Raw genomic sequence first — 56,813 nt, 5'->3', positions numbered from 1 at the left:
GCGCTGGCCCGAGGCCTCGGGGCCATGCTCGGGGCCAGCGGCGGCGAGCCGAGCCACGAGGTCGTGTTCCCCCAAGCGGACGCGCGGCGGCTGCCTTACCAGGCCGAGCTTGCGGCGGCAATTGCTGCCGGCGACCTGCACGGCGCCACCCGCGACCTGTTTGCCCGGCGCTACGCGGTGCCGGAGGCGCAGTTCATCGCGCTTGGCACCTGGTTTTTCACCCGGCTCAACGCCCTGGACGACGACGCCTTGGCCAACGCCGAATACCGCCGCGAGGACATCGCCGCCGGCCTGGCGCAGCTAACGCGCATCCAGGCGGGGGAGGCGTGACATGACCCGCGACTTAACCGCCATTCAACGCGACCTTACCCGCTACGTCACGATCAACACCCGCTCCGACGCTGCCTTGGCCGACCGCGTCCCCTCGACGCCGGGCCAAACCGTGCTGGCCAAGCAGCTGGTCCAAGAGCTTCAAGCCCTCGGCCTCACCGACGCGACGCTGAACCCGGCCGATGGCTTCGTCACCGCCACGCTGCCCGGCACCGCCCCCGGCCCAGTCATCGGCTGGATCGCCCACCTGGACACCGCCGACTTTGCCGCCGAACACGTCCGGCCCCAGTACCACCCCGACTACCAAGGCGAGCCGATCCACTGGGCCAACGGGCTGAGCCTGACTGTGGCCGAGTTCCCGGCGCTGCAGCGCTTCTTTGGCCAGACGCTGGTCACCACCGACGGCACCACGCTGCTCGGCGCCGACGACAAGGCCGGCATCGCCGGGGCGATGGCCGCACTTCGCGAGCTGCTGGCCCATCCCGAAATCCCGCACGGCCCGATTCGCCTGGCCTTTGGTCCCGACGAGGAAATCGGCGTCGGTGCCGACCGCCTCGCTGTCACGGCCTTCGGCGCCGCCTTCGCCTACACCCTGGACAACGGCGAGCTCGGCCAGATTGAAGACGAGACCTTCAACGCGGCCGAGGCGACGGTCACCATCCGCGGTCGCGCCGTTCACCCGGGCGACGCCAAGGGCCTTTTGGTCAACGCGATCACCCTGGGCGAACGGCTGGACGCGGCGCTGCCGGCGGCCGAGCGACCGGAAAACGTGGCCGGTCACGACGGTTTTTTCATGCTCGACCAATTCCGCGGCGGGGTCGCTTCAACCACGTTGACCTACATCCTCCGCGACTTCACGACGGCGGGATTCGCCAGGCGCAAGGCCCAGCTGCGCCGGGCCGTCGCCGCCCTGAACGCGACGCTTGACGAACCACGGCTGAGCCTAACGCTACACGACCAGTACCAAAACCCCAAGCCCGTCTTAGACCTTGACCCCACGCCGCTCAGGCTGGCCGAGGCCGCGATTCGCCGGGCGGGGCTGACCCCGCACTACGCCCCCTTTCGCGGCGGCACCGACGGCAGCAAGCTGACCGCCGCGGGGCTTGCGACCCCCAACCTCTTCAACGGCGGCCTGAACTTCCACGGGCCTTACGAATGCGTGTCGCTGGAGGCGATTGCCAAGCTGGCCGAGGTCCTGGTCAACATCGCGCGGCTGAGCCCGACGCTGGCGTGAACCGCGCCGCGGCTTGACCCAATCCCAAAAATCGGCTTGCCCAATTGGACAAGCCGATTTTAATTGCGGCCGAACCGGCGCCGCTTTTGACGCCTAGGCCAGGGCCTTGGCCTCGCGACGCTGGGCCCAGAGGTTGATCACCAAGGCGATCAGCATCAGGGCCAGCGCCAGCAGCATGATGCGGTGCAGCCCGTTGTGCAAAATGTCGCGCATCTGCGGCAACAGCCGCGCCGGCAGGCTCTTGACGCTTGCGGCATCCGACAGCTTGTTGAGCATCGCCATCGTGATGGTGCCGTGCGACCGCCGGACGCCGGCGAACAGCTCCTGGTTCATCAGCAGGCCGAAAATCGCGGTGGTGAAGGTCTGGCTGAGCATCCGAATCAGGAAGGAGAAGGACGTGGCCACCGGCATGTCGGCCGCGTCAACGTCTTGTTGCACCTTGACCTGCAGCTCGTTGAAACAGCCCCCGTTGCCAAAACCTTCCAGCGCCCCGGCGACCAGCAGCACCCAGTACGGCGCCTTGACACCGGCGAATACCAGCACCACGAAAGCCAACGTCAGCGGCACGATGTTGAGCGTCAGCACCTGGTGCGGCGAGAAGCGCCGCCTCAGCGCCGGCACCGCCTCGGAGCCGATGATATCCGTGACCGAGCTGGGAATCTGGGTCGCCCCGCCGATCAGGGCGGTGGTGCCGAGCAGCGCCTGGGCCCACATCGGGCTGTAGGTCAAAAAGCCCATGAACGCCCCCCAGATGATGGTGAACAGCACAAAGTCGACCACCAGCGGCCCGTTGCGAAACAGCCGCCCCGGCACGATCGGGTCGGCGGCCGCTCGCTCCACCTTAATCAAGGCGGCGAAGCTGGCCGCGGCGACGGCCAGCGGCAGCAGGATCAGCCACGGGCTGGTCAAGCCGACCAGCTCCAGGGCCCCGAGCAGGCTGACCAGCCCGATCACCATCAGGCCGGCGCCGAGGTAGTCCGTTTTGGCGCGGCTGGGGGTCACGGTTTCGTGGGTGTAAAAGACCTGCACCAGAATCGCCGACAAAAGCCCGATCGGCACGTTGATGTAAAACACCCAGTGCCAGGTGAAGAGGTCGACAATCGCGCCGCCGACCAAGGGCCCGATGATGGTCGCCGTCGAGTAGAACGCGCTGACCAGCCCCAGCACCTGCATGCGCTTGCGCGGGTTCTCGTAGAGCTTGGCGTAGATGATGTAAGGCAGGCTGATCATGCCGCCGTTGCCGATGCCGGCGATCGCCCGGGCGAGGATCAAAAACAGCATGTTCGGGGCCAGCCCCTGCAAGAAGCTGCCGACCACGAAGAACGCCGCGGCCAGCTGGTAGGCCTTTTTGTTGCCGACCCGCTCGCCCAGCTTGCTCCACACCAAGGTCGACACCGCGGTGCCGAGCAGGAAAATGGCGACGATCCACGCCATCCACTTGAGCCCGTGCAGGTCGGCGATGATGGCCGGCAGCGCCGTGGTGACGATGGTGCCGTCCAGGCCGCTCATGGCGTTGGACAACAGCAGCGCGATGGTGACAATCAGGGTGTTGCGTTTGGACAAGATGCTCGCTTCTCTCTGCGTGAAAATTTGACGTACCTATCCATTCAACACCTGTCGGTCGCCGGACGCAAGCCGCCACGCCAAAAACGCCCGGCGCAACCGCAATTGGTTGCGCCGGGCGCGGCAAAGCCACCGAGGGGTGAGCCCCCGGCGGCCGCGTTCTGATTCGGTTACGTGACTGGCTTCGTCTAACCAAAGTGGTGCAATTGCGCCCAGCGGTTCCGGTCATCCGCGCGGCTAACTCGTCTGGGAGTCGCGGTGGCCGGCCTGCAGCCGGTGGGGTGGTGCGGCGTCCCTGGTCTTCCCCTAAGTATGGTCCCGGGGTTGCACGAAAACTCTCGAGTTGAAAGCCGTGTGACGATACACTGCGGCATGGCATGGGTGGGGGCCGTCGCCTTGGTGCGAACCGCTGGCGCAGTCCCGCGCGGTGGATACTGCGGCAGCCAAGGCCTTGGCCGCCTCCCCGCACAAGAACAATCATTCGAGTGTAGCTTAACACCAGACCAATTTTCCGTCAAGCAATTTGCCTCGCGCGTTGGAACCGCGTCAGGCGACCCGTCTTCCTCACAGGAACTTGCTGCCTTCCCGCGTCGCCAGGCGGCTCAGCGTGTGATTTGCCAGGAAGTCTCGCACCCACTGCGGGTCGGTTTTGCTGTACTGGCGCAGGGCCCAACCAATCGCCTTTTGGATGAAGAACTCGTCCGTCTGCCGGTCGTACACAATCGCCGCCGTCAGCAGGTCCCGGTCGGTGTTAGCCTTTTCCATCAGTTGCAGCGTGATGGCGATGCGCCGCTCCCACATGGCCGGGCGTTCGGCGAACATCCCGTACAGCGGGTTGCGCCAGTCCTGGTGCCGGGCCAAGGCGGCGCCGTAGACCCCGCGCCACGCATCGACCGTGTCCCACCAAGGTTTTTCGGTCACCAGCGGCCTCAGCGCCAGCAGGTCGGCCAGGCTCAGCCGCGGCGCGACGGCCAGCGCCAGGTCGACCGCGACGTACTGGTACTCCCGCTCCGGTCGGGCGTAGAGCTCCCGCACCCGCGTCAAAACGGTCGGCACCGGCCGCGTCTTGGCGGCCTGAAGCCACGGCCGGCTCTGAGCTCGCCGGGCCACGCTTTGCACCCCCAGAAACGGGAACTGGTTTTTCATGTAGGCCGCCATCTGCGGCGCCTTGACCGGGTCGCCGACAAGCGTCATCACCGCGCGTTGCTCACTCATCGTCAACCACCACTGCCACCACCGGCGTGGTCAGCCGCGTCGTGACGGCGCCTTCCCCCAGCGGCTCCAGGATCAGCACCGCCGGCCGGCCAATCTGCGCCTTGATGCCGGCCAAAAGCAGCCAGTCGTCGTCTCGCCGCAGCGCCGCGTTGGCGTTGTGCCGCCGCACCCGCCGCCTCCCGCTTGGCAAAATCTCGATCTCATACTCACTGCCGGAGGCCGTCAGCAGCCGGTAGTGCCCGGCCGGGGTGCGGTCGCTCAGCCCGGCTTGAGCGGGGTTGGTGCCGAAATCTTCCGTCGTCATGTGTTCCTCCAATCGTCTGGGCTGGTCACCGGGCTACCCGTCCCGCTAATCCCGCCGACCTGCGCTATGGTTTCGTCGAGCTCCGCTGCGCAACGCCGGAACGATTAGCTCGGGTCGGACACCGGGCCAAGTTCAGGCCCAATGCCCAACCCAACGCTAATCGTCCGGCTAAAATCGCGCCGCTGCGCTCTGGTTACGTCGAGCTCCAGACCGCAGCGCGGTCTTACGCCCTGGTTACTTTTTCCGCCGCTTCCTCAGCACCTCGGCCAGGGCCGCGATGTCCTTGGCCGAGGTCGTCGTGTCGTTCAGGCGCAGGTTCGGGAAGCTCTTGAGGATGCGCCGCTGGACGTAGCTCAGGCGAGGCAGCTTGGCCCGGGCCGCCGCGTCCTTTCGGTACTGCTCAAGCCACGGGTACTCCTGCTCCAGCCGGTCGCCGGCCGCCGCCGCGGCCGCAGCCAGCGCCTTTTTTTGCCCCTCGATGGCGTCGCCGATGCGCTTGGTCGCCGCGCCGAACGCCAGCATGTTGGCGAGCGTGAAGCCCAGGTCGAACATGAACAGCGCGATCAACAGGAAGCTGGCGAACATGCCGTACGTCGTGTCGACGCGGCCGACCACCTGCGAGACCAGCGGGTGAACGTACTTGACGATCACGACCATCCCCAGCCCCCAAAAGGCCGAGATTGGCAAGGCGACGCGGCCGTTGAGGTTCAGCGGCACGTTACTGTAATCCCACCACCGCGCGTGAAACAGCGCCTCCATCAGCCAGCTGGTCACGTACTCGATGATGGTGATCACGACCGCCGACAGCAGGTACAGCGCGACGATGTTGTTTTGAAACGGGGCGATGGCGGCTAAGACGGCGGTCATCGCGAAGCCGTAAACCGGAATCCACGGGCCGTTCAGGAAGCCGGAGTTCACCCAGCGGCGTTTTTGCACACTGACGAACCCGCTTTCCCAGACCCAGCCGACGAAGGCGTAGGCGAAAAAGTACAGGATCCAGCTTGAGAAGGCTTGCTCGAGTCCGAGCAGCTGTGGTGAGTGCATGTGTGTCCTCCTTACGCGCGTTGCAGCAGTGCGGTCAGCAGATAGTAGGCGCCGCTCAGGCCGATGAACACGTAGACCAGCCGGCTGATGGCGGCGACGTCCAGCCGCACCACAATGCGATTGGCGATCAGCGTCCCGAGCAGGCCGCCGACCAGCCCCAGCGCCACCAGCCGCAGATCCCCCAGGTGAAGCACCCCGCCGGCGAAGCGAATCGTGGTCACGTAGAGCGTGTCGAGCATGAAGAAGGTCTGAATCGACGCGAGGTACGCCTCCTTGGAGTCGGCCAGGGTCAGGAAGTACAGCGCCATCAGCGGTCCCCCGATGCCGAACAGCCCGTTGAAAAAGCCCGACACCACCATGAACACCAGCGTCACCCAGGTTGCGAAGCGGTGCGTCCCGGCTTCGCGGCTGAGCGTAAAGTAGGTCGCAATCGCGATCAAAAGCGCCCCGAGCAGCGCCTTGAGCGTCGGCACCGGCAGCCTAGTCCCCAGATGCACCGACCAGGTCGCCACCGCCGAGTAAATCAGGAACGGCACCGGCAGCCGCCGCCACTTCAGCGCATGCCGGTAGCGCCAGACCATCATCAGGTTGGCCACCACCATCGTCAGCGTCGAGACCCCCGCGCTGCGCCCAATCGGCAGCAGGGCCGGCAGAAAAATCATCATCATGATGCCGGAGCCAAACCCCGTGACCCCTTGCACCAGCCCGGCCAGCGTCCCCGCCCCGAGCATCACCCATATCCAACTCATGGCCCCATCCCATCCGGCTCTCGCCTGTTGCCTCCATTGTAGCAAACTTCGGCGCCGGATGCGGTTTCACTTGCCTGACCGTAATCGCACGGGTTTTGCCCAGCGAGCCATCAAAAAAACGGAACCGCGGCCCCGTTTTTGGATGCTATGCCGCGGCCTTGCGCGGTCCCTGGCTGCGCCGCCAGTAGCCACGGGTCCGGGCTCGCAGCAGGAAGGCCCCGAACACCCAGGCCGCCACGCCCCAGCCGAGAAACACCAGCCACACCGGCACCAGGCTGACAATGCCACGAAACTGCTGGTCTTGGGCGAACAGCGCCGGTGGGTTGGTGTAAAAGGCCGGCGTCAGCTTTTGCACCGCCAGCGGTAGCAGCTCCATCAGGTGCAGCGGCACCGCCAGGAAGGTCAGCGCATCCAACGCCAACAGCAGCAACAGGTTATGCACCACCTGGGAGAAAACGAAGGTAAAGCCGCTCAGCACGAACACCCACAGCATCAAAAGCAACAGCTCATTGCCGATGTACTGCCACACCGGCGAGACGTAGGCCGTCGAATGCGCCACCGTCACCAGCGGGTAGGACCAGCTGCCCCAGATGTGGCCCGACACAATCGCGTTGGCCGCGTTGCCCAGCAGCGTGAAGCCGATCGCCACGGCACCGATCAGCGCGACCGTCACGGCCGCCCGGGTGACAATCATCCCGAGGTCCCCGCGCGGTGTCAGCCGCATCAGGTTCTCGGTATGGTTGCGCCGGTCGAAGTTGAAAACGCTGGCGAGAACCAGCGTGGCGTAACACAAGAACAGCCACGTCAGGGCAGTGCCGGGATTAATTTTGTACCAAACGTGCATCCCGCCATTAAGCCAAAGCCTTTTCCAGACATAACTGCCGTATCTGCTGAAGACATCATACGTTGCAACGGTCGAGCTCTGCGTGTCGTCAGAGGTCAGCGGGTGATCGACACCGTGTTGAATGGCATACCTGAGGCGCTTGGTCGCTGACTCCCACGCCGTCACCTGCCCGGATACGTAAGGACCGCCAAGCAAGTCGTAGAGCTCATGGCGGTAGACCAACTCGGGATACCGCGTGATGACGTCCAGCAGAATCGAATCAACGGCCAGGTATTGATGCGCGAGCAGCGGTGCCTTGATTGCCCGAACCGCCTTTAAAGCCGCACTGGACGCCTTGTTGGCCACTGTCTTGGTCTGCGCCGCCAGCGCCGCCACCGTCGACTTCTGCGCGGTCACCATCTCTTGGTGTGCGGCCGCCGCGGTTCGATGCTCATAATCGGCGTGACGCATGCCATCCGTGTACGAGTAAGTCGTCTGTAAAATTCCCAGCTGATGCCCCAAGGGAACACAAAACAGCAGCGTCAGCGCTACCAGCCCGGCCAGGTGCAGCAGCCAGGGCTGCTTCTTTAACTCAAGGCGAAACGGTCCCATCCCCCGCCTCCTAATTTGTCATTAATCATATTCTAATCATTCGTCAGTCGCCTCGCAATCACTAATTGGTCAAAATGTTTGACGCTTACATGCCGCGGTGATAGGCTTGCCTTGCCTATCGCAAAGGGGAGGAAACGTCATGGGGTTCACGTACAAACAACTGCTGTTGTACCGCCTGATTGCCGTCGTCGTGTTCGCCTTCGCCGCCGGCTACACCACCTACCAGGGTCGCGCGGAGTTTCGCACCGTCGGGCCGCGCGGCTGGCTGTGGGTGCTGCCGGCGCTGCTGTGGCTAATTCTGACCGCCTACCACGCCGTTCGCCTGTGGCGCCTGGCAACGGCCGCTGAACGGCACTGACCGCCGAATTCACCTGCAGCCGGGCCACACGTCGCCACCGGCCGGGGTGAGCCGGCACCCTGGCGCCTTCGCGGCCTCAAGCCGACCACACAAAACAGCCCTCGCAAGCCGAAACTCGCGAGGGCTGTTCTTGTGAGGAGCAGTGGCTTACTGGCCGCCGTTCTTCTTGATGATTTCTTCTTGGATGGACTTCGGCGTTGCTTCGTAGTGGTCGAAGGTCATCGTGAAGGTCCCACGGCCCTGGGTCGCGGAACGCAGGGTGGTGGCGTAACCGAACATTTCGGCCAGCGGTACCATCGCGTTAACGACTTGGGCGTTACCACGGGCTTCCATGGCTTCAACGCGGCCGCGACGGGCGGTCACCTGACCCATGATGTCGCCGAGGTAGGCTTCAGGCGCCACGACTTCAACGTGCATAATCGGTTCGAGGATCACGGCACCGGCCTTGGCGGCGGCTGCCTTCAGCGCCATCGAGGCCGCAACCTTGAAGGCCGTTTCGTTAGAATCGACTTCGTGGTAGGAACCATCGTACAGCTTGGCCTTGACGTCGATCAGCGGGTAGCCGGCGAGGACACCGTTAGCCATCGCGTCCTTCAGACCTGCTTCAACGGCTGGGATGTATTCACGCGGAACCACACCACCGACAATGGCGTCTTCGAACTCGAAGCCCTTGCCTTCTTCGTTCGGGGTGAATTCAACCCAAACATCACCGTACTGACCTTTACCACCGGACTGACGAACGAACTTACCTTGGGCACTCGCGGTCTTGGTGAAGGTTTCACGGTAGGCAACTTGAGGTTCGCCGACCTTGGCTTCAACCTTGAATTCGCGCTTCATGCGGTCAACCATGATGTCCAGGTGCAGCTCGCCCATGCCGGCGATCAGCGTTTCGCCGGTTTCCGGGTTGGTCTCGGCACGGAAGGTCGGGTCCTCTTCGGAAAGCTTTTGAAGCGCAACGTCCAGCTTATCCCGGTCTTCCTTGGAGTTAGGCTCGATGGAAACCTGGATAACCGGTTCCGGCACTTCAAGGGATTCGAGGATCAGCGGGTGGTCAACATCGGTCAGGGAATCCCCGGTCGTCGTGTTCTTCAGGCCGATCGCCGCAGCGATATCACCGGAGAAGACTTCTGGGATTTCCATCCGGGTGTTACTGTGCATCTGCAGCAGACGGCCGACACGTTCGCGGCTGTCCTTGGTTGCGTTCAGCACGTAGGAACCCGCCTGCAGCGTCCCACTGTAGACACGGATGAAGGTCAGACGGCCAACGAACGGATCGGTGGCAATCTTGAAGGCCAGGGCGGCGAACGGCTTGTCGTCGCCGGCGGTCAGCTCAACGGCGTCACCGGTGTCCGGATCCGTCGCGTTGTAAGGCTTCACGTCCAGTGGGGATGGCAGGTAGTCAACGACCCCGTCAAGCATCATCTGAACACCCTTGTTCTTGAAGGCGGAGCCGGCAAAAACAGGGTAGAATTCCAAGGCCAGGGTGGCCTTACGGATGGCAGCCTTCAGCTCGGCGATGGAGATTTCCTCGCCTTCCAGGTACTTGTCCATGATGCCGTCATCGACGTCGGCCACGGCTTCAACCAAGGCGTTGTGGGCCTCTTCGGCCGCTTCCTTGTAGTCGTCCGGGATGTCGACAACGTCCCATTCGGAACCCAGTTCGTCTTCGTCGTACAGGTCGGCCTTCATCTCGAGCAGGTCGATGACGCCTTCGAAGTTGTCTTCGGCGCCGATCGGCAGCTGAACGGCGTGAGCGTTAGCGCCCAGGCGATCGTGCAGGCTTTCAACGGAGAACTTGAAGTCCGCACCAATCTTGTCCATCTTGTTGACGAAAACCAGGCGCGGAACGGAGTACGTGGTGGCCTGACGCCACACGTTTTCAGTCTGAGGTTCAACCCCAGCCTGGGCGTCCAGAACGGTGACCGCACCGTCAAGGACACGCAGGGAACGCTCAACTTCGATGGTGAAGTCAACGTGCCCTGGGGTGTCGATGATGTTGATTCGGTTGTTCTTCCAGAACGCGGTGGTGGCAGCGGACGTGATCGTGATCCCACGTTCTTGTTCCTGGGCCATCCAGTCCATCTGCGAAGCCCCTTCATGGGTTTCACCGATCTTGTGGATCTTACCAGTGTAGTACAGAATCCGTTCAGTCGTCGTGGTCTTACCAGCATCGATGTGGGCCATGATCCCGATGTTACGGGTCCGGTCTAACGGAAATTCACGCTTGTTGGCCATGTGAATGTGTTGCTCCTCTCAATTTTGTTGTATTTTCGGATAAAAGAATTGGCTACTATATGCCAGCATTCGGATATAATAGCCAAATCAGTCTTACCAACGATAGTGTGCGAACGCGCGGTTAGCGTCAGCCATCTTGTGCGTGTCTTCACGCTTCTTGACTGCGGCACCGGTGTTGTTAGCGGCGTCCATGATTTCCCGTGCAAGACGGTCGTCCATGGTGTGTTCGCCACGAGCACGTGAGTATTGAACGATCCACCGCAGACCCAAGGTCGTGCGACGGTCCGGACGTACTTCGATCGGGACTTGGTAGTTGGAACCCCCGATACGACGAGCCTTGACTTCGAGGACAGGCATCACGTTCTTCATGGCCTGTTCGAAGACATCCAAAGGTTCGTTGCCGGTTTCCTTCTTGATGATATCGAATGCATCGTACAGAATGGTTTGCGCCTTACCGCGCTTCCCGTCGATCATCAAGTGGTTGATCAGGCGAGTGACCAGCTTGGAATTGTACACTGGATCGGGTAAAACGTCGCGTTTTGAAACATTGCCTTTACGTGGCATGCTGATAGCCTCCTTATGGGTAGTTTAACCGCCAAAGCGGCTGATCGTTTACTTCTTAGCAGCCTTAGGGCGCTTAGCACCGTACTTGGAACGGCTCTGCATCCGGCCGTCAACACCAGCGGTATCAAGAGCACCACGGATGATGTGGTAACGAACCCCTGGCAAGTCCTTAACACGGCCGCCACGGATCAAGACAACACTGTGTTCCTGCAGGTTGTGGCCAACACCTGGGATGTAGGCGGTGACTTCGATCAAGTTAGACAGACGAACACGCGCGTACTTCCGCAGAGCGGAGTTTGGCTTCTTCGGTGTCATCGTCCCCACACGAGTAGCGACCCCACGCTTTTGAGGAGCAGGGTTATTGGTAAGAGACTTCTTCTTGCTGTTGTAACCGAAGTTCAGGGCTGGAGAGTCCGACTTCGTTACCTGAGATTTACGACCTTGACGCACCAATTGGTTAATGGTAGGCATTCAAAGTTCCTCCTTCCTGATTATAGGTATCTTTTCAAGTCCACACATCCAGGCGGTTCATTTTTCTTCATAAAAAAATGGCCGACCCGGGCGCGGAGTGGCAATTCACCAGACCGCGCCCGGGGCAAACCCGAACACACTGGAAAAAAGCACCTTTGATAGTGTACTATCTTCCGGCGCAGGGTGTCAAGGGCTGATGTTGCAAAAGCGCGAGGAAAATGCGGCAGGCACGGCCGCTGGCCGACGCACACCACCATCATGTCGCAACTTTGTCTCACCGCTCTCCGTCATCACCAGAGATCCTCGCGTTTGGCGGTTCTAAATGCGATCCGACTGAGGTGTGTGACTTCCACGCCTGCCGGAAACTGACGCATTGTTTTGAGATTTAGTAGTGAGTTTGGGGTAAGCAGGCGGCTCCCCGAGTACGCGGACAGCGTCAACCCGATGATTGCCTGATGTGTTCGCAGCGCAAAATCGTACTTTAGCATTAACAACGAGCCATTCGTGACAAGCCGGACCCCAGGTTCAATCAATCTAGGCAACTGATCTAGCACCCGTAGCTTGAGTAACGACGTCCCGTCACTTTTCACCCGCAGTTTGTCCAGACTAAGCCTTTTACGCTTAGCCAATCTGGAAAACTCACGGCCGCTCGTCCCGTAACTCAGACCGCACAAGTGTGAAAAATTCGCTTGTTCAACTTGCATTGAAACAACCGAATTTTTCGTGTGGTAGATGAGCTCAAATCCAATTAGCTCCCGGTCGCAAAAGCTTGCCGCCGCCATCACCTGCGGCAAATACCGATGCAACTGCCTCTGTTCCGTCACAGTCGGTTGGCGAAAGCCACCGGTGATTGCCATCGTCTCTCCCTTCAAAAAAACTCAGCGGCATGATGCCACTGAGTCGCGCTGGTTTTTACGGAGTCCGCCTCCTGCACGGTATTGGGCCGTACACTTTTCGAGTTTTTTCGATGCTCGCCATCCATACGCACTTATGTCGTAGATTGCTTTCGGATTGATTCGGAGCCAGCACTCCTTACTACGGCACTATTGTAGCAGAGGGCTTGTCTTGCGGTCAAGTCAATTGCACGGCACATAGCTGAAAAGACAAAACACAATTGCTCACAAAGCCTGCCTCTTGCGTAATCTCCAGTGACGCGTTCTCACACCCGCTGGAGGTGATGGTTATGTCCCTTGTCACGCTTGCGACCGGCCTGGGCCTGCTGGCGTTCGGCCGCTGCGACTGGCGGCGCCGCAGCGTTCCCGCCTGGCCCTTTGACCTGTGGTTGCTGGGCCTTTGGGGGGTGGCCCGGGCGACCGGTTCGCCGCTTCACCCCGCAGTCGGGCTGGGCTGGCTGCTCGGCCTGCTGGCGCTGCGCCAGGCAACCGGCGGTCTCGGCGACGCCGACGTGCTGGCGATCGCCGCCATCGCGACACTTCGGCCGCTTGAGTGGGGGCTGTGGTGGGTGCTTCTCGCCTGCGCGACGGCCGGGCTGCACCACTGGCTGCGCCGCCCGGCCACCCTGCCGCTGTTGAGCCACCTGGCCGTCAGCTTTTGGCTGATGTTAGCGCTTCACTTGCTTCTATTATAAAGGCGCCAGGTGTGACGCCAGCCGACCTGCATCACCACCAGCGCCAGCAGGATCAGGGTCCCGCCAATCAGCAGGTTCAGCGTGAAGGGCTCAAAGCCCAGCGCCACGGAGAATAGGCTGCCAAACAGCGACTCGGTCATCAAGATCAGTCCCGCCGGCGTCGGATCGGTGTGGCGCTGGCCGATCACCTGCAGCGTCTGGGCGCCGAACGACGACAAAAGCCCCAGCACCAGCACCGGCCACAGCCCCGCCTGCCAGTCGATGGCCGCGTATGCGTGACGCTCGAACAGGCCGGACCAGGCCAGCCCGTACACCGCCTGGGTGGCGCCGAGCATGAAGGCCAACACCCAGGGGCTCGACTCGGCCGGGGCCGTGCCGAAGTAGACGATCTGAAGCGCGTAAAACACCGCCGACGCCAGCGTCAGCAGGTCACCGAGGTGCAGGCTCAGCCCCTGGCCGAAGACGTTGGTCAAGACCGCCATGCCGATTACGCAGATGCCGATTGCCACGTAGCTTTTGCGTTCCGGCCGCTGCTTGAACAGCAGCCAGCAGATGAACGGCACGAACAGCACGTAAATTGCGGTCAAAAACGCGTTATTGGCCGGCGTGGTGTAGGCCAGGCCGATGGTCTGCAGCTGAAAGCCCAGGAAGTTGATGGTGCCGGCGATCAGCCCGACGGCAAAGTCCTGCCGCGTCATCTTGGCCAGCGCCTTGTGAAACAGCAGCCCGGCCAGCCCGGCGTAGATCAGGCCGCGGATGCCGTTGATCAGCCCCGCCGGCATCCCCGCGTTGGTCGCCAGCTTCGTGAACAGGTAGCCGGACCCCCAGATCATCGCCGCCACCGCCAGCATCGCGTTGGCTCGCGTTTTTGTCACCGTCATGTCGCACCTCCCGCAGTCATCGGGATTAACTTTACCGATAACCGCGGCGTTTTTCAATGCAGGCGACTCAAATCCTTGGCCGGCGGCGCGAACCGGCGGCGGTGCCGGCGTGACCTGACTGCGACGCCAGTGCGAACCGGTCGCCAACAGGCGGCGACGCCAGCGGCGCGAACCGGCGGCGCCCCCTCACCGCGGCCGCACCCGGGCCGCCGGGGCAACCCCCAGCAGCGCGACGTGCCACCACAGCCAGGCGATGCCGGCCCAAAAATCTGCGGCGGCGACCGTCACCTGCAGCCGGGCCAGCGTGGCGTAAGGCAGCCAGGCCAGCGCCGCCTGGTTGGGTGTCGCCACCTGCCACCACGGCGAGCCCGGCCGCACGACCAGGGTGCCGGCGGCGGGGGCCACGGCGGTCGTCTGAGGCCAGGCGGTGGGAGCGGCCACGCCGTCACGTCCCTTCGCAACCGGCGCCGTAGTTGCCCCGGCGGTCGCAGCCGCCCCGGTCGCCGCGCCTGGTCGGCCTGGCTGGGTTCCCGCCCCGGTCGCGGGCGTTGCCGCACCGGATCCGGCCTGCACCACCTGGGCCGCCGTGTCGGCGAGCAGCGCCGCAATCAGCCCCTGCGGCCAATCCGGGAAGACCGCGGCCAGCGCCGCCACCTGCCGGGCCTGCCACGCCGTTGCGGCCGCGGCCACCGCCGCCACCGGATAGGCCGCCGGCAGCCGGGCCCCGACCACCACCAGGCCGCCGTGAGCCTGCAGGGACTGGGCCGCGTTGGCCTTGGGCTCAAGCGGCGACCAGGCCAGTGGGTACCAGCGGCCGCCGCAGCCAAAGCCGGTCAGCGTTCGCGAAGCGAGCCTGGCCTGAAGCGCCGTCGAAGCGCAGAGGCGCAGGTGGAAAAAGCCGTAGCCGCCAGGCGCCTGCTGCCCCACCCAGGCCCCACCACCCGCTGCCGGTTGTGCCTGGCAGCGGGTACCATCCGCGAACCCCAGGCACAGCTTCCGACCGCGGGTCAGCTCCCGCCGGCCGAATGTCTTCACCACGTTTTGAGTCATGCTCATCCCTCCCGTCCCCCTCACAATGCCACGCCGGGCGATTGCGATGCAAGAAAGTCGGCTTGCGGGTTGCATTTTCCCACCGGCCTTCGTATACTTACTTTTAGTAAGAAAAGGAGGCAGTATCCATGACAGATTACGCATTCGGCCTGAACACATTCGGCGACCTGGCCTTCGCCGACGACGGCACGGCGCTTGAGGCCGGCGCCACCCTGCGCCAGGTCGTGAAGGAGGCGCAGCTGGCCGACGAGCTGGGCATCGACCTGTTCGCCTTGGGCGAGCACCACCGCAGTGAGTTCGCGATTTCCAGTCCCGAGGTGGTGCTCGGCGCGATGGCGCAGGCCACCCGCAACATCCGCCTCGGCACCGCGGTCACGGTGCTGAGCTCCGACGACCCGGTGCGGGTCTACGAGCGCTTCGCCACCCTCCACGCCTTGGCCAACGGCCGCGAGGAGATCATGCTGGGCCGCGGCTCATTCACCGAGTCCTTCCCGCTGTTCGGCTACGACCTGGCCGACTACGATGCGCTGTTCGTGGAGAAAAACCGCCTGTGGGACAAGCTGCGCCACGGCCAGCCGGTGACCAACAAGGGCGACTTCACCACACTTTTGGACGACACCCAGGTCTACCCCAAGCTGCCGAAAGGCGAGAGCATTCCGACGGTGCTGGCGGTCGGCGGCTCGCCCGAGTCGATTCTGCGGGCCGTCACCTTCGACTACCCGATCGTCATCGCCATCATCGGCGGTGAGCCGACCCGTTTTCGCCCCTACGTCGACTTGTACCGCCAGGCACTGCGCCAGTTCAAGAAGCCGCGCCGGCCGCTGGGGATGCATGCCCACGGCGTGATTCTGGAGGATGAGGACCGGGCCAAGGCGGTCGGTTGGCAATACATCAAGGCCGAGATGGACCGCATCGGCATCGACCGCGGCTGGGCGCCGATGACCCGCGACCGCTTCGAGTTCGAGACCGGCCGCGGCGCCTATTACGTCGGCACCCCGGCCCAGGTCGCCGCCAAAATCGCCCGGAACATGCAGGCACTGGACATGCAGCGCTTCGACCTGGTCTATGGCACCGGCGGCCAGCTGCTGTCCGACCGCCTGGCCACCATCCACAACTACGGCGAAAAGGTGATTCCGCGGGTTCGCGAGATTCTGGCCGGCGCGGAGCCGCAGGACGTGGCCCCACACGGCGCCGCAACCGCGGCGACCGCGACTGACGCAACCGGGCCAGCGACCAACGCCGCCAAGCCAAAGGTAACCGCGACTGACGCCGCGACCGCGCCGACCGCAACCGCTGCGCCGCAACCAACCGCGACCGACACGATCGCCGACGCCCAACCCGGTGCCGCGGAGGCCGCGCATGACTAGGCCGGTGGTCGGCATCCTGGGCGCCGGCAAGCTCGGGACCACGCTAGCCCGGCTGACCGTCCACGCCGGCTACAAGACGCTGATTGCCAGCCGCAAGCCGGTCGCCGCCCTGAAGTGGATCATCGACACGCTGGCGCCTGGCGCCGACACGGTCAGCGCCAGCGACCTGACCCAGGCCGCCGACATCGTCATTTTGGCGATTCCGCTCAGCCAGATTCCGACGCTGGACCCCGCGGCCCTGGCCGGCAAAATCGTCCTGGACGCGGCCAACTACTGGGCGGATGTCGACGGCAGCACCAACACCTACTCCAGCCTGACGGAGGGCTCATCCGAGGTCACCCAGCGGCTGCTGGCCCAAAGCCTGGTGGCCAAGGCCTTCAACCACATGGGCTACCACGACCTCGAAATCGAGGTCACGCGCCACGCCGCCGAACCCAGCGCGATGGCCTTTGCCACCGACCACGACCAGATTCGCCCGGCGGTGAGCGAGCTGATTGTAACACTCGGTTTTGCCCCGCTGGACCTCGGGCCCCTGCGGTTCGGCCTGCTGCTGGAGCCCGGTAGCCCCCTGTTCGGGCTCGCCGAGCCGGTGCCGGCCTTCCAGGCGGCGCTGGCCAACGTCTACCAAAGCCCCTTTGGCCGCCACGTGATTGCGGCCCGGGGCCAGCGGATTCAGTAGGCCCGACCCGAAGAAGCCTTGCCCTTTTTTGCGAAGGGCAAGGCTTCTTTTTTTGATTTTACCAGGTCACGTGCAGCTTACCCTGGGCGGCGCGGCTGGTCAAAACCAGCGTGAGTCGGGTGCCGACCGGGTAGCGGGTCAGATCCACGGTGTGGTTGCGGCCGAGCGGCAGCACCACCGACCGGCCGGTTGCCGGCCTCAGCGTGAGCGTGGCGCGGCCCTTGGTCAGCGAATCGCTGACGGCCAGCTGCGTCGTCGCCTGGGTGCGGGTGAAATGTTGCGCCTGCTGGCCATTCAGGTACCAGAAGTTCATGCGCCAGTCGCCGGGGGTACTGGTCTGCAGGCTGCACAGTGAGATATCGGCCTTGGCCAAAAGCGCCGGGTGCCGCACCGCATCGACCGCGACGTCGACCGTCAGGCTCAGTGCGGTCAGCACCACCACCCCGACCCACACTAGCGGCCGCCGGTTGGCCGGCAGCGGCTGCGCCGGCGGCAAGGTTGCGCCGCAGTACTCGCAAACCGGCTGGCGGCGCGGTGTCGGCCGGTGGCAGACCGGACAGTCGCGCATCGCGCGGCGCCGCCCGACCAACAGGTACAGCAAAAGCCCAAGCAGGCTGGGGGCGAGGATCACCACCAGGGTCCAGGCCAGCGGCGCAATCAGCCGAGCCGTCGCGTCAACGTAGGTCCACCAGCCCAGGCCCAGCTTGGCCAGCGGCCAAAGAATTGCCAGGGCGATAATCACGATCATCAGCGTCATCGCGGTCCCACCTTTCGCATCGCGCCGCCGAGCAGTGCCAGCACCCCAAGACCCGAGCCCAGCACTACCGCTGCCGCCAGCCAGAACCACTGTGGGGCCACAAAGCTTGGTCCCAAAAGCCGCCAGCCTAGCCACAGCAACAGGCTGCCTTCAGCCATCATCGCCACCACCAGCGCCGGCAGCAGCCACCGGCCGCGGTGCGACGCGCGGTCGAGCCGCCGCATCAGCAGGGCCTGAAGCGCCGGCGGCACCGGCTCGCGGCCTTGCAGGCCCTGCTTCAGCATTTTGTCCAAGTCGTCATCTTTCATAATGGCATCGCTCCAATCCCGTCTGCAGCTTGCGCCTGGCTTGGTGCAGGCGACTTTTGACCGTTCCTTCCGGGATGCCCAGGCACTCGGCAATTTCGCCGATGCTCAGCTCCCCCATGTAAAACAGCAGCACCGGCACCTGCAGCGGCTCCGGCAGCTGTCCCACCAGCGTTCGCACTAAGGTCGCCGCGGCGCGTTGCTCGCTGATGGCGGCGGGGTCCTGGCCACCGGCGACGGTGGCCAGCGCCTCATCCGGGGCCGCCGGGGCGATGCGCCGCCGCCTGGCGAACTTGCGCCGCGAATCCTGCCACAGCCGCACCGCCACGGCCATCAGGAAGCCTTGCGGGTTGCGCGTCAGGTCGACCGGCGTGGTCATCGTCAGAAGCCGCAGGAAGGTCTCCTGGTACAGGTCCCCGGCCGCATCCGCCGAATGCGTCAGGTGCTGGCAAAAATGATACAGGCTGGCGCCGTGCTGCTCCGCCAGCCACGCGACGGTCTGCTGACTGTTGCCCATGACCCGCCTCCTTTCCTTCCACCCCGTTATCCGCACAATTCACCTTCGGGTTCAAACTTTATTCAACGCGTCGCGGTCGCCGTTGTCCATCCCCAAAACGGCGAGGACCGCAACGCTTGGACCGCGGCACCAACCTCCCCACAAGATCACTTTCACGTCGCAAGGCACCGGTCGCGGCACAAGGCACCAGCCACACCCAAGGCACCGGTTATGCCACCCGGCACCGGCCACACCGCCAGACATCGGCCATATCGCAAGGCACCGGTTACGCCGCAGGACACCAAAAAGGCCGAGCCCCCGCTTGCGCGGTGGTTCGGCCTAATTGCTCAGTGCTGGATGTGTTCGCGGCCGGTGCCTTCATGCGTCAGGCCGAGCGGTTTTAGTGCTTCTTGTAGCCGCCCTTAGCGCTTTGACGCTCGGAGCGCTTCTCGGAGTAGCGCCGGCTCTTGTCGTAAGGACGCTGGCTGTCGCGGTTGCTGTGGCCGCCGCGGTGGTCGCCTTCGCGGTGATCGCCGTTGCTGCGGCCCTTGTAGCCGTTGCCGCCGCGCGAGTTGCCGTTGCCGCGGCCCTTGTAGTTGCCGTTGCCACGGGAGTAGCCGCCGCGGTGAGGCAGTGGCCGTTCCGGCGTGATTTTGACCGGAACGCTCGAGGCGTCGTCCGGGCTGACCGCCTTGAGGTAGGCCGCCGCCAGCTGAAGCGGGGTGAACTCCTCGAGCAGGCCTTCCGCCATCGGCTCGTACTTCTCGTAATCGTTCGCCGCCACCTGGTCCTTGATCGTCTCAAGGCCGGAGGAGACTTGACCCAGGAAGGCTTCCTTGGCTGTCGGCGGCTGAAGCGGCATCATCCGCTTCTTGGTCAGGTCCTCGATGGTCCGCAGGTAACCGACCTCGTTAGGCGTCACGAAGGTCACGGACATCCCGGACTTACCGGCACGGCCGGTCCGGCCGATGCGGTGAACGTAGGAATCCGGATCCTGCGGCACGTCGTAGTTGTAGACGTGGGTGACCCCGGAAATATCCAGGCCACGGGCCGCAACGTCGGTGGCGACCAGGAAGTCGAGCTCGCCGCCCTTGAACTGCTTCAGGACGCTCATGCGCTTTTGCTGCGTGAGGTCGCCGTGAATGCCTTCGGCGCGATAGCCCCGGGCTTTCAAGCCGCGGGTCAGCTCGTCGACGCGGCGCTTGGTGCGGCCGAAGATCAGGGTCAGCTCGGGTGCCTGAACGTCGAACAGGCGGGTCATGATGTCGAACTTTTCAAAATCCTTGGCGCGAACATAGTACTGCTCGACGGTGTCGGCGGTCAGCTCCTTGGACTTGATCTTGACGGTGACCGGCTCGTGCATGAAGGTGTCGGTCAGGCGCATGATCGGCGCCGGCATGGTCGCGGAGAACAGCAGCGTCTGGCGCGTCTCCGGGGCGGTTTTGACGATGCTTTCGATGTCTTCGATGAAGCCCATGTCGAGCATTTCGTCGGCCTCGTCCAAGACCAGGGTCCGCAGGTTGCCGAGCTTCAGGGTGTGGCGGTTCAGGTGGTCGAGCAGACGCCCTGGGGTGCCGACAACGATCTGCGGGTGGTCGGCCAGGCCGCGAATCTGGCGGCGAATATCCGCGCCACCGTAGACGGCCTGAACCTTGACGTGCTTGTCGGCGCCAAGCTTGTAGAGTTCTTCTTGGGTCTGGACGGCAAGCTCACGCGTCGGCGAAATCACCAGCGCCTGAACGTTGCGGTCCGTGGTGTCGATTTCCTGCAAAATGGGCAGGCCGAACGCGGCGGTTTTACCGGTCCCCGTCTGCGCTTGGCCGATAACGTCCTTGCCTTGCAACATCAACGGGATGGTCTCTGCCTGGATCGGCGTGGCTTCCTCGAAGCCGGCGCGTTCGATCGTTGACAGCAGTTCCGGTGCTAAACCGAGTTCATTAAACTTCAAATAGGTTCCTCCTTGATTGTGCGAAAAGCCGCGTTCAACCAAGGCCTCCCCGGGTCAATGACGGCTATTTTCTGAAAAGTGTCCTAACCATCTTAACATTAGTGGCGGGGGAACACAAATGCCAGAGCGGAACAAGGCGTATTTAGCGAACCGATTAGCGTAGCGGTGGCGCTTGAAGCGGTCCTTGCTTCGAGTGACACCGCTAGCTAATCGCGTTCGCGGTGCCTTGCGGAGCTCGACGACCAGGGTGGAAAAGCGCGTGTTTAGCGGCAAGGTCAGCGTAGGGCTGGCGCTTGGGGCGGCACCTTGCCCCGAGTGCTAGCCCTAGCTGGACGCAGCCGCGTTGCGCTTTGGAACCCGTTTACCAGAGCGGAAGCCGGCGTATTTAGCGGGACGGCTAGCCTAGCGCCGCGGCTTGGAACCCGCACTTGGTCCCGAGTCGCGGTGCGTAGCTAGACGCTCCCGCGTTGCCGGCTGAAGCTCGACGACCAGAGCGGAAGCCGGCGCATTTAGCGGGACGGCTGAAGCGCAACGACTCAAAAACAAGCTGTCACCTTCAGCACAAGGCAGCAGCTTGGTCAGTTCAATTCAGTTGTAATCGATCTTTTTGACTCCAAGCACACAACTCGGTGCCGTAGTGTGCGGCCAACTTGCTCGCCTTTTCCGGCATCGGATTTTCGAGGTCGTTATACAGCACGATGTAGCGCAACTTCGTCTTCTGATGCGCCATGGCCATTCGAATGTCGTCGAAGGTGGCACTTTCTGCCGCAATCCGCTCGAAGGTCAGCCGGTTAATTGCCTGCACAAGCCGAAGCGGGTGGGTTTTGGAGCCGGCGATGGCAAAATCGATGGTGTACGGGTTGCCCGTGCTGCCAACCACTGAGTACTGCAGTAGGGCCCCGATGTCGCGGTCGTACAAGTACTTGGCCACCTCTTGGTTGAAAATATTCGACACCACGCCCTTGCGTGTTTGAACGAGGTCGTCGACGCGTAAAATGGCCTGAAGCAGGCGCTGCTTCATCAACGGCACCTCGCGGTAAGGCCCGACCACCCGCAAAATCCCGTCAGCGTCAAGTAAGACATCATACTGCTGCAGCGTCGAATCAATCAGCATCTGCCGGGTCTGATTGGACACGTCGACGCCCATCATCTCCAAATCATTCAGCGTGTTGCCGTCGTCCGTCAGCACTGCACGTCCCGACGCATCGCTAGACGCGTAGAGGCGAATGTTGTCGCCAAGCGAATTGGTGAAAGGTGTCGAGATCTCATCGCCATCCGTCAAAGCCGTGATTCGATACTGTTCTCGAAGCCAAGTCGCATACTGATCAAGCCACGTATCGGTTGCCATCGTCTCACCTCCTTGCCCATCGCTGCCGGTCAAAGGGCGGTGCCATTGATGGCAACACCGGTCAGCGTGACGCGATTGTACAGCAAAAACCAGGCCAACGCGTGAATCAGATTCTCAGGCGACGACGCATCAAGCCGCAGATCACCCAAGTCAGCCCCTGCAATGACGACCCTGCCGTTGTGGTGCTGCGCGTCAAAAACGTGCAGATGCGGCGTCGGCACCCAGTTGTGATCCGCGCCAACGATGTCGTAACGCATCATCACCCCGCTGGACTTGGAACGCATGATCAAGGTCAGATTGTTGCGCTGAATATGGCCCTTTCGGTTCATCAACGCGATGAACCGCTCGTCGGGCTCAAACAGCGCCGTTATATTGTACCGTGCCTGCTCGCCGGTGGTTGGCAGATTAAGCGTTGACTCGTCACACCGCTTCTCCAGCTCCAGCAAGCGGATGAACTGCGCGGTCTCGATGTCTGGAATCATGGTGGCCTCCTGCAATCCTAGTACGGCTATTATAGCCTACCGGCACTGGGCCGTCACTCAATTTGAACGGTTCTTCGCCCCGCCCAAACAGGCCCCGCTCAGCTGAGCGGGGCCTGTCGTGTCTTACCCGCGGTCCCCTTCGATCAGGGCGTCGAGGACTTTTTCCAAGTGCAGGCCGTGGCTGGCCTTCAAGAGCACCATGTCCGAATGGCCGACATCGTCCATCAGGGCCGTGATCAGGCGCGGCTGCTGGTCCTTGGGAAAGTAGTGCAAGTCGGCGGCCGGGTACTTGGTCGCCAGGGCATCCGCCAGCGGCCGAATCTCGTCGCCGTAGAGGTAGACGACCTGGACCTTGGCCGGGTCCAACGCCGCCGCGACGCTGGCGTGAAGCTCAGGGCTGGCGGCACCGAGCTCGAGCATGTCGCCCAAAACGGCAATGCGCCGGCCGGCGACCGGGAACTCGCCGAAGTCGCGCAGCACGGCCTTCATCGCCGTCGGGTTGGCGTTGTAGACGTCGCTTAGAATCTGCTCGCCGTCGTCGCCGGTCACCCACTGGGTGCGGTTCTTCGTGATTTTGAAGCTGGCCAGCGCCTGCTGGATGGCCTCGGGCTTGACGTGGAAGCGCCGACCGACCAGGATGGCGGCCAGGGCGTTGGTCACGTTGTACTCGCCCATCACCGGAATGGTGAAGCGCAGGTCCGGCCAGCGCGACAGGGAAAAGTCGGTGTGGGTCTCGAAACTTTCGATGTCACGGGCGAACAGCTGGTTGTCCGGATCCAGGCCGAAGGTGCGTTGCTCCTGCGGGACGCTGGTCGCGCGGTCGCGCAAAAGCGGCTCGTCGCCGTTGTAGACGAACAGGCCGTCTTCCTTGAGCCCGTCGACCACCTCCATCTTCGCGTCGGCGATTTTGTCGCGGGTCTTGAAGAACTCGATGTGGGCCTCGCCGATCATCGTGATCACCGCGACGTCCGGCTCGACCAAGACGCTCTTGTCGTGCAGCTGGCCGGGCCGGTCCATGCCCATCTCGACCACCAAGACCTCGGTGTTGGTGTCCATGGCCAGAATCGTCATCGGCACCCCGATCTCGTTGTTGAAGTTGTCCTTGGTCTTCCAGACGTGGTACTGGGTGGCCAAAACGGCGGCGGTCATGTCCTTGGTCGTGGTCTTGCCGTTGCTGCCGGTGATCGCGACCACCTTGGGGTTGACCTTCATCATCAGGTAGTAACGCGCCAGCGCCTGCAGCGCGGCCAAGGGATCTGGCACCACCAGCTGCGGCACCCCGGTCGCCAGCGGCGCGTGGTCGGCCGCAACGAAGGTCGCGGCCGCGCCTTTTTTCACCGCGTCGGGAATGAACGCATGGCCGTCTCGCGCGTCGACCAGCGGCACGAACAGGTCGCCGGGCACCAGATCGCGCGTGTCGAACGCCACCCCGGTGATGGTCGGGCAGCTCACCTCGGGCAGTGGGCAGGTGGCCCCCACCACCCGCGCGATCTCGTTAAGCTTCATCTTCATTACACTACACTCCTGTCTATCCATTCGTCGCATTGCGCGGTCAAAAGCGCCCTAACGCCTGGCCGAAGCCGGCGGTAGAGCGCCCAAAGCCTTGGAACTGTGAATCATTGCCGCCACTCGATGCGCCAGGAATCGGTCGAGCGAACCAGAATCAGGTCGCCGAGTCGCACCACCTGGTCGGGCGTGAACGCCTGATCGGGCACGAAGCGGTTGCGGGGCCGGGCCAGCGGGATTTTGACCTGGTCGCGGGAGAAAATGCCCCGGGAAAAGTCCATCAGCACCCCTTCCTCAAAGGCGCTGTAAAGCATATCGATCACCGACTTCGGCACCGGCGCGAAGTGCTGAGCCCCCAGGCGCAGCCAGAACGGCTGGTCGTTGGCGGCCAGGCGCAGGTGCCGAACCAAGGCGGCCGACAGGGTTCCCGAGAACAGGTCGCGGCGCCGGAAGTACATCGTGACCATTTCGTTGTTCAGCGGTAGGTACACCAGCTGATTTTGCAGCTTGTAGTAGTACGGCGGTTGGATGTGCGTCTTGGCGTGGCCCAGGTACAACAGCTCCGCAATCTCGGTCGGCAGAAGCTCGCGCAGGTAACTGCCGTGCTTGTAATCTAGCCAGCAGCGATCCCGCGCCTTTTTACTGCGCAAAAAGGCCGTCACCGCCTCCGCGCCGCTGATTTCGTTGAACCCGGTGTGGGGGTCAATGAACTCGTCTTGATCGACCGGCGGCAGCAAAAGCAGGTGCCGAAATGGCGTCGCAGTCGCCTCCAGCACATCGCTGGCCGACAGCCCTGCGGTTAAAAATAGATGCGCCAATGGCTCGTAATGCACGTAAATCACTGTATTGCGCAACGCTTAGACTCCTTATCCGTTCTATCGTGATTATATCGCAAAATGAGTGGGGATGCTGAGAATTAGAGGGCAGAGCAGCGCGGGGTTAGCGGGACGGACTGCCTAGCCGTGGCAATTGGGCCCGCACTTGGCCCAAATGACGCGGCGTAGCAGGCCGCTCCCGCGTTGCGCTGCGGCGCCCGTTTAGCGTGGAGAAGCGCGGTTAGCCGGCCGGCTAGCGTCAGGCTGGGCATTGAGCCTGGGTTTGGCTCAGTGTCCGGCCTGAGCTAGCCGCGTCGGCGATGCGCTTCGGAACGCGTTTAGCGTGGAGCCGAGCGCTTAGCCGGCCGGCTAGCGTCAGCCCGGGGCCCTCCGACCACGACATAGCGAAAGCACCACGCATTAGTCTAAACCGAATGTGTAGACTGGCACACCCCATGCATTCCGCAGCCGACTGCAGACTTTTCCGCACCACCGACGTCTTAGTCGCAACTTTTCCGGTCGCTTCGCCTCGCGCGGTTGCATCACCCACCGCACTTCGCTATCATGGCGCTGAAGACGACCACCGAGGAGGACAAACATGATCAACTGGCCAGCCACCATTCCCGCACTGCCGCTACCCAACTTACCGGCCGACCCGCGCATTCCGCGGGCCTACTTCGATCTGATTGCCCAGGGGCAGTGGCCGCGGCGCTTTTTCGTGACCACGACCGAGCCGACCTCCGAAAGCCTGACCGGGGTGTCGGTTCACGCCTTCCTGGCGCCGGGGCCGCGGCCGCTCACGCCTTTGACGCCGGACCTGGTGCCGTTCGCGCAGGACGGCAGCCAAAGTTTTTGCTTCGACCTGGCGCATGGCGGGGTGCGGTTCGTCGACAGCGAGGTCGACCAGTGGCTGACGGTGGCGCCGAGCCTGGAAGCGTTCGTGGCGCAGCTGACCTGGCAGCCGCCGCAGCTGGTCGCGCCGGTGTCCGATCAGGCGTTCTACCACGCGCTGATGGTGGCCACGGACGCGGAGCTGCCGGCCCTGTTCGACCTGGCTCGCGCCGACAAGCGCGATTACCTGGACTGGCTGCCGTTTTTGCCGACCCCAAGCGCCCGGGCCGAGGCGGCGTTTGCGCTGCAGTACATGCCGCTGACGCCGGCCCAACGCAAACTGCTCAGCGCTTGGTGAACATGAAGGTCTCAAGCCACCGCGAGTCGCGCCGGACGCCGAAGAACGTGGCGAGGCCCAGCAGCACGGCGCCGAACACATCGGCGAAGAGGTCACCCATCGTGTCCATCAGCGCCGCGCGGCCGGCCAGCAGCGTGTGACCGCTGGCGTAGCGCTGCATGTTCATACCGAACAGCCCATCGCCGGTGAACTCGTAGAATTCCCAGAAGACCCCCAGCAGGACCCCGAAGCTGACCGCAAAAATGGCCAGCAGGCGCGGGTCTATTTTTGACCGCTGTTCCTTTGGCGTCAGCGCCATGAAAATCGCCAGCCCCAGGCCACCGAGCAGCGCCGCGGAGAACAGGTGGAGAAACTTGTCCCAGTACGGGATGTTGTAAAACTGCATCCCGGTCCCGAGCAGCACCGACGCGAGGATGAAGCACTCGTAGATCACCTTGAGGAGGCCCGGAAAACCGAAGTGAAACAGCCGCTCCAGCCCGAGCGGCAACAGCGCCAGCACGATGCCGGCGACCACCTGGCCGGCGAGCATCGCCTGACCGGGGTACAGCGGGTGACCGGCCAAATACGCCGGAACGCAGATTGCCAGGTAGAGCAGGCCCCCGGCGACGTTGAGTCCGTACAAACCCTTCAATAGCTTAGACATCTCGCCACTCCTTTCGACCGGCCGCCTTGCCAGGCGCCGGCACTCACCTTCAGTCTACCGGCCCCAAGGCAACGGTGCAAGTGACGCCGCCGTGGGGCGCTTGCCGCACCGAGGCACCTAGACTCACGCGAATTACCCGCCGTTCCCGGACCTAATCGGGTTTCGCCAGGCCAGCGCGTCAGTGGCCGGCCACGCTGCGGCGCCTGTTCCGCCCTCTGATTATCGTCGCGCCTCGTGCGGCGGCGCCGGTGTGATTAGCGAGGCCGGGTACTGGACCCTGGCCCGACGCCCAGCCCCGCGCGAATCGTCCGGCTAACCCGCCGCTCTGGGCAAAAAAAAACCACCATCGCTGGTGGAAAAGTTTGGGGGAACTTTTTTGGGAGTGTAAGTTAATGTGTAAGCATAAGGCCGATTACCATTGCCTTAATATGGTTCTATTGTAACGTGTATATCTTGGTAAAAGGATTCAACATTTGTAAATATGCTTTCCAGAGTCTGTCACGCCAGTTTTTGGACTCGGGCCCGGCGCCACTGCGCCAGTTTCGGCCAGAACCACCACAGCAGGCACAGCGCCAGCACCACCAGCGGCGTCCCCAGGCTGTTGGCGAACTCGAAGTAGCCGTAGCGCGACCAGCTGATGCCGAAGCCGAAGCCGTACAGGACGGCCAATGTGCTGAACAACACCTGAAGCGGCCGCACCAGCACCGCCGCGTCGTGCTCCAGCGACAGGTGGTTGAAGCCCCAGGCCCCGACCAGAGCCAGCCCCACGGCCAGCAGCGCCATTGCGATCAGCGTCGGCCAGTAGAGCCGCCCCGGCGTGGCCAACGCCCCGCCGAAGCTGTTGTAGTTGACGTGATCCACCAGCTGGGCGTATAGCCCCTGGAGATTGCAGAAGGTGGCGGTTTGTGACCACAGCAGGATGACTGAGACTACCCCGACCTGCCACAGCCGCCCGGCGAACATCGCCAGCACCGTTGCAATCACGTAAGCCATAAGCGCCGCCACGGCATCGTACAGCAGCAGGCCAAAAATGGCCAGGCCGGTGACGTTGATGTACTGCGCCGGAATGTTCGCGTAAAGGCTGCCCATCATAATCGCCTGGCCAACAATCACGCTGCCAAGCACCGCAGCGGCGCCGAGGCCGACCTTGCCCCAGTAGAGCTTGCGGCGATCAAAGCGGGTGCCGAGAACGAAGCGGTCGAACTTACCGAAGTGGTCCCAGCCGGCCAGCGCCAGGCCGAACCCGAAGGCGGCCAGGAGGTAAAGCGTGTTGACCCCGAGGTTGCCGACGCTTGGCGGCATCATCGGCGTGTGGTCGCCTTTAGGCAGCTCGTCTTGGTAGACGTTCAGCGTGTCTTGCACGAACTGCGCGTAAGACACCTCCTTGTAAACCTTACCCTTGTTTTTGGCCAAGTCCTTGGCTTGGTCCTTGGCGTAAGTCTTTTTCGACACCATGTTAGCCTTGGCCTCGTGGTAGGATTCGACCTCGTTAGACACCATGGTGCCGGCGGTGACGGCCAGCAGCGCGAACAGCGCCACGATCAGCCAGCGGTAGCGCCGCCCGTACAACTTGAGAATCTCACGCATGTTCAAGCCCTCCTTCGGTGTGGTCGAACTCGCTTCTGAACAGGTCGGTCAAGTCAAGCGGCCGCTGTTCCATGTAAACCGGGGCGAGGTCCCGCAGCTGGCGATCCAGTGCGTCGGTGTAATCGGCGAACAGCACCGTCACCACGCGGCCTTGGACGTTGAGAATGCGACCGTTCTCGCGAATCAAGGCCGGCAACTCGGGCGTTTTGAACACCAGCTGCAGCTTGACCGCCTTTTCCCGCACGTCCTCCAGCCGGTAGTCGTGGCTGATGGTGTGGCGCTTGAGAAAAAGGATTCGGTCGGCGATGCCGTCGAGCTCCTGCAAATTGTGCGACGCGATCAACAGGCCGCGCTTGCCATCGGCCACGGCGTCGACGACCAGCGAGACAATCGCCTCGCGGATGAACAGGTCCAGCCCGTCGAACGGCTCGTCCAGCATCACGAACGGTGCGTTGCTGCACAGGCTCAACAGCACAACCACCACCGCCTGGTAGCCCTTGGACAGCTCGCGGAAGCGCTGGCCCGGTGCCAGGTCGTAATCCGCCGCCGCGGCGAAGAAGCGCTGACGGTCGAAGTCCGGGTAGGCCAACGCGTAATCGGCCACGCTGGCGGCCAGCGTGTTGCCAGCGAAAAACACCTGGCTAGGATCGATGTAAATCAGGTTGACCCGCTGCCCCGGCGCCTGCGCCAGGTTTCGGCCATCAACCGCAACCGTGCCGCCATCCGGCAGGTACTGATTGACCAGCGTTCGCATCAGCGTGGTTTTGCCGGCGCCGTTCTCGCCGACCAACCCGATGATCTCGCCCGGCCGCCACTCAAACCCGACGTCTTGCAGCACCGGCCGCCCGACGATGCGCTTGGTCAAATGCTCAACCGTTAACTTCATGACTCATGCCCCATTTCTTCTTCTACCCATTGTTGCACCGTCGCCTGGTCGACCCCGGCCGCCTGAATGGCGACCATTAAGGCGGCGAAGCGCTGGTGCAGCGCCGACACCTCGGCCTGCTGCGGCGCCTTTTGCGCCGCCGCGATGAACGACCCCAGCCCCGGTCGGACCTCCACCACCCGGTCGGCCTCCAGCTGCTTGTAGGCCTTGGCCACCGTGTTGGGGTTGAGCTGGCTACGCTTGGCCATCTCCCGCACCGACGGCAGCTTCTCGCCCGGTGCCAGGATGCCGGCCGTGACCTGTTGCTTAATCTGCAGCACCAGCCGCTGGTAGTAAGCGAGGTGCGTGAACCGCGCATCATCCATGTGACTGCCTCCTCGAACCGCTTTTGTATTACGTGTACTATTATACACAGTACACCGTTGGAAACAAGCCCCGCGAAAAAAATGCCGCAGTCCGAGCTTAAAATTTGCCAGGTAACCGCTTACCTGCTAAGCTAAACTCAAGTGATCACTAGGATAGGGGTCGGTGGCCGGCCACCGTGACAAACCCTTCTTCGGCGGCGATCCAGTGGCAAGCGCCACGCTACCTCACGCAGACCAGGCCCCAGCCCGGCCCCGTCCGATGCTATCAGTGGAACCCGTCGTACCTTGGGCGGGAATCATTAATCGTAGTGGATAACCGGTTGCAGTTTCATCAAACGTCCAACTCCAAGTACGGAGGTAGCTGCGGGCGGGAGAGGCGGCCGGGACGCGTACCGGCCAGCACAACAAACCGTTCCGGAGGCCCGGAAGGTGTGCTGGCTCAGGCGGCGTAACCCGTTTCAGAGCCAAAGCACGACCGCCTGCTCAGGCGTGTGGATGTCACCGCACGGCGCAGTCCTGAGTCAGGAGGGTAAGACCCCAGCCCCGCGGCGCGTCCGCAGGAGTTGGGACGGCGGCACCGCGCGGCAGTTGCAAGCTGCCAGCCGGTGCCGGACAGGTGCGGGACCTGGTTTTGGTCCCACTGCGGCGCTGCAGCGTCGCGGTGGGACAGGAGCCTGGCCACCCAACGCCTTGTAGACCCCCACGTGACCACAATGCCCAGCTCCGCCGCCGGGGTACTTCCCGCCGGCGGATTTGGTGCGTCCTGGAATGGGCCACCGCGCGTGGTAACGCAAAGGGCGGCGCGAAGTCTTGTCAACTTCACGCCGCCCTTTCCCTATTCAACCTGGTTGACCGGCTCACTTCACCCCGGCGAGTGAAACCCGCCGGCCTGCGCTCTGGGCACGTCGAGCTACGAAGCGCAACGCGGGAGCGGCCTGCTGCGCCGTGACCCTTGGGCCACCGTGCAGGGCCCAAGGGTCACGGCCGGGCTACCCGTCCCGCTAAGTTCGCGCTTCTGCGCTCTGAACATCGTCGAGCTGCCGCCGGCAACGCGAACGCGACTAGCTAGCACTGGCACTCGAAGCAAGGACCGCTTCAAGCACCAGTGCGACGCTACTCGGTTCGCTACACCCGCCGGCCTGCGCTCTGGGCACAAAAAAAGACGACACCCAGTTCGTCTTTCTAAGAAGCCTTTTCTTCGTCATCAAACTTGATCTGAATCGATTTGGTGAGGAGGTCTGCATAACTGTAGGATACCCGCTCGAAAGAATTCTCGTCTTGATCAAGGTCGACCACGAAAATTGCTGGGTAAGTTTCTTTGAGGGTTCCCTTGCGGCGAGTCACTTTCTTGCGACCCGCTTGGGCAACGACGGTCAAATTCTCCCCGATTTTTTTATCGAGTTGTTGCTTGATGCTTGCTAATGTAATGGGCATGCACTTCACCTCTTACAAAAGATTATAGCACGAACACAAGAAATTTGCAATTATACCATTCAAAGTTCTTGTCTGCAACTCTTTGAACCGCGCTGTGACGCACTTTTAACCGATTTCTCATCAAAAATTGCGGCTCAGAGCCCCGCGGCGGCCAGGGCATCGGTCAAAGCGGCGAATGTCGCAATCGACAGCTGCTCCGCCCGGTTGTTCGGGGCGACGTCAACCGCCGCCAAAGCCGCGGTGAGCTTGGCTTTGGTCGCCTCGTCCTTACCGAAAAGATTGGTCAAATTATTCCACAAAGTTTTGCGTCTGGCGACAAAACTGCCGCGAACCAACTTATCGAACGCCGCCTGGTCGGCCACCGCGACCAGCGGCTGCTCGCGCCGGCGCAGCGTGACGATCGCCGAGTCGACGTTCGGCGCCGGCACGAAGGCGGTGCGGCTGACGGTGAAGGCCACGGCGACGTCCATGTTCTGCTGGACGCCGATCGACAGGCTGCCGTAATCCTTGCTGTTAGGCCGAGCCGTCAGGCGAGCGGCCACCTCTTTTTGCATCATGACGGTGATGCTGGCAAAATCGATTGGCGTGTCGATCAGGTGCATCAGAATCGGCGTCGTGATGTAGTACGGCAGGTTGGCGACGACCTTGACGCGGTGCTGGCCGTCAAAATGTTCGGCAATCAACGTCGCCAGGTCGGCCTTCAGCACGTCGGCCTCGACCACGTCGACGTTGTCGTAAGGCGCCAGCGTCTCGGCCAGAACTGGCAAAAGCCGCGGGTCGATTTCAAGCGCCAGCACCCGATGGGCGGCCTCGGCCAGAAACTCGGTCAACGCCCCGATACCGGGACCGATTTCGATCACGTCGTCGTCCGGCCCGACCTCACCGGCGGCCACGATGTTGGCCAAGATCTTGGGGTTGGTCAGAAAGTTTTGGCCGAGGCTCTTCTTGAAGCGGAAGCCGTGGCGGCGCAGGATGTCGTTGGTGCGAGCTGGGGTTGCGATGTGTTCAGGCATGATTGTCCTCCGAGTTGAGTTGGGCCAGCGCCTTGGCGAAGGCGGCCGGCGTAATCTGGAACTGCGCCAGGCGCTTTTGCAGCTGCTTGCCGTTGGTGTAGCCGATGTGCAAAAGCTCGCCGAGCCGCTCCCGGCGGTGGCGGGAGCCGGCGCCGCCGATCAGCCCGGCCACCAAGAGGTCGCCTTGGGGAATCAGCTCCGGCGCGTCGGTCTGCTCGGTCACCAGATGCGCCAGCGCCTTTTTCAAAGACGCCGGCGTCGCGTGTTCCACGCCCAAGGACCCCTGCCCGTCCGGCACGGCCTCGCCGCGCGGCAAAAAGGCGTGGGTGACGCCTGGCACCGCGCGGCTGATGGTCTTGCGAATTTTCTCCCCCGGAAAATCGGGATCGGTCAGCACGATCACCCCGCGGGTGGCCTGGGCCTTGGCGATCAGCGCCAGGGTCTCCTTGGAAATCGCGCTGCCGCGGGTCTCGATGGTGTCAATCGGCCCGAACGCCTCGAACAGGCGCTTGGTGTCGTCGCGGCCCTCGACCACGATCACTTGCTTGAATGCTGTCACGAAAAATCCTTTCCTGCGCCGGCCGAACCGGTGCGTGTCCATGGGTGGTGGCGCGGTTGCATCGGCCGCTGACCAGCGACTGCGGTGGCTTGCGAACGGCGGCGCCTGATGCGCGTTGGCGCGGTGGCACCGGTCGCCGATGTGCGTTGGCGCAGTGGCACCGACCGCTGACAAGCGACGACTGCCGCTCGCAAGCGGCGACGTTGGCACCGGCCTACTTCAGCCCGAACACCCGATGCGCGTTGGCGTGGGTAATCGCCGCGATGTGTTCCGGGGAATCCTCGCGCCACTTGGCGACGGCCTCGACCACGTAGCGGGTGTAGCCCGGCTGGTTCGGCTTGCCGCGGTAAGGCACCGGCGTCAGGTACGGCGCATCGGTTTCGACCAGCAGCCGGTCTTCGGGAATCAGCTGGACGCTTTCGTGTTCCTCCGGCGCGTTTTTAAAACTGACGATGCCCGAAAACGACACGTACATCCCCAGGTCCAGGAACTTCCGCGCCCATTCCCCGTCACCGGTGAAGCTGTGCATGATGCCGCCGAAGTCTTCGAGGTGAGCGGCCTTCAAAATGTCGTAGGTGTCTTCGAACGCATCGCGCGAGTGAATCGACACCGGCATGTGCAGGTCACGCGCAATCGCCAGCTGCCGCCGGAAAACGCGGCGCTGAATCTCGCGGGGGCTGGTGTCCCAGTGGTAATCCAGGCCGATTTCGCCCAGCGCCACCGTTTTGGCGGCGGCCAGCTGCGTGATCAACAGATCCTCGGCCGCCTGGGTGTAATCCTTGCTGGACTCGGGATGCCAGCCGACGATCGCGTAAAGGTTGGGAAAACGCGCGGCCAGTGCCATCGCGCCGGCGTTAAGCGCCGTGTCCGACCCCACAATGGCCATCTCGGTAACGCCAAGCGACGCGGCGGTTGCGACGTAGGCCGCCTCCTCCCCGGCGTAAGGTGTGTCGTTCAAATGCGTGTGCGAATCAAAGATCTCCATGTGACGTCGTCCTTTCCAATCATTCCTATCCAGTATACGCGGAGTTGGGGGAGGGAACAAACAGAGGGTGGAACCGAGCGCATTTAGCGAACCGGCTAGCGTAGGTCAGACGCTTGAAGCGACCTTTGCTTCGAGTGTCTGACCGAGCTGGACGCGTTCGCGTTGCTCGGTGGAACCCGTTTAGAGGGTGGAAAAGCGCGGGGTTAGCGGGACGGGTTGCCTAGCGCTGGCGTTGGGGCGGGTTATGCCCCGGCGACGGTGCGTAGCTAGCCGCTCCCGCGTTGCTCGGTGGAACCCGTTTAGGGGGTGGAACCGAGCGCATTTAGCGAACCGGCTAGCGTAGGTCGGACGCTTGAAGCGTGCCTTGCTTCGAGTGTCTGACCGAGCTGGACGCGTTCGCGTTGCTCGGTGGAACCCGTTTAGGGGGTGGAAAAGCGCGGGGTTAGCGGGACGGGTAGCCTCCGCCGGCACCTGGCCCGACCTTGCCCCGGGCCTCGCATCCCCAACGCAGACCGGCTTGGTCACAATCCGGCTTCCGCCCAATTTTTTCACCTGCAACGACACCCACCGCTAACCAGTCTGATATAATGTATTCGTAAGAATTGATATGGAGGAATATTCATGTCTACTGTTGATTTGATCGTGCGAGCTTACACGGACCTCGACCGCCACAGCGTCATCGAGGTCATTTTCGCCAGCGCCGATCACGACCAGGCGGCGGCCAAGCTCGCCGAGCTGCGCCAAGGCAGCCCGGCGCATATCCACTACATGTCCTACACGGTGCCTTTGGACACCGACCTGACGGCGCTTGCCACCTACCCAGTGTTCGAGACGGCGCCGAACAACATGCCTTAATCACACGAAAAGCTGCCGGTGGCAGCTTTTTTGATTGACGCAAAAACGCGATGCGCCTTCAGCGACGCACCGCGTTACTCGGTTCAAAACTGGTGGTTCCGGCCTCGGCCGTCGGCGCCAACAACCCGCCGACGTGGACAATTCATCGTCGGCTACCGCTTGCCGGCCAGCCGTTTGCGTTCAGCCAGCGTGGCCAGTCCCAAAAGGCTCAAAAGTCCAACGCCAGCCAGCGCCAATGCGCCGCGGGTGGTTTCGCCGGTTTGCGGCAGCTGCCCTGTTGTTTGAGCCGCAGCCGCCGCGGTCGGTGCCAGTGCGGCAGCGGTCGTCGCGCCGTGCCGCGGTCCGGTCACCGGCAGGCTGGTCGGGGTGGTCGAGGTCGCCGTCCCGGCGCCGGTGGTCGGCTGCTTGCCCGGGGTCAGCGCCGTCACCGCCGGCGTGGTGGTGCGGTGATCGTAGTAGGCGGCCTTCGTCACGCTTGGTGCGACGTCCGGCACCTGGTTGCGAACCCGAACCCCTTCGTCGAGTTCACCCGGCGTCAGGTTGTTGTAGTAGTCGGCCTCGGTCACGCTCGGCGCAACGTCCGGTACCTGGTTGCGAACCCGAATGCCTTCGTCGAGCTCCCCTAGTGTCAGATTGTTGTAGTAGTCGGCCTCGGTCACGCTCGGCGCAACGTCTGGTACCTGATTGCGAACCCGAACGCCTGCGTCGAGCTCACCTGGTGTCAGATTGTCGTAGTAGTCCTCGGCTGTCACCGATGGCGCAACATCCGGCACCTGGTTGCGAACCCGAACGCCTTCGTCGAGCTCACCCGGCGTCAGATTATTGTAGTAGCCTTCCTCGGTCACGCTCGGCGCAACATCTGGCACCTGAGTCTTTCGGTAAACATGGATACCACCTGCCGGCTCTCCTGGGGTCAGATTGTTGTAGTAACCGTCCTCGGTCACACTCGGCGCAACATCTGGTACCTGAGTTTTTCGGTAAACATGGATACCATCCGCCGGCTCTCCTGGCGTCAGATTGTTGTAGTAACCGTCCTCGGTCACACTCGGGGCGACGTCCGGTACCTGGTTGCGAACCCGGACACCTGCGTCGAGCTCACCTGGGGTCAGATTATTGTAGTAGTCCTCGGCCGTCACCGTTGGTGCGAGGTCCGGTACCTGCGTTTTCTGGTAAACGTGAATGCCACCCGCCAGCTTGCCTGGGGTCAGATTGTTGTAGTAGTCGGCCTCGGTCACGCTTGGCGCGACGTCCGGCACCTGCGTTTTCTGGTAGACACGAATGCCACCCGCCGGCTCCCCTGGCGTCAGGTTGTTGTAGTAACCGTCCTCGGTCACGCTTGGCGCGACGTCCGGCACCTGCGTTTTCTGGTAGACGTGGATACCATCCGCCGGCTCCCCTGGCGTCAGGTTGTTGTAGTAACCGTCCTCGGTCACGCTCGGCGCAACGTCCGGCACCTGGGTCTTCTGGTAGACGTGGATCCCACCGGCCGGCTCCCCTGGCGTCAGGTTGTTGTAGTAACCGTCCTCGGTCACGCTTGGCGCAACGTCCGGGACCTGGATTTTTTGGTAGGCGTGAACACCGCCGCCTGGCATGCCGGCAATCGGCGCCACGGCCTCGAACTTGACGACAAAGTACTGATCGGTGGCCGCGTCCTTGTCGAAGGTCGCGCCAACCGTGCCGTCGGCGACCAAGTTGTAGCCGTCGCTGATCAGCTTTTGGATGGTGGCGACGAACTGGGTATGGGTAATCGCGCTGCCGCTGGTGCCTTCAATCTGCATGGCCGGAACCAGCGGTCGGCCGCCAACGCCCACGAAGTAGACCGATGCTTTTTGCACATCCGGGGTGTAGGTCACCGTGACCTCTGGTTGGATCAGAATCGGCTGCATACTAATGGTTTCGGAATTCAGCTCCATCAAGTTCAGCGCAGGAACGTCTGCAGTGTAACCCGCAATGACCGGCGAGGTGACATCTGGCAAATCCGCCTGGCGGTGCCACTTCAGGATCCAGCCGCCGATCAAATCGACTTCCGGAATGTAGGTGAAGGTAATCTCCCGGTCATCCAGAAGTTTTTCATGCGTATCCGCCCGTTGGTAGTGAATGATCCGGTGCGTCGTGATGGCCTTGTCCGGCTGAAGTGCCGTTGGGTGCTGGACCATCACCTGGTACGTCTGACCCGCCGCCACGTCAATGCTGGTGGTGTCGGGATCGACCAGCTGGTACACGCTGGTGTCCAGACCGCCGTCAGCCAAGTCAATCTTGTAAGTCCCCTCGTCGAAAATGGCGGAACCAAGGTGTGCGGTCCCCACCGGTGCCGTTACGCCTGCCCCGTTGTCAAAGACGAACTCGATGGTGTAAGGCTGCGCGTCGTACCGGACGACAATCGGCGGTTGATTCTCCGACGGCGCCCAGCTCGTGTCCGCGTCCTGAACATCAATTTCCGAGAGATTCGGTCGCTCCGCCACCATGCCGGCGATCTGCGGATTCGGCCGGTCCAAAAAGTGATTTTGCACGTGGTACATCACCACGTTGCCGGTCACCAGGTCGATTTCCTTGAAGTAGGTCTGGTCAATCACAAAGCCCGGTGCGACCTCAACGTTCTCATCGTCGGCCCGGACGTAGCGAACCGGTCTGTGCGTCACCAACGGCTCGTCCGTCAGGATTTGCGTCCGGTGCTTGACCTCAATCTGGTAGGTCTGATCGGCCGCCACCGCGATGCTGGTGGTGGTCGGATCGCTCAGCTCGTACTTCGCCGGGTCCAGCCCGGCATCGGCCAAGTCGATCTGGTAGGTGCCGTCCTTGGCTTGGCCCAGATACGGCTTGCCCTCAACCACCTGGTGACCGCGGTCGTTGGTGGTGACGAATTCGATCGTGTAGGGATGGTTGTCGTAAACCACCGTGACTTCCGGTGCATCGTGTGGGACACCGTTCTCATCGAGGTAGGAAACGGCGGCCAGCTCGGTCGTCGCTACGCCATCGATGGTCGAGATCATGCCGGCAATTTGCTGGATGGGCCGCACCCCTTGCCCCGTCTCGCCCATCGGGGTGTAGGTCGGCGCATACGGGCGGTTATGCCGCTTGGCCCCGAACTCACGAACCAGGTCGGTGTCCGTGTCCCAGCCCAGGTTCCACTTTTGGTCGTCGGCGACGGTGTTGCCATCCGCATCTTTAAAATGGACAACCTGCGTGAAAAGCACGCTTCCTGTTTCGTGCCGGTGCCGCAGCTCGATGGTGATCTGGCTGCCGGCGGCCACCGCCGAATCGATCACCTCGCCTTGCGCGGCGGTGCCGTCCTCGTTCAGCCCGTTGGCCTTGCCGCCTTCCGCCGCAAAGCCGGCCGGGTCGTAGTCGTAAAGCGCCGCCAGCTCCGCAATTACGCCGCCCATGCTCACTCCGTCGGACCCAGAAGTCAGCATGTCCGGGCGGCTGGAAAAGCCCGTCGCGTGGCCGCTGTAAGTGGCGACCTCGTCACCGCCATTATCAAGGTCAACGAAGTGGTACTTGACGATGCCTGCCGCCGCGTCCTCCGGGTCAATGGTCGGGGCAGCGTAGGTGAGCGCCTCTTTTTCCCCAACGCGGTGGTACGGCACGTAGATGTCCATGTCCCCCGTCGCGTAGTTGTGGCCGCCCATCCGTAGGTCGCCCGTTGGGTAGGTCGCCACGGCCGGGACCATCCCCTCAACCGTCGGCGACGTAACGGCCGGGAAAAGTGCCTCGGGTTCGTACCACACCCCTTCGTCTCTGGCCAGGTCCCAGGTGACCGTGAACGATTGGGTCACGACGGCGGATTCGGCCACCACTGGGTGATCCGCAAGCTTGCTGAACCCGCCTGCTGCCACGAAATCGTAATCGGAGAAATTGTCCCCCGCCTCGGCCGCCACGTAGTGAATCGTGGTGGTGACCACCAGCGGTTCCTCAAGCACCACGGTCTTGTCCTGCACCTGAACCTGGTACGTACCAGCTGCCGCGACTGGCAGGCTGGTCGGCTGCGCATCGGCCAGCTCATACTTCTGCGGGTCCAGGCCGGCCGCCTTCAGGTCGACCTGGTAAGGCCCCTCCGCCGCGTTGCCCTCGACGGTCGCCAGAACCTGGTTATTGCCGGTGTCCTTGGTCACGTTCACGTACTCGACGCGGTAGGACTGCGCCGAGTCGGCCGGCGGATCACTCGGCTCGGCGGTTGCGGTCACGTCTGCCGTGGACGCCGCAACAGTGGTCGTGGCAGCCACCGCGGCGTCGCCTGCGGGGGTGGTAGCTACCGTGGCGGTGCCTGCGGGGGTGGTGCCTGCCGCGGCGGTGGCTGCCGCGGTGGCGGTGCCACTCACGCTCGCCGTTGCACGTAGGGTTTTGCTTGGCGTTCCGGTCGCCTTCGTAGTGGTTTCGGTTTCGATTCCGGTACCGGTTACGGTTGTCGCGGTCGGCGCCGCCGCTGCGCTGCCCTCGGCGCTGGCAGTCCGAGACGCGGCCCCACTGCCGTCTTCCCCGGCGGTCGCCACCACGGTTCCAGTTGTGTCGGTGGTCGCCGCGGCCTGCACCGGCCGACCGCCGACGGCCAGCCCCAGCGTCACCGCCGCGATGCCGGCGATGACCCACTGGCCACCTGCCTTGTACAGCTTGAAGTGCAGCCGGCGCTGCGCCGTGGCCGCCATCATCTTTGCCCTGCCTTGCTCATACTTTGCCATTCGTGTGCCTCCCAAATCCTCGTCGCTGCCCGTCCTAACGATTAACACCATTGCCTATATCAGAAAAATTTTAGCATGCGATTGCTCGGGAAAAACATCACAATTTGTAAATAATAATTGATTCATTTGTTCGAATTTATTCGTCAAAAGGCGTATTTATCGTCTCGTCCATTTATATCGACAAATATATTTTAGGAACGGCACAAAAAAGCCACCGCAATCTGCGGTGGCTTGCCGTGTCTGTGTTCAGTTAGCCGATCAGGCTGCCGTTCTCCAGGTCATCGGCGACGGTCAGCAGGGTGATGTGGCCTTCGCTGTCCTCGGCCGACAGCAGCATCCCCTCGCTCATCTCACCGCGCAGCTTGCGCGGCTTGAGGTTGACGACGGCCATGACCTTCTTGCCCTTCAACTCCGAAAAGTGCGGGTAGTACTTGGCGATACCGGAGAGAATCTGGCGGGTACCTTCGTCACCGGCGTCCAGCGTGAACTTCAGCAGCTTGTCGGCGCCTTTCACCTTTTCGACGTTCAGAATCTCGGCGACGCGAATCTCCGACTTGTCGAAGGCGCCGAACTCGATTTCGTCCTTGCGGGTCGCCGGGTCGACGGTCGCCTGCTTCTTAGGCGGCTGCATCTGGGACTTGATGTAGGCGACTTCCTCCGCGGCGTCGAGCCGTGGGAAAATCGGCGTCCCCTTCTCGACAATCTTGGTGCCGGCCGGCAGGTGACCCCATTCGAGGGTCTCCTGGGCGGCGATGGCGGAATCCAGGCCGAGCTGGCCGAAAATCTGCTTCGGGGCGTGGGTCATGACCGGCTGGATCAACAGCGCAATCAGGCGCAGGCTTTCGGCCAGGTGACCCATGACGCTGGCCAGCTCTGAGGCCTTGGCCGGATCCTTGGCCAGGTTCCACGGCTCGGTTTCGTCGATGTACTTGTTGGCCCGGGCAATCAGCTTCCAGGTCGCGTCCATCGCGTCGGAGAACTGAAGCGCGGCCATTTTTTCGTGGTAAGCCGCGATGCTCGAAGCCGCGGTGGCCTCGAGGTCGGCGTCGAACGGGGTGGCCGAGACCTGGCTCAGGTCAGGCAACACGCCGCCGACGTACTTGTTGATCATCGCGATGGTCCGGTTCAGCAGGTTGCCTAAGTCGTTGGCCAGGTCAAAGTTAATCTTGTCGACGAAGTCCTCTGGCGTGAAAATGCCGTCGTTGCCGAACGGAATCGCCCGCATCAGGTAGTAGCGCAGCGCATCCAGGCCGTAACGCTCGACCAGCATCTCCGGGTAGATGGCGTTACCCTTGGACTTGCTCATCTTGCCGTCCTTCATCACCAGCCAGCCGTGGCCGTAAATCTTCTTGGGAATCGGCAGCCCCAGGGCCATCAGGATGATCGGCCAGTAAATGGTGTGGAACCGCACGATTTCCTTGCCGATCAGCTGCAGGTCGGCCGGCCAGTACTTATCGAACAGGTCGTGGTTGTCGGAGCCGTAGCCCAGCGCCGTGATGTAGTTGAGCAGCGCGTCGACCCACACGTAAACCACGTGCTTCGGGTTCTCCGGCACCGGAACGCCCCAGTTGAAGCTGGTGCGACTCATCGCCAGGTCTTCCAGACCTGGCTTGATGAAGTTGTTCAGCATCTCGTTTTTGCGCGAGGCCGGCTGAATGAAGTCGGGGTGGTCGGCGTAAAACTGCACGAGCCGGTCGGTGTACTTGCTCATGCGGAAGAAGTACGACTCCTCCTTGACCAGCTGCACCTCGTGGCCGGACGGCGCCTTGCCGCCGATCACCTTGCCGTCTTGGTCGCGGTAAACCTCGGCCAGCTGCGGCTCGGTGAAGTACTCCTCGTCTTCCACCGAGTACCAGCCGGTGTATTCACCTAGGTAAACATCACCCTGCTTAATCAGGCGTTCGACGATTTTCTGGACGGCCTTGACGTGTTCCTCATCAGTGGTGCGGATGAACTTGTCGTTAGTGATCTCGAGCATTTTCCACAGCGCCTTGATCTGCGACACCATGCCGTCGACGTAGGCCTGCGGGGTGATGCCCAGCTTGTCGGCCTTCTGCTCGATTTTCAGCCCGTGCTCATCGGTTCCGGTCAGGAAAAAGACGTCGTAGCCCATCAGGCGCTTGTAACGCGCGATGACATCCGCGGCGATGGTCGAGTACGCGTTGCCGATGTGTAGCTTACCGCTTGGGTAGTAGATCGGCGTCGTCACGTAGAACGTTGGTTTTGACATGGTTAATGTGCCTCCTGCAGCGACTTGAATTATTTTAGGGTACCCGCGACGTGCCGCGAGCCAAAAAAGTGCCTAAACTGGTATCAGTATACCATACAGAAGGCACTTGGGGAGCTGTTTAGAGGTCGAAGCCCGGCGGGTGTAGCGGGACGGGTAGCCTAGCGCTGGCGTTGAGGCGGGTTATGCCTCGGCGTCAGTGCGTAGCTAGCCGCTCCCGCGTTGCCGAGCGGGGCACGTTTAGCCGGCGAAGCTCGGCGGGTTCAGCGGAACGGGTCGCGTCGCGTCGTGCAAGTGTTGGCGGCCGGGTGCCGGTGCAAGCTAGCCGCTTCTCAGCTGCGCTGGCCGCGGTGGCGCGGCGCGTTGATCACCTGCTTGGCCGCAATGAGCTTCAATGGGTCCAAGTCGAGCTTCGCACACATGTCGAAGACGTAGATTAAGACGTCGGCCAGCTCCTCCGCGACATGGGCCGCCTCCTGTTCACTCAGCGGCTCGCCGACGTCCTTCCAGGTGAAAATTTCAAGCACCTCGGCGGCCTCGACGTTCAGGGCCGTCGCCAGGTTCTTCAGGTGGTGGGTCCAACCGCGTTCGTCGCGGTCCTTGACCAGCGCCGCCACCGTCGCGCGAATGGCCGGAGCGGAGTCGGCGTCCAGGCGCAGCGCGGCGCCGTGGCGTTCAGGGTCCAGGTCGTGGAAGTCTTTGCTCATGGTTTGTCTCCTATTAGAATAAACTCAGCTGGCTGGGGCCCAGGCCGGTGAAATCAAGCCCCAGCAGGCGGCAAAACTTCTGCGCGTTGCCGGCCGCGTCGTGATTCCCGTTATTATTGAAGCTGACGATCACCCGGCGTGAGGCCAGGCCGGCGGCAACCGCGCCGAGTTGCGTGAGCTCGGCCTGCGAGTAGTCGTAGGCGGTGCGAAGGTGGCGCAGCTCGGGTCGCCGCTCCAGCCAACCGGCCGCGTTGCGACCGTGCAGCCGCAGAATGGTCAGTTCAGGCGTCGTCGCGACCGGCACTAAGGGAACGCTGCCGGCCGCGGTTTGCGGCTCATCGACCACCACGTGAATCAGGTGCAGCTCCCGCATCAAGCTCAGGGTCTGCTCGCGGTACTCGGCCGCATACCAGCCGTTGTTGCGAAACTCCAGCGCCACAGGCAGGTCCGAGTAGAGCTGGCGAATTCGCCGCAGGTACCGCACGTTTTCAAGCGTCACACCGAAGTACGGCGGCAGCTGAAACAGCACGGCGGCCAGCTGCCCGGCCGCCGTAAGCGGCGCCAGAGCCCGACGCAGCGCGGTGAACTCGGCCACCAGCTCGTGGCCCGGGTCGTCCTTGTGGCGCGTCATGTACTGCGTCGCCTTGACGATGAACTGAAAACCGGCCGGCACTTGGCTCTGCCAGCGCTGCACCACCGCCACGCTCGGCACGGCGTAGAAGCTCGAGTCGATCTCGACCACCGGAAAATGCCCCGCTAGCTCTCGCAGCGTCGAAGCGCGACCCACGGCCAGGCTGGGGTGATCGGTGACGGCGGTCAACCCGACCAGAATCTCGGGTCGCGGCGCCGGCTGCCCAACGGCCGGTTGCGACTGCGAACCGGACTTGGCTGTGGCCGGCTGTCCCGGCCGCGATGGCGAACTGGGCTCGGCCACAGCCGCTCGCTCCGGCTGCGATGGCAAACCGGACTCGGCTACTGCCGCTCGCTCCGGCCGCGATGGCGAACTGGGCTCGGCCACTGCCGCTCGCTCCGGCTGCGATGGCGAACTGGGCTCGGCTACCGTTGGCTGCTCCGGCTGCGGTTGCGATCCTGGCCCGGCCGCGGCCGGTCGTTCCGACCTGGCGCCACGCGTCGCCTCTTCGCCGCTCACCCGCGGGGCCCCAGAATCTCGAGCCACTTGAAGTCCTGCCCCTCGAACCACGCGTTGTAGACCAGGTCCTCACCGGCCAGCACGTGGGGCAAAAGTGCCTTGAGGTCGGCGACCAGCCCGAGGTTGTCCGGTGCCTGCAACCAGTCAAGCGGCCGCGTCGCCAGCAGGCCTTCGCGGGTGTCTTGGGCGGCCACCGCGGCCTTGGTGTGGGCGTAGTAAAGGTACAAGTCGCCTTCGAGCTTGCCATCGACGTGCCAATGTACCAGGCCGGCCGGGACCGTGTCGGCCAGCGCCAGCGCGACGCCGCTTTCTTCTTTCACCTCGCGAACGGCGCCTTCAAGCGGTGTCTCGCCGGGCTCGACCTTGCCGCCCAGCCCGTTCCACAGGCCGCGGTACGGCGGCTTGCGCCGGTTGATCATCACGATGCCGGCGGGGGTCGCCACCAGCACAACTGTTAACTTCTGAACCATTTTTCTCACCTCGCTTGCAGTTTACCAGATTGGCGACTTTGGTCAATCCGCCAAAAAATCGCCGGCATCTTTGTTCACTTTGGCAAGGGAACGTGAACCGCTTACATTTATACTGAAATAGTAATCAAGATAGGAGTGTGTCAAATGGTAGAAATCGCACTGGACCACATTTACAAGCGTTACCCTGATGCTAAGGAAGGCGAAAAAGACGCCGTTATGGACTTCAACCTTCACGTTCGCGACAAGGAATTCATCGTGTTCGTCGGCCCTTCTGGCTGTGGTAAGTCCACGACCCTGCGCATGATCGCCGGCCTTGAAGACATTACCCAAGGCGACCTGAAGATCGACGGCAAGGTCATGAACGACGTTGCCCCTAAGGATCGCGACATCGCGATGGTCTTCCAGAACTACGCGCTGTACCCGCACATGACCGTTTTTGATAACATGGCCTTCGGGTTGAAGCTGCGTAAGTACGCCAAGGCTGACATCAAAAAGCGTGTCGACGAAGCTGCCGACATCCTGGGTCTGAAGGAATTCCTTGAAAGAAAGCCTGCCGACCTGTCCGGTGGTCAGCGTCAGCGTGTTGCGCTGGGCCGTGCCATCGTGCGTGATGCCCCAATCTTCCTGATGGACGAACCACTGTCCAACTTGGATGCCAAGCTGCGTGTTTCCATGCGTGCCGAAATCGCCAAGCTGCACCAGCGCCTGAACACCACCACGATCTACGTTACCCACGACCAGACCGAAGCGATGACCATGGCGGACCGTGTTGTTGTTATGTCCGTTGGTAAGGTTCAGCAAATCGGGACCCCTGCCGAAGTTTACGACAACCCTCGCAACATGTTCGTTGCCGGGTTCATGGGCTCCCCTGCGATGAACTTCTTCAACGTTTCCTACAAGGACGGCAAGATTTCCGATGGTCAAGGCCTCGAACTGGCCATTCCTGAAGGCCGTGCCAAGGTTCTGAACGACCGCGGCTACAACGGCAAGGAGATCACATTCGGGATTCGTCCTGAAGACATCCACGCCGAAGAAGCCTTCATCGAAACCTGGCCTGGCGCAACCGTTCACTGCGAAGTTGTCGTTTCCGAATTGATGGGTGCGACCTCTCAGCTGTACGCCCGCGTTGACGGCACCGAATTCGTTGCAACCGTTGATGCCCGTGACTTCCACAACCCTGGCGACAAGATCGACATGGGCTTTGACATCAACAAGGCACACTTCTTCGACAAGGAAACGACCAACGCGATCGTGACCAAGGAAGCTGAAGATGCCATGAACGCAGAACAGGCCAAGGCCTAACCACTAAGGTTCAGTATCCAAATCTGAGTGATAACCCCCAAACCAATTATCCAAACAACCCCCTTAAACCCCGCCCGGTCGCCCCACCGGACGGGGTTTTTCTTGTGCCCAGAGCAAAGCAAGGCGCAGTTAGCAGGACGGCTAGCGTCGGGCTGGCGCTTGGGGGTGGACTTGGCCCCAAGTGCCGGCCCTAGCTGGACGCTCCAGCGTTGCCTTGCGGAGCTCGACGAACCAGAGTGGCGCCGAGCGGGGTTAGCGAACCGAGTAGCGTAGGGTTGGCGCTTGGGGCTGGGCTTGGCCCCGAGTGCCGGCCCTAGCTAGTCGTGTTCGCGTTGCTCGGCAGAGCTCGACGAACCAGAGTGGCGCCGAGCGGGGTTAGCGAACCGAGTAACGTCGGGCTGGCGCTTGGGGCTGGACTTGGCCCCAAGTGCCGGCCCTAGCTGGACGCTCCAGCGTGCCTTGCGGAGCTCGACGAACCAGAACGGCGCCGAGCGGGGTTAGCGACCGAGTAGCGTCGGGCTGGCGAGACCGGTCGGCCCGGGCATCTCACGAATGACGGTAGACGGTGATGGAATCGGCTTCGATCACCAGGCCTTGACACGCAATCACAATTACGGCCCGATTATGACAACATAATTAGCCCGTAATTAAAATTCTAATACAGGCAAAAAAGAATTAAAAATATTTTTAACTTTCTTTACCTCTAATATTCGGACATTATTTTGGCGTGATCTGGGAATACCGCCACCCAGTCAACGTTTGCTCAGTTAACAACCGCGGAGACTGTTTTCACGGCAACAGGCCGTTTGAGTGGTACGATTTTGTGAACTCTGTCCCCAATTAGTTCCCCGACGCATTCATGGATTGAAACTCATATTCATAATTTTGTGACAACTTAGGCCATCAAGAGACTATGAAAGTGTGAATGAACTCGTTTTCAGCCCATGGTAGACTACGGCTGACGTTAATGTGTAAAAATTTTTAGGGGGAACTATGATGAAGAAGAATTGGGCAACACACGTGTGGCAGGCGCTGGGGGCGCTTGCACTCGCTTTACCGCTCGCGGCGGCGCTGACCGCTCACCAACCGGTTCAGGCGGATGACTCCAACGACGCTTCTGCGTCAACCACGCAGCATGTCGTTTTGACCAAGTTTGGGTTCAAAGACAGCCAGACATCAGCCGAACACAGCACCACCCAGACGCCGGATCAGGCCAAGGCCGATTGGGCCGGGGACGCCACCCCGCTTGCCGGGGTCAAGTTCTCGGTTTACGACGTGACCGGCCAGTACTGGGCCGATCCGGACAACTTCACGCCGAAGCTCAACGACAGTGATTTGGTCACCAAGACGCCGCTCAAAACCGACGAACAGGGGCAGATTGCCTTAGATTTGAACGTTCAAAGCGGTGACCACACCGCCGTCTACCTGTTCCACGAAGCCGCCGGCCGCACCGGTTACGCGGATTCCAAGACGCCTGATTTTTGGCTGAGCCTGCCGGCGGAGAAGGCAGCGGATGGGAACGTCTACGTCTATCCTAAGAACGAAAAAATCGCCACGCACTTCCACAAATTCATCAAAAAGGATGGCCAGACCAACCAGGTGCTGAAAGGCGCCGAATTCAGCATTCAAGATTCCGCAGGCAACCAGCTGCTGGTCACCGACGAAGACGGCGAGGCGCAAACCGAGCTGACCGGCTACATCGACGCGGAGGCCCAAAACTACAAGCTCAGCTGGGCCACCACAGGGACCACGTTCGTGACCGATTCGGCCGGTGCGTTCGGCATCAGCGGCCTGGAAGACGCAACCACCACCTTCAAGGCCGTCGAAACCAAGGCCCCGGCCGGCTACGAGAAGGCCGATGCCACCGACTTCGCCTTCGATGACAAGGAATCCGACATTCTCGATCAGCCAACCGGCCTTCTGCCACACACCGGTGGCGCCGGCATCATCGGGCTCTTGGCCATCGGGGCCGTCCTGATCGTTTTGACCGTGGTCGGCATCCGCAAGCGCCAGGCCCGGGCCTAACGGGGAAGGCGTCATGACTCCGCACAATGTCAGCCGAAGACTGACCGGTGTTTTGGCGTTCGTTCTGGTGCTGCAGGGACTCTTATGCGGTCTCACCCGGGCCGTCCCGCTCGCGGCGGCGGAAGGTGGCCGCGATTTGGCGCCACTGGTGACCAATGGCACGATTATTGACCATGTCGATCACACCTTTGTCGATGCCGATGGCCAGCCGGTCGCAGACACGGCTGTCACAACCGCCTCTAACTTGGCGCTGACCTATCACTGGTCCTTGCCCAATGGGCTCGTGCAGCCCGGCGACTACTTTCGCTTTACGCTACCGACCGAGGTGCCGCCGTTCACCGCAGATGGTGATCTGCTGAGCACAACCGATCAGCCGCTCGGCCATTTCACCGTGCAAGGCGGCGAAGTCACGCTGACCTTCACTCAGGAGGCGGTGGGATTAAGCGACCTCGCCGGTGATTTTCACCTCACCTCGACCGGCCTGAGCTTCGATGAAACCGGCAACCACGAAATTCTGGTGCCGGTCAGTCAGGACAAGGTCGTCAGTGTTCCGGTGACGGTCAAGCCGGCTCACGTCGCAGACCTCACCAAGACCGGACAGCAGGTCGGCACTTCTGCCAACATCGACTGGACACTGAACGTCAATGCCGGACTCAAGCACCTGGTCAACGGTCACCTGGACGAGCAGTTGCCGGCCAGCCTGGCGCTGACCGGCGTCGCGATTCAGGTCGCCGACGTGCTACCCGACGGCTCGCTTCACGCCACCGGCACCACGCTTGAAGAAGGGCGCGACTTTCGCGTCGCGGATCACCAGATTTACCTGCAAGGGAATTACGCCGCCACCGACCACGCCTTTTTGGTCACCATCCACACCCGCCTGGCCGACCCCACCCAGACCTACAACTATCAGCAGATTGAAAACCGCGCCGCCTTGTATTACGACGGCCAGGCCGACCCCAATCCGCCGACCGTTGGCGGCCAGGTGACCATGAACTACCGGCCGCACGAAATGCTGACGAAGGTCTTCGCCGGGGGCAGCGGCGAACGCTACAACTGGACCGTCACGTACAATGAACCCGGAACGTCTTTGCCGGTCAACACCACCCTAATCGATACCCCGGGACCCGGCCAGGCCTTCACCCAGCGCGATGGCGATGTCCGAATCAGCCTCGCCGGCTGGGACACGGCAACCGACCTCAGTCCCCGGGAACCGTTGGTCCAAGGCCGCGACTACCAGATTGACTACGCCGACTCCCGGCTGCGCGTCACCCTGCTGCGAGCCATCGACCAGCCGCTAATTCTGACCTACGCCGTTGTCGTGGCCAACCCCAGCACCGGCCAGCAGCTGATCAACGACGTCGAGGACAATCACGGCCACCACGCTCACGGCGAAGGCACTATCAACGTAGCCACTGGCCCCAACCTGACCAAAACCCAGACGGGAGCCGATGATGCCGGCCACACCGTGGATTGGGCAGTCGACCTGAATCCCCAACACCAGCAACTGGTCAACTACACCCTGGCCGACACGCTGTTCGGTCGCACCTCGGACAACCGCTACCTCGACGTCGCTCCAATCAGCCTGGTCGACGCAACGCTGCGGCTGACCGACCTGGATACCGGCCAGCAGCTGGTTGCCGGCCGTGATTTTGAGCTGACCCACGCGGCCACCACCCCGCAGTTCAACCTCGCCTTGATCGGCGCTTACGGCGAAACCTACGCTCACCTGAGGCTGACTTACACCACCCGTTACGACCAAGACGCGGTCAACACCGCCTGGGTGAACCGCGTCGATGGGCCGGATCTCACGGCCACGGCGGAGTACAACCCACCGCCGACCATCACCAACACCGACAACAAAAACGGCTTTTGGCTGCAGGCCCGGGGCCAGCTGCGCTGGGAGGTCACGGTCAACACCGACTACCAGCGGCTGGCCGCCGCCTCTGTCACGGATGCCATTCCGGCCGATCAGACCTTCGTCGACGCGCTGGTCCTCACCCAGGACACGAACGGCAGCTACAGTCTCCCCGTCACGACTGGCATTGCCATTGACCAACCCGACACCGGTAACAACCAAGTCCTGACGGTGTACCTGCCGGAGGGCTCGACCCAATCGTACCAAGTGGTGGTTTTGACCCGGCTGAGCGATCCGCTGGCCCAGAAGAACTACAAGAACACCGCCACCTACACCAATGGCGGCGAGCCCGAGACGCTGCCCAGCAACCCGGTGTGGCCCGGTAACGCCGGCACGATTATTGCCAAAACCGGCCAGCAAGACTCGAGCAATCAGGCCCAGGTCAACTGGTCGGTGCGGGTCAACGACGCCAATGCCCACCTCAAAAACGCGGTGGTCACGGACGTCGCCAGCCCCAACCAGCGCGTCGACCTCGCGTCGCTTCAGATTTACCCATTCCAGTACGATGACGCCAACAACAATAACGGCACCACCCAAGTCGACTACGAACACCCGCTGACCCGAGGCCGCGACTACACCGCGATTGCCAAAATCGACGGGCCGACCGGCGAAACCACCACGACCATCACCTTTTTGCACGAACTGACGCAGCCTTACGTCATCGATTACGCGGCCACCATCGACTCGGACGCACCGGTGGCCGAGCTGACCAACGGGGTTCGCATCGATGCCGATCGCGTGACGCAGGACAAAACCGACCAGCCGACCAAGGTCCAGGTGACGACCGTCGGCGGCTCCGCCAATGGCGTCAGCGGTAGCCTTGAGCTAACCAAGCAGGATGCGGCCACCGGCAGCCAACTGGCCGGGGCCGAATTCGCCCTGACAGCGGTCGCCACCAATGCCACCCGCACGGTGACCACCGACGCCTCGGGCCACGCGCGTTGGGCCAACCTCCGGGCCGGCCGCTACCGGCTGGTCGAGGTCAAGGCGCCGACCGGCTACCAGATTGCGCCGGAATACACCGGCGAGGGCCGGGAACTGGACCTTACTTTCACGCAAGATCACCCCACCGTCACCCTCACGGTCCAAAATTCGCGCATCCTGCTGCCCCACACCGGCGGCTGGCAAAGAGGCGCGTTGCTGGCCCTTGGTCTGCTGCTTTGGGCCGCGATGGGGTTGGGGCTGTGGCACCGTTCGCGCAAGGAGGTGGCCTGATGGCACACAGAATCTGGTTGACGCTGGTCGCCGTGCTGGCCGCCTGGTGCCTGACCCCGGCGCGACCGGCCAAGGCCGGCAGCGTCGTCCTGCACATCGGGCAGCCGGGCCACACCGTGCGGGTTTACGATGCGACCAAGGCCTACTGGTCGCACCACCCCGCCACGCCCGAGCAGCAAGTCTACTGGCAGTCGCGGCTAGCGGCAAGGCCGGCCAGCGGTCGGCCGGCGGCAACAGGGACCACCGGTGCGGATGGCAACCTGGCCTTGACCCTGCCGACCGACCGCTTCGGCCTTCAGGCAGTTTACCAATTCACCGTGACCGGCGGGATTCAAACCACGGTGGGTCTGATGCCTCGCGACACCAGCTCGCTTGAGGTCTGGCCCAAGGCGCTTTTGCCCGGGCCCCCGACGTCCAATACACCACCGCCGAAGGCACCGGGGCCGCCGACCACGCCCCCGGGTGGCTTGCGGCTGCCGCAAACCGGCGAATCCGTGCTGGTCGGGCTCACCCTGATCGGTGGCGTCGTGCTGCTCGCCGTTGCGGTCGCGCAGTGGCGGCGGCACCGTGCAGACGAGGCCGCGTAATCGCTGACCGTTCGGTTGCAGGAACTAGACCCACTCAGCCAGGCGTCAACCGCCGGCCGCCACGCGGTCGGCGGTTTGCGTTCGGTCGCGAAACAGAAAGGAGGCCCCCATGGCGCATCGTGCCTTGCTCGGACCCATCGATATTCTTTTGCTCATCGGCCTGCTGGTCGGCACCGGCTTCGTCGCCTACCCTTTCGTCAGCGACGCCTATGTCACCCAGCGCAACCAAGCGCTGCTCGGCCGCTACGCCCAACGCGAAACCCGCAGCAAGGCCCGAGCCGATGCGCGTCAGTTCGCCCACTATCAGGCGCAAAACCGCAAGCTGGCCGCCGCCAACGCGCAACCCGGGCTCGCCCGGTTCAGCGCCGCGGTGGCCGACCGCGGCACCAACGCCAAGCGCGACGACCGCCGACTGGCCAGCGAGACCATCGCCCGGCTGACCATCCCCGCCATCGGCGCCGATCTGCCCGTTTTTGATCAAACCACCGACTGGCTGCTGCAGTTCGGGGCCTGCCGGTTGAACGGCTCGAGCTACCCCACCGGCGGCGCCGGCACCCACGCCGTCATCTCCGCTCACCGCGGCGTCCCCAACGCGACGCTGTTCACCCACTTGCCGGCGCTGCGCCGCGGCGACCGCTTCTACCTCACCATCGGCGGCCGCAAGCTGGCCTACCGCGTCAGCGAACGCCACGTCACCGCGCCAAGCGACGTGCGGTACCTCCGGCGCGTCCCCGGCCGCGATCTGGTGACTTTGATCACCTGCACCCCTTACATGATCAACAGCCACCGCCTTTTGGTGACCGGCGAGCGGGTACCTTACACTGCGGCGGATGCCCAGGCGGTCGCCGCCACCTCGCGGTTCAAGCGGCTTGTGCCCTGGCTCTGGGCGATCGGGATTGCCGCCTTCGCGTGGCTGTACTGGCGGGTGGCCCGGCTTTTGATGGTGACGCGCCGAGACTACGCGCTGACGCTGCGGCTGGCCCCGGCGGCCGAGCTGCAGCTTCGCACCGGCCGGTTCGGCCGGCGCCGCCACGTCACGGCCGACGCCGCCGGGAACGTGCGGGTGACACTGCCCGGCGCCACCTACCGCTTTCACACCGCCTCCGGTCCCCACCGGGCCTACGTGCGGCGCATTCGAGACCAAACGCTGACCGTGCGGTAGTCGCGCGACCACCTTGGCCGGCGGCCCCGACCGCCGCTCCTTCGCCTAATCGCACCGGGACGGCGCCTGACCGCAGCGACTACCGCAGCCGCCAGGCACCGCTGACCACGGTCATCACCGACCCCGCCAACAACCGGCCGCGAACGGCTGACCACACACCAAAACCGGCGCCACGCCACTTTCTCCGATGGGCAGAAGTGACGTGGCGCCGGTTGTTTGTGTCCGTAGCTTCGGGCTCAGTCTGCGTCGCCCGAATCACCCGCGGTCAGCGCCGCTGCGACGCTGTGAACCTCGGCAATCAGGCTTTGGATCTCCGGGCGGTGTTCGTGCCCTTTCTTGCAGGCGACGACCACCGGCAGGCTCAGCAGCGCCGGGTCGATGGGAATGATCGCCGCCTGGGGGCTCAAGGTCAGCGGCCGATCCACCGGCACCAGGGCCCAGGCGGTGCCGCGAGCCGCCAGCTGCTGAATCGTGTTGACGTTGAGCAGCTGAATCTGCGAGCGAAGCGGCACCTCGGCGCGTTCGAACAGCTGGCGCATGTACTGATCCAGCACCGACGCGGGGTCGTAGGTGACCACGGTGCGGTCGGTCAAAAAGCGCAGGTCGGCCAGCTCGTTGATGCGAGCCGGCAGCCCGGTCGTCCGGGGGCCGACCAGCGCCATCGTTTTACGCGCAAACACGTCGGTGAACACCGGCATGTGCAGCACCGGTTCGACACCCAAATACGCGTCGCACTGGCCCTCGAGCATCTCCTTGAAAACCGTCCAGGAGGTGTTCTCATGCACATCGAGGTGGTAGCCGGCGCTGCGCTGGGCGAACGCCGCGATCAGCCCGACGATCGCTCGCACCGTCGAAGTCTCACCGAACCCCACGGTCAGATTGCCCTCGCGGTGCTGCGCAATCGCCGCCATGTGCCAGGCCAGCTTGTCGGCGCTTTGCTCGAGATTGTCCAGCCCGTCGAGGTAAAAGCGGCCAGCGTAGGTCAAGGTCGCCGGCTTGCGGCTGCGGTCGACCAGCTGCACCCCGAGTTGTTTTTCCGTGTCCGCAATCAGGTGGCTGATGTACGGCTGCGACACCAGCAGGTGCTTGGCCGCGGCGGTCAGGCTCCCCAGCTCCGCCACCGCTTGCAGCACCGGCCGAATCTTCACGGTGTGTTCGTTCGCAATCCCCATGTGTTCATTGTCCCCCGTGTCAAGTTACATAACATCATTGTAATTTTGAAATAAGAAAGCGTCAACACGAAAAAGTCCTCGCCCGGGGGCAAGGACTGCAGGCGCCGATCACTCGGCGTTTCGCGCGTCGATGCGGTAATCGACGGTGGCGCGGTAGTCGCCGGCGATGATCTCAGTGGTCTGGCCGGTCGGAAACTTCATCGGCTCGCTCTTGAAATCAAAGTCGAACGTGCGGTAGCGGTTCGGCTCGCCGGCCAGCTGCTGGCTGGTCGTGGTCTGGGTCGGCGTGTTGCCGGACACCGCCACGTAAACCGCAAAGTTGGCCTTCCAAGGCGTGGCCATCCGCCCCGCGGTGGCGGTCACGGTCAGAACCGGGCTGGCGTAATTGGCCAGCACGTTCACCTTCTGGTTCGCGGTGAAGTTGGCGTAGGTGCCGACGCCTTGAACCCAGGTGCGGTGCAGAGACCCCGTCGCGGTGGCCCCGGCCGGAAATTCCATGGCCAGCATGGCAGGCGCCGTGGCCGTCAGCGTCCCTTGCGCGTTGATCTGGTCAACACCGTTGCCGGTGGCGGCCCCGACACCGCTCAGCGGGGCGGTCGTCATCGCCAGGGCAGCCGCGGCCAGCAGCATGCCCCCGTACTTGATTGTCATAACCCATCTCCTTTCCTGTCACACCCAGCCACTTGCCGGTGTTACGACTCGTCGTTTTCCGCCGTGATGTGGTAATCCACCGTCGCCCGGTAATTCCCAGCGATGATATAGGCCGCATTCCCTGAGCGGAACGGCATTTTCTCGCTCTTGAAGTTGAAGTTGTAGCTAGTCAACCAATTCGAGCGCCCGGGTTTTGATACCGTGATCGCGGTTTCGGCCGCATCGGTCTCACCCTCCCCAACGTACATCGCAAAATTCTCTTTCCAAGGTGTGGTCATGCGGTTAACACGTGCCGTCACCGTCGACACCGGCTGGTTGAAATTCGTCAGAACATACAGCTTCTGTGAGGCTTCGAAGTTAGCCTCGTACCGCTGCGCCGAAGGATCCCAAGTCCTGGTCACTGACCCCGTCGCCGTCGCCCCCACGTCAAAGTACATGTCGAGGTGGCCAGGCGCGGTGGCCGTCAACGTGCCTCGCACGTCAATTTGTTTCACACCATTACCTTGGTTGGCCCCCACCGCACTCAGCGGCACGGCCGTCAAGGCCAAGGCCCCGGTTGCCAGCAAGGTTGCTAATTTGGTTTTCATCATTGTTTGTTGGTCTCCTTTTACTGAATAATCAGTGTCACGGGGATCGTCATTGTGTTCATGTCTTCTTTGGTCTCGGGGTGAACCACAACGGCGCGAACATCGACCTGGTGGGTCCCCTTCTTCAGGGCCACCTTGTAGTCGGTGACGGCGCCGCCCGGTTGGATCACCGAACTGTGGTACAGACGTTTCTTGTTTTGCCACAGCTCGTAGCGCAAGTTGTACTTGTTGCTGGCCAAGTTGCGCAGGGCCGTCGCCTTTTGCGCGGTCGTGTCGATAATCAGCTGCCGGGATTGCTGCAGACGCATCATGTTGGCCGTCTGCTTCATCACCGGATCGGCCCCGACGTCGACGTCTTCGGCCTTGGCTTCGACCTTGGCCTCATCCTTGGGCGCTGGGGGTTCACGCGCCAGCCAGATTCCGCCCAGCGTCACTAACAAGATAAGCAGTGCGGCGATTCCCCATCGCCGTATGTGGTTCGGTGTCATCGCGAACTCACCTCCATGAATTCATCGTATCAAGACAGGAATCGCCGGCACAAATTTAAACATTATTGGTTATCTAGATATTAATATTCAGCCGGGCAATCCGCGCCACCCCAAGGCGTGGTGGTGGCTGCGTCTGCTTCATGCCGCGATGATTTTTCGCACCGCCGCGGTCGTCTTCGCACCGCCGCAAGTTCCCGCAGCGCCGGGGTCGTGGTCGGGGCTCGCGGTTTTTGCAAACGGGCTTAGCATTCGGCCGTAACCGCTGCCAACCGCGTCGCATCAAGGCCCAGCGCGACGGCGTTTTGCCCGGTCAAATTTAGGCGACAAATCCTGAAAATGTATGCTAGAATAGAGGAGTAAAAAAATTTGTTTTCATCTTTTAGGAGGAAAAACACTTATGCCATTAGTTAACGGCACCGAATTGTTCAAAGCTGCTCGTGCAGGTCACTACGCCATTGGTGCGTTCAACACCAACAACCTGGAATGGACCCGCGCCATTCTTAAGGGTGCGCAAGAGCTGAACGTTCCAGTTCTGATCCAGACTTCCATGGGCGCTGCCAAGTACATGGGCGGCTACGAACTGTGCAAGGGTCTGATCGAAGCCACGGTTAAGTCCATGGACATCACCGTTCCGGTTGTTATCCACCTGGACCACGGTAACTACGAAGCTGCTAAGGAAGCCATTGCGGCTGGTTACAACTCCGTAATGTTCGACGGCCACGACCTGCCTTTCGATGAAAACCTCGAAAAGACCAAGGAAATCGTTGCCTTGGCTCACAGCAAGGGCATCTCCGTCGAAGCCGAAGTTGGTTCCATCGGCGGTGAAGAAGACGGCGTTGTTGGTGAAGGCGAACTGGCTTCCGTTGAAGAAGCTAAGCAGCTTGCCGCAACCGGCATCGACTTCCTGGCTGCCGGCATCGGCAACATCCACGGCCCATACCCTGACAACTGGAAGGGTCTGCACTTCGACCGTCTGCAGGAAATTGCTGACGCCGTCAAGCAGCCTCTTGTTCTGCACGGTGGCTCCGGCATTCCTCAGGACCAAGTTGAAAAGGCCATCTCCATGGGGATTGCTAAGCTCAACATCAACACCGAATGCCAGCTTGCCTTCGCCAAGGCTACTCGCGAATACATCGAAGCCGGCAAGGACAAGCAGGGCAAGGGTTACGACCCTCGCAAGCTGCTGGCACCTGGCACCCAGGCCATCACGGATACCTTCGAGGAAATCTGTGGCTGGATGGGCACCAAGTCCGTCAAGCTCGTTCCGGCCGAGATCTAATCGACCTCAGCAACTCGAAAAGCCGATCGCAACTGCGACCGGCTTTTTTTTTGCCCTTCCCCGCCTTTCAAAAGATTCCAGTCAAAAATTGGCGACCAAAAAGGCGGCTGCAGAAATTCTGCAGCCGCCTCTTCGCGTCGCTGTGCTTGGCTTGTCAGGCAGCCGCAGCGCGTGATTGGTCACACACGCTAGCTTCCACCACTCGCCCCTTCAGGCGATTGGCCGTCAGTCCTGCTTGCGCCGCCGCTTGCCGGCCAGAGCCAGCAGGCCGCTCATCATCGCTAAGCCGAGTGCAACCAGGCCGGTGTTGCGCTGCTCGCCTGTTTGCGGCAGGGCCTTGCCCGTCGCAGCAGTCGGTGTTGCAGTCGCCGTGTCGGTCTTACCCGTCGTCGCGGTGGTCAGCGCCACGGTCGGCGTGTTGTCGTCGCTGCCGCCGGTAATCGGCAGGTGCGGCGCCGTGACAGCGGTCGTTGGCGTCGTCGCCGTCCCCTTGCCAGGGGTAGTCGTCGTATCGCCGCCACCTGGGTTGGTGGTATCACCGCCACCTGGGTTGGTGGTATCACCACCGCCTGGGTTCGTCGTGTCGCCGCCGCCTGGGTTGGTGGTATCGCCACCACCTGGGTTCGTCGTGTCGCCACCGCCTGGGTTGGTGGTATCGCCACCACCCGGGTTGGTGGTATCGCCACCGCCTGGGTTCGTGGTATCGCCGCCTGGGTTGGTGGTATCGCCACCGCCTGGGTTCGTCGTATCGCCGCCACCTGGGTTCGTCGTGTCACCGCCGCCCGGGTTCGTCGTATCACCACCGCCTGGGTTCGTCGTATCGCCACCGCCTGGGTTGGTGGTATCACCACCGCCTGGGTTCGTCGTATCGCCGCCGCCTGGGTTCGTGGTATCGCCGCCACCTGGGTTGGTGGTATCGCCACCGCCTGGGTTGGTGGTATCGCCACCGCCTGGGTTCGT

51 protein-coding genes and 1 pseudogene (1 of these 52 running past the window's edge) are annotated in these 56,813 nt (G+C 62.6%); 14 read left to right on the top strand and 38 right to left on the bottom strand.

All coding sequences use genetic code 11. From position 1 onward, the window contains the following. Positions 1-330 carry the 3' portion of a DUF6483 family protein gene (locus tag NUH19_RS05865; protein WP_262315623.1) on the top strand. 39 nt of this gene lie to the left of the window's left edge, so only the last 330 of its 369 coding nucleotides appear in the window; its start codon lies off the left edge, out of view; it ends in the stop codon at positions 328-330. Position 331: 1 nt separating this feature from the next. Next, positions 332-1,564: a peptidase T gene (pepT, locus tag NUH19_RS05860; RefSeq protein WP_262315622.1), complete on the top strand. Its 1,233-nt coding sequence runs from the start codon at positions 332-334 to the stop codon at positions 1,562-1,564. Positions 1,565-1,657: 93 nt separating this feature from the next. Here pepT and NUH19_RS05855 read toward each other — a convergent pair whose 3' ends face one another. From NUH19_RS05855 to NUH19_RS05830, 6 genes are all read right to left on the bottom strand, one after another. Further along, entirely contained in the window at positions 1,658-3,127 is a 1,470-nt protein-coding gene (locus NUH19_RS05855; protein ID WP_262315621.1) for an MFS transporter, read from the bottom strand. Positions 3,128-3,691: 564 nt separating this feature from the next. Beyond that, a complete protein-coding gene (locus NUH19_RS05850) occupies positions 3,692-4,342 on the bottom strand; it encodes a DNA alkylation repair protein (RefSeq protein ID WP_262315620.1) in 651 nt (216 codons plus the stop codon). Then, the gene (locus tag NUH19_RS05845; protein ID WP_262315619.1) at positions 4,335-4,646 is read right to left on the bottom strand and encodes a hypothetical protein; all 312 of its coding nucleotides are present in this window, start codon (positions 4,644-4,646) and stop codon (positions 4,335-4,337) included. The genes NUH19_RS05850 and NUH19_RS05845 overlap by 8 nt, the downstream gene beginning before the upstream one ends. A gap of 234 nt (positions 4,647-4,880) precedes the next feature. Further along, positions 4,881-5,690, bottom strand: coding sequence for a putative ABC transporter permease (locus NUH19_RS05840; protein WP_262315618.1), 810 nt, complete (start codon positions 5,688-5,690; stop codon positions 4,881-4,883). Between the two features lie 11 nt (positions 5,691-5,701). Continuing rightward, positions 5,702-6,439 (bottom strand): sulfite exporter TauE/SafE family protein, encoded by a 738-nt coding sequence (locus NUH19_RS05835; protein WP_262315617.1) that lies wholly within the window; start codon positions 6,437-6,439, stop codon positions 5,702-5,704. A 145-nt stretch (positions 6,440-6,584) separates the two neighbouring features. Further along, positions 6,585-7,874, bottom strand: a complete 1,290-nt coding sequence (locus NUH19_RS05830) for a hypothetical protein (protein WP_262315616.1) — start codon at positions 7,872-7,874, stop codon at positions 6,585-6,587. A 139-nt stretch (positions 7,875-8,013) separates the two neighbouring features. Between NUH19_RS05830 and NUH19_RS05825 the strand changes: the two genes are divergently transcribed. Further along, positions 8,014-8,232, top strand: a complete 219-nt coding sequence (locus NUH19_RS05825; protein ID WP_262315615.1) for a hypothetical protein — start codon at positions 8,014-8,016, stop codon at positions 8,230-8,232. A gap of 147 nt (positions 8,233-8,379) precedes the next feature. Here NUH19_RS05825 and fusA read toward each other — a convergent pair whose 3' ends face one another. The 4 genes from fusA to NUH19_RS05805 all read right to left on the bottom strand — a co-directional run bounded on the left by fusA (position 8,380) and on the right by NUH19_RS05805 (position 12,359). After that, complete coding sequence (fusA, locus tag NUH19_RS05820; protein WP_262315614.1) at positions 8,380-10,467, bottom strand: elongation factor G; 2,088 nt, start codon at positions 10,465-10,467, stop codon at positions 8,380-8,382. 93 nt (positions 10,468-10,560) lie between these two features. Continuing rightward, the gene (gene rpsG, locus NUH19_RS05815; RefSeq protein ID WP_225048035.1) at positions 10,561-11,031 is read right to left on the bottom strand and encodes a 30S ribosomal protein S7; all 471 of its coding nucleotides are present in this window, start codon (positions 11,029-11,031) and stop codon (positions 10,561-10,563) included. A 48-nt stretch (positions 11,032-11,079) separates the two neighbouring features. Next, complete coding sequence (gene rpsL / locus NUH19_RS05810) at positions 11,080-11,502, bottom strand: 30S ribosomal protein S12 (protein ID WP_225048034.1); 423 nt, start codon at positions 11,500-11,502, stop codon at positions 11,080-11,082. A gap of 290 nt (positions 11,503-11,792) precedes the next feature. Beyond that, entirely contained in the window at positions 11,793-12,359 is a 567-nt protein-coding gene (locus NUH19_RS05805) for a PBECR4 domain-containing protein (RefSeq protein ID WP_262315613.1), read from the bottom strand. 326 nt (positions 12,360-12,685) lie between these two features. On the opposite strand from NUH19_RS05805, the gene NUH19_RS05800 reads away from it, so the two are divergent. Further along, a complete protein-coding gene (locus tag NUH19_RS05800; RefSeq protein WP_262315612.1) occupies positions 12,686-13,090 on the top strand; it encodes a hypothetical protein in 405 nt (134 codons plus the stop codon). Here the strand turns inward: NUH19_RS05800 and NUH19_RS05795 are convergent. Both NUH19_RS05795 and NUH19_RS05790 read right to left on the bottom strand, forming a co-directional pair. Further along, positions 13,072-13,971 (bottom strand): DMT family transporter, encoded by a 900-nt coding sequence (locus NUH19_RS05795; RefSeq protein ID WP_262315611.1) that lies wholly within the window; start codon positions 13,969-13,971, stop codon positions 13,072-13,074. The two genes, NUH19_RS05800 and NUH19_RS05795, sit on opposite strands and share 19 nt — an antisense overlap. Before the next feature lie 186 nt (positions 13,972-14,157). Next, positions 14,158-15,027, bottom strand: coding sequence for a hypothetical protein (locus tag NUH19_RS05790; RefSeq protein WP_262315610.1), 870 nt, complete (start codon positions 15,025-15,027; stop codon positions 14,158-14,160). Between the two features lie 122 nt (positions 15,028-15,149). Between NUH19_RS05790 and NUH19_RS05785 the strand changes: the two are divergent. Both NUH19_RS05785 and NUH19_RS05780 read left to right on the top strand, forming a co-directional pair. Next, positions 15,150-16,181, top strand: a pseudogene (locus tag NUH19_RS05785) (LLM class flavin-dependent oxidoreductase); the annotation flags it as partial. Positions 16,182-16,380: 199 nt separating this feature from the next. Beyond that, positions 16,381-17,067 (top strand): NADPH-dependent F420 reductase, encoded by a 687-nt coding sequence (locus NUH19_RS05780; RefSeq protein WP_262315609.1) that lies wholly within the window; start codon positions 16,381-16,383, stop codon positions 17,065-17,067. A 58-nt stretch (positions 17,068-17,125) separates the two neighbouring features. On the opposite strand, the gene NUH19_RS05775 is transcribed toward NUH19_RS05780, so the two are convergent. From NUH19_RS05775 to NUH19_RS05740, 8 genes are all read right to left on the bottom strand, one after another. Continuing rightward, positions 17,126-17,824 (bottom strand): hypothetical protein, encoded by a 699-nt coding sequence (locus tag NUH19_RS05775; protein WP_262315608.1) that lies wholly within the window; start codon positions 17,822-17,824, stop codon positions 17,126-17,128. After that, complete coding sequence (locus NUH19_RS05770; RefSeq protein ID WP_262315607.1) at positions 17,821-18,132, bottom strand: hypothetical protein; 312 nt, start codon at positions 18,130-18,132, stop codon at positions 17,821-17,823. Before NUH19_RS05770 ends, NUH19_RS05775 begins: the two co-directional genes overlap by 4 nt. Continuing rightward, on the bottom strand, positions 18,122-18,646 hold the full coding sequence (locus tag NUH19_RS05765; protein WP_262315606.1) for an RNA polymerase sigma factor: 525 nt from the start codon (positions 18,644-18,646) through the stop codon (positions 18,122-18,124). Before NUH19_RS05765 ends, NUH19_RS05770 begins: the two co-directional genes overlap by 11 nt. 379 nt (positions 18,647-19,025) lie before the next feature. Further along, a complete protein-coding gene (gene cshA / locus NUH19_RS05760; RefSeq protein ID WP_262315605.1) occupies positions 19,026-20,573 on the bottom strand; it encodes a degradosome RNA helicase CshA in 1,548 nt (515 codons plus the stop codon). Positions 20,574-21,156: 583 nt separating this feature from the next. Further along, positions 21,157-21,921 (bottom strand): DUF1828 domain-containing protein, encoded by a 765-nt coding sequence (locus tag NUH19_RS05755; protein ID WP_262315604.1) that lies wholly within the window; start codon positions 21,919-21,921, stop codon positions 21,157-21,159. A gap of 29 nt (positions 21,922-21,950) precedes the next feature. Continuing rightward, positions 21,951-22,403, bottom strand: coding sequence for a DUF6978 family protein (locus NUH19_RS05750; protein ID WP_262315603.1), 453 nt, complete (start codon positions 22,401-22,403; stop codon positions 21,951-21,953). 123 nt (positions 22,404-22,526) lie between these two features. Continuing rightward, positions 22,527-23,915, bottom strand: a complete 1,389-nt coding sequence (locus NUH19_RS05745; protein ID WP_262315602.1) for a UDP-N-acetylmuramoyl-tripeptide--D-alanyl-D-alanine ligase — start codon at positions 23,913-23,915, stop codon at positions 22,527-22,529. Between the two features lie 104 nt (positions 23,916-24,019). Next, the gene (locus NUH19_RS05740) at positions 24,020-24,763 is read right to left on the bottom strand and encodes a hypothetical protein (RefSeq protein ID WP_262315601.1); all 744 of its coding nucleotides are present in this window, start codon (positions 24,761-24,763) and stop codon (positions 24,020-24,022) included. Positions 24,764-25,322: 559 nt separating this feature from the next. On the opposite strand from NUH19_RS05740, the gene NUH19_RS05735 reads away from it, so the two are divergent. Beyond that, a complete protein-coding gene (locus NUH19_RS05735) occupies positions 25,323-25,913 on the top strand; it encodes an SMI1/KNR4 family protein (protein ID WP_262315600.1) in 591 nt (196 codons plus the stop codon). On the opposite strand, the gene NUH19_RS05730 is transcribed toward NUH19_RS05735, so the two are convergent. The 8 genes from NUH19_RS05730 to NUH19_RS05695 form a co-directional block, all read right to left on the bottom strand. Next, positions 25,900-26,556, bottom strand: coding sequence for a DUF2238 domain-containing protein (locus NUH19_RS05730; protein ID WP_262315599.1), 657 nt, complete (start codon positions 26,554-26,556; stop codon positions 25,900-25,902). The genes NUH19_RS05735 and NUH19_RS05730 overlap by 14 nt on opposite strands. Before the next feature lie 498 nt (positions 26,557-27,054). Then, positions 27,055-28,143 (bottom strand): hypothetical protein, encoded by a 1,089-nt coding sequence (locus NUH19_RS05725; protein ID WP_262315598.1) that lies wholly within the window; start codon positions 28,141-28,143, stop codon positions 27,055-27,057. Continuing rightward, on the bottom strand, positions 28,136-29,029 hold the full coding sequence (locus NUH19_RS05720) for an ATP-binding cassette domain-containing protein (RefSeq protein ID WP_262315597.1): 894 nt from the start codon (positions 29,027-29,029) through the stop codon (positions 28,136-28,138). Before NUH19_RS05720 ends, NUH19_RS05725 begins: the two co-directional genes overlap by 8 nt. Further along, positions 29,026-29,394: a GntR family transcriptional regulator gene (locus tag NUH19_RS05715; RefSeq protein WP_262315596.1), complete on the bottom strand. Its 369-nt coding sequence runs from the start codon at positions 29,392-29,394 to the stop codon at positions 29,026-29,028. Before NUH19_RS05715 ends, NUH19_RS05720 begins: the two co-directional genes overlap by 4 nt. A 1,182-nt stretch (positions 29,395-30,576) precedes the next feature. Further along, complete coding sequence (locus NUH19_RS05710; RefSeq protein ID WP_262315595.1) at positions 30,577-30,828, bottom strand: Veg family protein; 252 nt, start codon at positions 30,826-30,828, stop codon at positions 30,577-30,579. Between the two features lie 134 nt (positions 30,829-30,962). Continuing rightward, entirely contained in the window at positions 30,963-31,841 is an 879-nt protein-coding gene (gene rsmA, locus NUH19_RS05705; RefSeq protein WP_262315594.1) for a 16S rRNA (adenine(1518)-N(6)/adenine(1519)-N(6))-dimethyltransferase RsmA, read from the bottom strand. Then, entirely contained in the window at positions 31,834-32,400 is a 567-nt protein-coding gene (rnmV, locus tag NUH19_RS05700; RefSeq protein ID WP_262315593.1) for a ribonuclease M5, read from the bottom strand. The genes rsmA and rnmV overlap by 8 nt, the downstream gene beginning before the upstream one ends. 214 nt (positions 32,401-32,614) lie before the next feature. Then, positions 32,615-33,385, bottom strand: a complete 771-nt coding sequence (locus tag NUH19_RS05695; RefSeq protein ID WP_262315592.1) for a TatD family hydrolase — start codon at positions 33,383-33,385, stop codon at positions 32,615-32,617. 621 nt (positions 33,386-34,006) lie between these two features. On the opposite strand from NUH19_RS05695, the gene NUH19_RS05690 reads away from it, so the two are divergent. After that, positions 34,007-34,240, top strand: a complete 234-nt coding sequence (locus NUH19_RS05690; protein WP_262315591.1) for a phosphoribosylaminoimidazole carboxylase — start codon at positions 34,007-34,009, stop codon at positions 34,238-34,240. A gap of 152 nt (positions 34,241-34,392) precedes the next feature. Here the strand turns inward: NUH19_RS05690 and NUH19_RS05685 are convergent, their stop codons facing one another. The 5 genes from NUH19_RS05685 to NUH19_RS05665 form a co-directional block, all read right to left on the bottom strand. Then, positions 34,393-38,916 carry a mucin-binding protein gene (locus NUH19_RS05685; RefSeq protein WP_262315590.1) on the bottom strand — a complete coding sequence of 1,508 codons (4,524 nt, stop codon included), beginning with the start codon at positions 38,914-38,916 and terminating at the stop codon, positions 34,393-34,395. A 250-nt stretch (positions 38,917-39,166) separates the two neighbouring features. Beyond that, positions 39,167-41,146, bottom strand: a complete 1,980-nt coding sequence (gene metG, locus NUH19_RS05680) for a methionine--tRNA ligase (RefSeq protein WP_262315589.1) — start codon at positions 41,144-41,146, stop codon at positions 39,167-39,169. A 329-nt stretch (positions 41,147-41,475) separates the two neighbouring features. Further along, a complete protein-coding gene (locus tag NUH19_RS05675; RefSeq protein ID WP_262315588.1) occupies positions 41,476-41,850 on the bottom strand; it encodes a nucleotide pyrophosphohydrolase in 375 nt (124 codons plus the stop codon). A 13-nt stretch (positions 41,851-41,863) separates the two neighbouring features. After that, complete coding sequence (locus NUH19_RS05670) at positions 41,864-42,682, bottom strand: DUF72 domain-containing protein (protein ID WP_262315738.1); 819 nt, start codon at positions 42,680-42,682, stop codon at positions 41,864-41,866. Positions 42,683-42,996: 314 nt separating this feature from the next. Further along, positions 42,997-43,470 (bottom strand): NUDIX hydrolase, encoded by a 474-nt coding sequence (locus NUH19_RS05665; protein ID WP_262315587.1) that lies wholly within the window; start codon positions 43,468-43,470, stop codon positions 42,997-42,999. Positions 43,471-43,614: 144 nt separating this feature from the next. Between NUH19_RS05665 and NUH19_RS05660 the strand changes: the two genes are divergently transcribed. The 5 genes from NUH19_RS05660 (at position 43,615) to NUH19_RS05640 (ending at position 51,676) form a co-directional block, all read left to right on the top strand. Then, positions 43,615-44,772: an ABC transporter ATP-binding protein gene (locus NUH19_RS05660; protein ID WP_262315586.1), complete on the top strand. Its 1,158-nt coding sequence runs from the start codon at positions 43,615-43,617 to the stop codon at positions 44,770-44,772. Between the two features lie 996 nt (positions 44,773-45,768). Next, the gene (locus NUH19_RS05655; protein WP_262315585.1) at positions 45,769-46,797 is read left to right on the top strand and encodes a pilin N-terminal domain-containing protein; all 1,029 of its coding nucleotides are present in this window, start codon (positions 45,769-45,771) and stop codon (positions 46,795-46,797) included. A gap of 13 nt (positions 46,798-46,810) precedes the next feature. Further along, a complete protein-coding gene (locus tag NUH19_RS05650; RefSeq protein ID WP_262315584.1) occupies positions 46,811-49,927 on the top strand; it encodes a collagen binding domain-containing protein in 3,117 nt (1,038 codons plus the stop codon). Then, positions 49,927-50,514 carry an LPXTG cell wall anchor domain-containing protein gene (locus NUH19_RS05645; protein WP_262315583.1) on the top strand — a complete coding sequence of 196 codons (588 nt, stop codon included), beginning with the start codon at positions 49,927-49,929 and terminating at the stop codon, positions 50,512-50,514. Before NUH19_RS05650 ends, NUH19_RS05645 begins: the two co-directional genes overlap by 1 nt. Positions 50,515-50,623: 109 nt before the next feature. After that, the gene (locus NUH19_RS05640) at positions 50,624-51,676 is read left to right on the top strand and encodes a class C sortase (RefSeq protein ID WP_262315582.1); all 1,053 of its coding nucleotides are present in this window, start codon (positions 50,624-50,626) and stop codon (positions 51,674-51,676) included. Between the two features lie 236 nt (positions 51,677-51,912). Here NUH19_RS05640 and NUH19_RS05635 read toward each other — a convergent pair whose 3' ends face one another. From NUH19_RS05635 to NUH19_RS05620, 4 genes are all read right to left on the bottom strand, one after another. Further along, complete coding sequence (locus NUH19_RS05635; RefSeq protein ID WP_262315581.1) at positions 51,913-52,848, bottom strand: LysR family transcriptional regulator; 936 nt, start codon at positions 52,846-52,848, stop codon at positions 51,913-51,915. A gap of 108 nt (positions 52,849-52,956) precedes the next feature. After that, the gene (locus NUH19_RS05630) at positions 52,957-53,499 is read right to left on the bottom strand and encodes a hypothetical protein (protein WP_262315580.1); all 543 of its coding nucleotides are present in this window, start codon (positions 53,497-53,499) and stop codon (positions 52,957-52,959) included. Positions 53,500-53,540: 41 nt separating this feature from the next. Beyond that, positions 53,541-54,089 carry a hypothetical protein gene (locus tag NUH19_RS05625; RefSeq protein WP_262315579.1) on the bottom strand — a complete coding sequence of 183 codons (549 nt, stop codon included), beginning with the start codon at positions 54,087-54,089 and terminating at the stop codon, positions 53,541-53,543. Positions 54,090-54,106: 17 nt separating this feature from the next. Next, positions 54,107-54,574 (bottom strand): hypothetical protein, encoded by a 468-nt coding sequence (locus NUH19_RS05620; protein WP_262315578.1) that lies wholly within the window; start codon positions 54,572-54,574, stop codon positions 54,107-54,109. A 397-nt stretch (positions 54,575-54,971) separates the two neighbouring features. Here NUH19_RS05620 and fba point away from each other — a divergent pair, with 397 nt between their 5' ends. Continuing rightward, positions 54,972-55,853, top strand: coding sequence for a class II fructose-1,6-bisphosphate aldolase (gene fba / locus NUH19_RS05615; RefSeq protein ID WP_225048003.1), 882 nt, complete (start codon positions 54,972-54,974; stop codon positions 55,851-55,853). Between the two features lie 225 nt (positions 55,854-56,078). Here the strand turns inward: fba and NUH19_RS05610 are convergent. After that, positions 56,079-56,813: LPXTG cell wall anchor domain-containing protein (locus tag NUH19_RS05610; RefSeq protein ID WP_262315577.1), on the bottom strand; the 735-nt coding region annotated here is incomplete at its 5' end.

Source organism: Lacticaseibacillus parakribbianus (assembly GCF_025490915.1).
Taxonomy (GTDB): Bacteria; Bacillota; Bacilli; order Lactobacillales; family Lactobacillaceae; genus Lacticaseibacillus; species Lacticaseibacillus parakribbianus.
This window is presented reverse-complemented; position numbering and strand designations above follow the sequence as displayed.

What these genes read in the sequence shown, in the direction of transcription:
- NUH19_RS05675 (WP_262315588.1), bottom strand. Translation starts at nt 41,850, where the DNA reads ATGAGCAAAGACTTCCACGACCTGGACCCTGAACGCCACGGCGCCGCG.
- NUH19_RS05710 (WP_262315595.1), bottom strand. Translation starts at nt 30,828, where the DNA reads ATGCCCATTACATTAGCAAGCATCAAGCAACAACTCGATAAAAAAATC.
- NUH19_RS05850 (WP_262315620.1), bottom strand. Translation starts at nt 4,342, where the DNA reads ATGAGTGAGCAACGCGCGGTGATGACGCTTGTCGGCGACCCGGTCAAG.
- NUH19_RS05835 (WP_262315617.1), bottom strand. Translation starts at nt 6,439, where the DNA reads ATGAGTTGGATATGGGTGATGCTCGGGGCGGGGACGCTGGCCGGGCTG.
- NUH19_RS05655 (WP_262315585.1), top strand. Translation starts at nt 45,769, where the DNA reads ATGAAGAAGAATTGGGCAACACACGTGTGGCAGGCGCTGGGGGCGCTT.
- NUH19_RS05720 (WP_262315597.1), bottom strand. Translation starts at nt 29,029, where the DNA reads ATGAAGTTAACGGTTGAGCATTTGACCAAGCGCATCGTCGGGCGGCCG.
- NUH19_RS05765 (WP_262315606.1), bottom strand. Translation starts at nt 18,646, where the DNA reads ATGGGCAACAGTCAGCAGACCGTCGCGTGGCTGGCGGAGCAGCACGGC.
- NUH19_RS05640 (WP_262315582.1), top strand. Translation starts at nt 50,624, where the DNA reads ATGGCGCATCGTGCCTTGCTCGGACCCATCGATATTCTTTTGCTCATC.
- NUH19_RS05685 (WP_262315590.1), bottom strand. Translation starts at nt 38,916, where the DNA reads ATGGCAAAGTATGAGCAAGGCAGGGCAAAGATGATGGCGGCCACGGCG.
- NUH19_RS05830 (WP_262315616.1), bottom strand. Translation starts at nt 7,874, where the DNA reads ATGGGACCGTTTCGCCTTGAGTTAAAGAAGCAGCCCTGGCTGCTGCAC.
- rsmA (WP_262315594.1), bottom strand. Translation starts at nt 31,841, where the DNA reads ATGCCTGAACACATCGCAACCCCAGCTCGCACCAACGACATCCTGCGC.
- NUH19_RS05665 (WP_262315587.1), bottom strand. Translation starts at nt 43,470, where the DNA reads ATGGTTCAGAAGTTAACAGTTGTGCTGGTGGCGACCCCCGCCGGCATC.
- NUH19_RS05690 (WP_262315591.1), top strand. Translation starts at nt 34,007, where the DNA reads ATGTCTACTGTTGATTTGATCGTGCGAGCTTACACGGACCTCGACCGC.
- NUH19_RS05730 (WP_262315599.1), bottom strand. Translation starts at nt 26,556, where the DNA reads ATGTCTAAGCTATTGAAGGGTTTGTACGGACTCAACGTCGCCGGGGGC.
- NUH19_RS05630 (WP_262315580.1), bottom strand. Translation starts at nt 53,499, where the DNA reads ATGACAATCAAGTACGGGGGCATGCTGCTGGCCGCGGCTGCCCTGGCG.
- NUH19_RS05805 (WP_262315613.1), bottom strand. Translation starts at nt 12,359, where the DNA reads ATGGCAATCACCGGTGGCTTTCGCCAACCGACTGTGACGGAACAGAGG.
- NUH19_RS05840 (WP_262315618.1), bottom strand. Translation starts at nt 5,690, where the DNA reads ATGCACTCACCACAGCTGCTCGGACTCGAGCAAGCCTTCTCAAGCTGG.
- NUH19_RS05775 (WP_262315608.1), bottom strand. Translation starts at nt 17,824, where the DNA reads ATGACGCTGATGATCGTGATTATCGCCCTGGCAATTCTTTGGCCGCTG.
- NUH19_RS05635 (WP_262315581.1), bottom strand. Translation starts at nt 52,848, where the DNA reads ATGGGGATTGCGAACGAACACACCGTGAAGATTCGGCCGGTGCTGCAA.
- NUH19_RS05625 (WP_262315579.1), bottom strand. Translation starts at nt 54,089, where the DNA reads ATGATGAAAACCAAATTAGCAACCTTGCTGGCAACCGGGGCCTTGGCC.
- NUH19_RS05780 (WP_262315609.1), top strand. Translation starts at nt 16,381, where the DNA reads ATGACTAGGCCGGTGGTCGGCATCCTGGGCGCCGGCAAGCTCGGGACC.
- NUH19_RS05845 (WP_262315619.1), bottom strand. Translation starts at nt 4,646, where the DNA reads ATGACGACGGAAGATTTCGGCACCAACCCCGCTCAAGCCGGGCTGAGC.
- rpsG (WP_225048035.1), bottom strand. Translation starts at nt 11,031, where the DNA reads ATGCCACGTAAAGGCAATGTTTCAAAACGCGACGTTTTACCCGATCCA.
- NUH19_RS05650 (WP_262315584.1), top strand. Translation starts at nt 46,811, where the DNA reads ATGACTCCGCACAATGTCAGCCGAAGACTGACCGGTGTTTTGGCGTTC.
- NUH19_RS05715 (WP_262315596.1), bottom strand. Translation starts at nt 29,394, where the DNA reads ATGGATGATGCGCGGTTCACGCACCTCGCTTACTACCAGCGGCTGGTG.
- NUH19_RS05725 (WP_262315598.1), bottom strand. Translation starts at nt 28,143, where the DNA reads ATGCGTGAGATTCTCAAGTTGTACGGGCGGCGCTACCGCTGGCTGATC.
- NUH19_RS05695 (WP_262315592.1), bottom strand. Translation starts at nt 33,385, where the DNA reads ATGGAGATCTTTGATTCGCACACGCATTTGAACGACACACCTTACGCC.
- fba (WP_225048003.1), top strand. Translation starts at nt 54,972, where the DNA reads ATGCCATTAGTTAACGGCACCGAATTGTTCAAAGCTGCTCGTGCAGGT.
- NUH19_RS05795 (WP_262315611.1), bottom strand. Translation starts at nt 13,971, where the DNA reads ATGACGGTGACAAAAACGCGAGCCAACGCGATGCTGGCGGTGGCGGCG.
- NUH19_RS05755 (WP_262315604.1), bottom strand. Translation starts at nt 21,921, where the DNA reads ATGGCAACCGATACGTGGCTTGATCAGTATGCGACTTGGCTTCGAGAA.
- NUH19_RS05745 (WP_262315602.1), bottom strand. Translation starts at nt 23,915, where the DNA reads ATGAAGATGAAGCTTAACGAGATCGCGCGGGTGGTGGGGGCCACCTGC.
- NUH19_RS05825 (WP_262315615.1), top strand. Translation starts at nt 8,014, where the DNA reads ATGGGGTTCACGTACAAACAACTGCTGTTGTACCGCCTGATTGCCGTC.
- rpsL (WP_225048034.1), bottom strand. Translation starts at nt 11,502, where the DNA reads ATGCCTACCATTAACCAATTGGTGCGTCAAGGTCGTAAATCTCAGGTA.
- NUH19_RS05790 (WP_262315610.1), bottom strand. Translation starts at nt 15,027, where the DNA reads ATGAGCATGACTCAAAACGTGGTGAAGACATTCGGCCGGCGGGAGCTG.
- metG (WP_262315589.1), bottom strand. Translation starts at nt 41,146, where the DNA reads ATGTCAAAACCAACGTTCTACGTGACGACGCCGATCTACTACCCAAGC.
- fusA (WP_262315614.1), bottom strand. Translation starts at nt 10,467, where the DNA reads ATGGCCAACAAGCGTGAATTTCCGTTAGACCGGACCCGTAACATCGGG.
- pepT (WP_262315622.1), top strand. Translation starts at nt 332, where the DNA reads ATGACCCGCGACTTAACCGCCATTCAACGCGACCTTACCCGCTACGTC.
- NUH19_RS05800 (WP_262315612.1), top strand. Translation starts at nt 12,686, where the DNA reads ATGTCCCTTGTCACGCTTGCGACCGGCCTGGGCCTGCTGGCGTTCGGC.
- NUH19_RS05660 (WP_262315586.1), top strand. Translation starts at nt 43,615, where the DNA reads ATGGTAGAAATCGCACTGGACCACATTTACAAGCGTTACCCTGATGCT.
- NUH19_RS05770 (WP_262315607.1), bottom strand. Translation starts at nt 18,132, where the DNA reads ATGAAAGATGACGACTTGGACAAAATGCTGAAGCAGGGCCTGCAAGGC.
- NUH19_RS05735 (WP_262315600.1), top strand. Translation starts at nt 25,323, where the DNA reads ATGATCAACTGGCCAGCCACCATTCCCGCACTGCCGCTACCCAACTTA.
- NUH19_RS05750 (WP_262315603.1), bottom strand. Translation starts at nt 22,403, where the DNA reads ATGATTCCAGACATCGAGACCGCGCAGTTCATCCGCTTGCTGGAGCTG.
- NUH19_RS05645 (WP_262315583.1), top strand. Translation starts at nt 49,927, where the DNA reads ATGGCACACAGAATCTGGTTGACGCTGGTCGCCGTGCTGGCCGCCTGG.
- NUH19_RS05620 (WP_262315578.1), bottom strand. Translation starts at nt 54,574, where the DNA reads ATGACACCGAACCACATACGGCGATGGGGAATCGCCGCACTGCTTATC.